This window comes from Microbacterium sp. NPDC090003 (genome assembly GCF_044748385.1).
Classification (GTDB): domain Bacteria; phylum Actinomycetota; class Actinomycetes; order Actinomycetales; family Microbacteriaceae; genus Microbacterium.
Genome location: NZ_JBIVFW010000001.1, coordinates 57026 through 114139 on the forward strand (window position 1 = coordinate 57026; position 57114 = coordinate 114139).

Annotated in this window: 55 protein-coding genes (2 of these 55 only partly in view); 41 read left to right on the plus strand and 14 right to left on the minus strand. The window is 67.5% G+C overall.

All coding sequences use genetic code 11. The features are described from left to right. On the plus strand, positions 1-283 hold the 3' portion of the coding sequence (gene def / locus ACIPVN_RS00270) for a peptide deformylase (RefSeq protein ID WP_400438058.1). Its footprint begins 209 nt before the window's first position; 283 of the gene's 492 nt are visible here — the last part of the coding sequence; its start codon lies off the left edge, out of view; the stop codon is at positions 281-283. Positions 284-370: 87 nt separating this feature from the next. Here def and ACIPVN_RS00275 read toward each other — a convergent pair whose 3' ends face one another. Then, the gene (locus tag ACIPVN_RS00275) at positions 371-2203 is read right to left on the minus strand and encodes an AMP-dependent synthetase/ligase (protein WP_400438059.1); all 1833 of its coding nucleotides are present in this window, start codon (positions 2201-2203) and stop codon (positions 371-373) included. A 150-nt stretch (positions 2204-2353) separates the two neighbouring features. Here ACIPVN_RS00275 and ACIPVN_RS00280 point away from each other — a divergent pair, with 150 nt between their 5' ends. Further along, positions 2354-3052, plus strand: coding sequence for a 1-acyl-sn-glycerol-3-phosphate acyltransferase (locus ACIPVN_RS00280; RefSeq protein WP_247622072.1), 699 nt, complete (start codon positions 2354-2356; stop codon positions 3050-3052). A gap of 37 nt (positions 3053-3089) precedes the next feature. Beyond that, complete coding sequence (locus ACIPVN_RS00285) at positions 3090-4430, plus strand: class II 3-deoxy-7-phosphoheptulonate synthase (RefSeq protein ID WP_247622073.1); 1341 nt, start codon at positions 3090-3092, stop codon at positions 4428-4430. 110 nt (positions 4431-4540) lie between these two features. Here ACIPVN_RS00285 and pknB read toward each other — a convergent pair whose 3' ends face one another. Both pknB and ACIPVN_RS00295 read right to left on the minus strand, forming a co-directional pair. Beyond that, on the minus strand, positions 4541-6484 hold the full coding sequence (pknB, locus tag ACIPVN_RS00290; RefSeq protein ID WP_400438061.1) for a Stk1 family PASTA domain-containing Ser/Thr kinase: 1944 nt from the start codon (positions 6482-6484) through the stop codon (positions 4541-4543). 79 nt (positions 6485-6563) lie between these two features. Further along, on the minus strand, positions 6564-7778 hold the full coding sequence (locus tag ACIPVN_RS00295) for a LysM peptidoglycan-binding domain-containing protein (RefSeq protein ID WP_400438063.1): 1215 nt from the start codon (positions 7776-7778) through the stop codon (positions 6564-6566). A gap of 133 nt (positions 7779-7911) precedes the next feature. On the opposite strand from ACIPVN_RS00295, the gene ACIPVN_RS00300 reads away from it, so the two are divergent. Continuing rightward, the gene (locus ACIPVN_RS00300) at positions 7912-8262 is read left to right on the plus strand and encodes an Rv2175c family DNA-binding protein (protein WP_400438065.1); all 351 of its coding nucleotides are present in this window, start codon (positions 7912-7914) and stop codon (positions 8260-8262) included. Positions 8263-8282: 20 nt separating this feature from the next. Here ACIPVN_RS00300 and ACIPVN_RS00305 read toward each other — a convergent pair whose 3' ends face one another. Further along, a complete protein-coding gene (locus tag ACIPVN_RS00305) occupies positions 8283-9383 on the minus strand; it encodes a polyprenyl synthetase family protein (RefSeq protein WP_400438067.1) in 1101 nt (366 codons plus the stop codon). A gap of 85 nt (positions 9384-9468) precedes the next feature. Between ACIPVN_RS00305 and ACIPVN_RS00310 the strand changes: the two genes are divergently transcribed. The 25 genes from ACIPVN_RS00310 (at position 9469) to ACIPVN_RS00430 (ending at position 36157) form a co-directional block, all read left to right on the plus strand. Then, entirely contained in the window at positions 9469-9846 is a 378-nt protein-coding gene (locus tag ACIPVN_RS00310; protein WP_400438069.1) for a DUF3040 domain-containing protein, read from the plus strand. 259 nt (positions 9847-10105) lie between these two features. After that, positions 10106-10537: a division/cell wall cluster transcriptional repressor MraZ gene (mraZ, locus tag ACIPVN_RS00315; protein WP_247622079.1), complete on the plus strand. Its 432-nt coding sequence runs from the start codon at positions 10106-10108 to the stop codon at positions 10535-10537. A gap of 101 nt (positions 10538-10638) precedes the next feature. After that, positions 10639-11577 (plus strand): 16S rRNA (cytosine(1402)-N(4))-methyltransferase RsmH, encoded by a 939-nt coding sequence (rsmH, locus tag ACIPVN_RS00320; RefSeq protein ID WP_400438072.1) that lies wholly within the window; start codon positions 10639-10641, stop codon positions 11575-11577. Further along, complete coding sequence (locus ACIPVN_RS00325) at positions 11574-12140, plus strand: hypothetical protein (RefSeq protein WP_400438074.1); 567 nt, start codon at positions 11574-11576, stop codon at positions 12138-12140. Before rsmH ends, ACIPVN_RS00325 begins: the two co-directional genes overlap by 4 nt. Positions 12141-12163: 23 nt before the next feature. Continuing rightward, positions 12164-13930 (plus strand): peptidoglycan D,D-transpeptidase FtsI family protein, encoded by a 1767-nt coding sequence (locus tag ACIPVN_RS00330; protein WP_400438076.1) that lies wholly within the window; start codon positions 12164-12166, stop codon positions 13928-13930. Between the two features lie 27 nt (positions 13931-13957). After that, positions 13958-15370, plus strand: a complete 1413-nt coding sequence (gene murF / locus ACIPVN_RS00335) for a UDP-N-acetylmuramoyl-tripeptide--D-alanyl-D-alanine ligase (RefSeq protein ID WP_400438078.1) — start codon at positions 13958-13960, stop codon at positions 15368-15370. After that, on the plus strand, positions 15367-16479 hold the full coding sequence (gene mraY / locus ACIPVN_RS00340) for a phospho-N-acetylmuramoyl-pentapeptide-transferase (RefSeq protein WP_247956414.1): 1113 nt from the start codon (positions 15367-15369) through the stop codon (positions 16477-16479). Before murF ends, mraY begins: the two co-directional genes overlap by 4 nt. Continuing rightward, the gene (murD, locus tag ACIPVN_RS00345) at positions 16469-18007 is read left to right on the plus strand and encodes a UDP-N-acetylmuramoyl-L-alanine--D-glutamate ligase (protein WP_400438080.1); all 1539 of its coding nucleotides are present in this window, start codon (positions 16469-16471) and stop codon (positions 18005-18007) included. The genes mraY and murD overlap by 11 nt, the downstream gene beginning before the upstream one ends. Next, positions 17976-19217, plus strand: coding sequence for a putative lipid II flippase FtsW (gene ftsW / locus ACIPVN_RS00350; protein WP_400438082.1), 1242 nt, complete (start codon positions 17976-17978; stop codon positions 19215-19217). The genes murD and ftsW overlap by 32 nt, the downstream gene beginning before the upstream one ends. After that, complete coding sequence (locus tag ACIPVN_RS00355; protein WP_400438084.1) at positions 19214-20293, plus strand: UDP-N-acetylglucosamine--N-acetylmuramyl-(pentapeptide) pyrophosphoryl-undecaprenol N-acetylglucosamine transferase; 1080 nt, start codon at positions 19214-19216, stop codon at positions 20291-20293. The genes ftsW and ACIPVN_RS00355 overlap by 4 nt, the downstream gene beginning before the upstream one ends. Before the next feature lie 12 nt (positions 20294-20305). Then, positions 20306-21706, plus strand: coding sequence for a UDP-N-acetylmuramate--L-alanine ligase (murC, locus tag ACIPVN_RS00360; RefSeq protein WP_400438086.1), 1401 nt, complete (start codon positions 20306-20308; stop codon positions 21704-21706). 171 nt (positions 21707-21877) lie between these two features. Beyond that, positions 21878-22669: an FtsQ-type POTRA domain-containing protein gene (locus ACIPVN_RS00365; RefSeq protein ID WP_400438088.1), complete on the plus strand. Its 792-nt coding sequence runs from the start codon at positions 21878-21880 to the stop codon at positions 22667-22669. Positions 22670-22834: 165 nt separating this feature from the next. Next, the gene (gene ftsZ, locus ACIPVN_RS00370) at positions 22835-23986 is read left to right on the plus strand and encodes a cell division protein FtsZ (RefSeq protein WP_400438090.1); all 1152 of its coding nucleotides are present in this window, start codon (positions 22835-22837) and stop codon (positions 23984-23986) included. Continuing rightward, a complete protein-coding gene (locus ACIPVN_RS00375) occupies positions 23983-24663 on the plus strand; it encodes a YggS family pyridoxal phosphate-dependent enzyme (RefSeq protein WP_400438092.1) in 681 nt (226 codons plus the stop codon). Before ftsZ ends, ACIPVN_RS00375 begins: the two co-directional genes overlap by 4 nt. A 43-nt stretch (positions 24664-24706) precedes the next feature. Then, a complete protein-coding gene (locus ACIPVN_RS00380) occupies positions 24707-25177 on the plus strand; it encodes a cell division protein SepF (protein ID WP_247622091.1) in 471 nt (156 codons plus the stop codon). A gap of 6 nt (positions 25178-25183) precedes the next feature. Then, the gene (locus ACIPVN_RS00385; RefSeq protein ID WP_247622092.1) at positions 25184-25480 is read left to right on the plus strand and encodes a YggT family protein; all 297 of its coding nucleotides are present in this window, start codon (positions 25184-25186) and stop codon (positions 25478-25480) included. A 152-nt stretch (positions 25481-25632) separates the two neighbouring features. Next, positions 25633-26244, plus strand: coding sequence for a DivIVA domain-containing protein (locus ACIPVN_RS00390; protein ID WP_400438095.1), 612 nt, complete (start codon positions 25633-25635; stop codon positions 26242-26244). Positions 26245-26254: 10 nt separating this feature from the next. Further along, positions 26255-26878, plus strand: a complete 624-nt coding sequence (gene lspA, locus ACIPVN_RS00395; protein ID WP_400438097.1) for a signal peptidase II — start codon at positions 26255-26257, stop codon at positions 26876-26878. A 2-nt stretch (positions 26879-26880) separates the two neighbouring features. Next, positions 26881-27801 carry an RluA family pseudouridine synthase gene (locus tag ACIPVN_RS00400; protein ID WP_400438099.1) on the plus strand — a complete coding sequence of 307 codons (921 nt, stop codon included), beginning with the start codon at positions 26881-26883 and terminating at the stop codon, positions 27799-27801. Between the two features lie 49 nt (positions 27802-27850). After that, positions 27851-28426 carry a GNAT family N-acetyltransferase gene (locus ACIPVN_RS00405; protein WP_400438101.1) on the plus strand — a complete coding sequence of 192 codons (576 nt, stop codon included), beginning with the start codon at positions 27851-27853 and terminating at the stop codon, positions 28424-28426. A gap of 55 nt (positions 28427-28481) precedes the next feature. Further along, a complete protein-coding gene (gene dnaE, locus ACIPVN_RS00410; RefSeq protein WP_400438103.1) occupies positions 28482-32000 on the plus strand; it encodes a DNA polymerase III subunit alpha in 3519 nt (1172 codons plus the stop codon). A 66-nt stretch (positions 32001-32066) separates the two neighbouring features. Then, positions 32067-33320, plus strand: a complete 1254-nt coding sequence (locus ACIPVN_RS00415; RefSeq protein ID WP_400438105.1) for a hypothetical protein — start codon at positions 32067-32069, stop codon at positions 33318-33320. Position 33321: 1 nt separating this feature from the next. Further along, entirely contained in the window at positions 33322-34626 is a 1305-nt protein-coding gene (gene hisD, locus ACIPVN_RS00420; protein ID WP_400438107.1) for a histidinol dehydrogenase, read from the plus strand. Between the two features lie 9 nt (positions 34627-34635). Next, positions 34636-35106, plus strand: coding sequence for a transcriptional regulator NrdR (nrdR, locus tag ACIPVN_RS00425; protein WP_400438109.1), 471 nt, complete (start codon positions 34636-34638; stop codon positions 35104-35106). A gap of 10 nt (positions 35107-35116) precedes the next feature. Continuing rightward, positions 35117-36157, plus strand: a complete 1041-nt coding sequence (locus tag ACIPVN_RS00430) for a quinone-dependent dihydroorotate dehydrogenase (protein WP_400438111.1) — start codon at positions 35117-35119, stop codon at positions 36155-36157. A gap of 64 nt (positions 36158-36221) precedes the next feature. Here ACIPVN_RS00430 and ACIPVN_RS00435 read toward each other — a convergent pair whose 3' ends face one another. Further along, complete coding sequence (locus ACIPVN_RS00435; protein ID WP_400438113.1) at positions 36222-36794, minus strand: DUF3043 domain-containing protein; 573 nt, start codon at positions 36792-36794, stop codon at positions 36222-36224. 46 nt (positions 36795-36840) lie between these two features. Between ACIPVN_RS00435 and ACIPVN_RS00440 the strand changes: the two genes are divergently transcribed. From ACIPVN_RS00440 to ACIPVN_RS00460, 5 genes are all read left to right on the plus strand, one after another. Then, positions 36841-38250, plus strand: a complete 1410-nt coding sequence (locus tag ACIPVN_RS00440) for a dipeptidase (protein WP_400438115.1) — start codon at positions 36841-36843, stop codon at positions 38248-38250. A gap of 102 nt (positions 38251-38352) precedes the next feature. Continuing rightward, on the plus strand, positions 38353-38715 hold the full coding sequence (gene erpA, locus ACIPVN_RS00445) for an iron-sulfur cluster insertion protein ErpA (protein ID WP_247622104.1): 363 nt from the start codon (positions 38353-38355) through the stop codon (positions 38713-38715). A gap of 97 nt (positions 38716-38812) precedes the next feature. Then, positions 38813-39712: a cytochrome c oxidase subunit II gene (gene coxB / locus ACIPVN_RS00450; RefSeq protein ID WP_400438118.1), complete on the plus strand. Its 900-nt coding sequence runs from the start codon at positions 38813-38815 to the stop codon at positions 39710-39712. A 3-nt stretch (positions 39713-39715) separates the two neighbouring features. Then, the gene (gene ctaD, locus ACIPVN_RS00455; RefSeq protein ID WP_400438120.1) at positions 39716-41449 is read left to right on the plus strand and encodes a cytochrome c oxidase subunit I; all 1734 of its coding nucleotides are present in this window, start codon (positions 39716-39718) and stop codon (positions 41447-41449) included. A 3-nt stretch (positions 41450-41452) separates the two neighbouring features. Beyond that, positions 41453-41887, plus strand: a complete 435-nt coding sequence (locus ACIPVN_RS00460; protein WP_400438122.1) for a cytochrome c oxidase subunit 4 — start codon at positions 41453-41455, stop codon at positions 41885-41887. Positions 41888-41936: 49 nt separating this feature from the next. Here ACIPVN_RS00460 and ACIPVN_RS00465 read toward each other — a convergent pair whose 3' ends face one another. From ACIPVN_RS00465 to ACIPVN_RS00495, 7 genes are all read right to left on the minus strand, one after another. Continuing rightward, complete coding sequence (locus ACIPVN_RS00465; RefSeq protein ID WP_400438124.1) at positions 41937-42356, minus strand: rhodanese-like domain-containing protein; 420 nt, start codon at positions 42354-42356, stop codon at positions 41937-41939. A 40-nt stretch (positions 42357-42396) separates the two neighbouring features. After that, on the minus strand, positions 42397-42945 hold the full coding sequence (locus ACIPVN_RS00470) for a GNAT family N-acetyltransferase (protein ID WP_400438126.1): 549 nt from the start codon (positions 42943-42945) through the stop codon (positions 42397-42399). Further along, entirely contained in the window at positions 42942-43355 is a 414-nt protein-coding gene (locus ACIPVN_RS00475) for a RidA family protein (protein ID WP_400438128.1), read from the minus strand. The genes ACIPVN_RS00470 and ACIPVN_RS00475 overlap by 4 nt, the downstream gene beginning before the upstream one ends. A 78-nt stretch (positions 43356-43433) precedes the next feature. Further along, positions 43434-45248, minus strand: a complete 1815-nt coding sequence (locus tag ACIPVN_RS00480) for a cytochrome bc complex cytochrome b subunit (RefSeq protein WP_400438130.1) — start codon at positions 45246-45248, stop codon at positions 43434-43436. Beyond that, complete coding sequence (locus ACIPVN_RS00485) at positions 45245-46321, minus strand: Rieske 2Fe-2S domain-containing protein (protein ID WP_400438132.1); 1077 nt, start codon at positions 46319-46321, stop codon at positions 45245-45247. Before ACIPVN_RS00485 ends, ACIPVN_RS00480 begins: the two co-directional genes overlap by 4 nt. Positions 46322-46357: 36 nt before the next feature. Further along, complete coding sequence (locus ACIPVN_RS00490; RefSeq protein ID WP_247622113.1) at positions 46358-47158, minus strand: c-type cytochrome; 801 nt, start codon at positions 47156-47158, stop codon at positions 46358-46360. Positions 47159-47178: 20 nt separating this feature from the next. Further along, entirely contained in the window at positions 47179-47736 is a 558-nt protein-coding gene (locus tag ACIPVN_RS00495) for a heme-copper oxidase subunit III (protein WP_400443267.1), read from the minus strand. Positions 47737-48024: 288 nt separating this feature from the next. Between ACIPVN_RS00495 and trpD the strand changes: the two genes are divergently transcribed. Together trpD and ACIPVN_RS00505 are read left to right on the plus strand one after the other, a co-directional pair. After that, complete coding sequence (trpD, locus tag ACIPVN_RS00500; protein ID WP_400438135.1) at positions 48025-49089, plus strand: anthranilate phosphoribosyltransferase; 1065 nt, start codon at positions 48025-48027, stop codon at positions 49087-49089. Positions 49090-49097: 8 nt separating this feature from the next. Further along, on the plus strand, positions 49098-50084 hold the full coding sequence (locus ACIPVN_RS00505) for a PHP domain-containing protein (protein ID WP_400438137.1): 987 nt from the start codon (positions 49098-49100) through the stop codon (positions 50082-50084). A 3-nt stretch (positions 50085-50087) separates the two neighbouring features. Here ACIPVN_RS00505 and ACIPVN_RS00510 read toward each other — a convergent pair whose 3' ends face one another. Next, positions 50088-51023 carry a 5'-3' exonuclease H3TH domain-containing protein gene (locus ACIPVN_RS00510; RefSeq protein WP_400438139.1) on the minus strand — a complete coding sequence of 312 codons (936 nt, stop codon included), beginning with the start codon at positions 51021-51023 and terminating at the stop codon, positions 50088-50090. A 198-nt stretch (positions 51024-51221) separates the two neighbouring features. Between ACIPVN_RS00510 and rpsA the strand changes: the two genes are divergently transcribed. From rpsA to ACIPVN_RS00535, 5 genes are all read left to right on the plus strand, one after another. After that, positions 51222-52676 (plus strand): 30S ribosomal protein S1, encoded by a 1455-nt coding sequence (rpsA, locus tag ACIPVN_RS00515; protein ID WP_400438141.1) that lies wholly within the window; start codon positions 51222-51224, stop codon positions 52674-52676. Between the two features lie 79 nt (positions 52677-52755). Then, positions 52756-53355: a dephospho-CoA kinase gene (coaE, locus tag ACIPVN_RS00520; protein WP_400438143.1), complete on the plus strand. Its 600-nt coding sequence runs from the start codon at positions 52756-52758 to the stop codon at positions 53353-53355. Further along, positions 53352-54563, plus strand: coding sequence for an MFS transporter (locus ACIPVN_RS00525; protein ID WP_400438145.1), 1212 nt, complete (start codon positions 53352-53354; stop codon positions 54561-54563). The genes coaE and ACIPVN_RS00525 overlap by 4 nt, the downstream gene beginning before the upstream one ends. Before the next feature lie 61 nt (positions 54564-54624). Further along, positions 54625-56697: an excinuclease ABC subunit UvrB gene (uvrB, locus tag ACIPVN_RS00530; RefSeq protein WP_400438147.1), complete on the plus strand. Its 2073-nt coding sequence runs from the start codon at positions 54625-54627 to the stop codon at positions 56695-56697. 28 nt (positions 56698-56725) lie between these two features. Then, positions 56726-57049 (plus strand): TfoX/Sxy family protein, encoded by a 324-nt coding sequence (locus ACIPVN_RS00535; protein WP_400438149.1) that lies wholly within the window; start codon positions 56726-56728, stop codon positions 57047-57049. Positions 57050-57092: 43 nt separating this feature from the next. On the opposite strand, the gene ACIPVN_RS00540 is transcribed toward ACIPVN_RS00535, so the two are convergent. Then, on the minus strand, positions 57093-57114 hold the 3' portion of the coding sequence (locus ACIPVN_RS00540) for a hypothetical protein (protein WP_400438151.1). The gene runs 221 nt beyond the window's last position; only the last 22 of its 243 coding nucleotides appear in the window; the start codon falls outside the window, past its right edge — the gene reads right to left on this strand; the stop codon is at positions 57093-57095.

A 57114-nucleotide genomic window follows, 5' to 3' on the forward strand; every position in this document is an offset into this window, starting at 1 on the left:
CATCAACCCCGTCCTCACCGAGGTGCGCGGAGAGCCCGCGCCCACGGGAGAGGGGTGCCTGTCGGTACCCGGCCTCTGGCACGACGCGCTGCGGTATCCCTGGGCTCGCGTCGAGGGCATCGACCTCGACGGTGCGCCGGTCGTGCTCGAGGGAGAGGGACTGCTCGCGCAGGCTCTGCAGCACGAGACCGATCATCTCGACGGCAAGCTGTACCTCTCGCGTCTCGATCCCGAGACGCGGCGCACGGCGATGCGCCAGGTGCGCGAGAGCGACTGGTTCTGACGCCGAGACCGGTTTGCGGACGAGAGGGCCCTCTGCGCGACGTGCGCAGAGGGCCCTCTCATCCGAAGGAGTGATCTCGGGGAGGGATCAGCCGCCGATCGCGACGTTGGTCGTCGACACCGGCTCGTCGTAGATCGCCGAGATCTCGTCCGCGAAGTCGTTCATGATCACGTTGCGCTTGATCGAGAGCTTCGGCGTGAGGTGGCCGGACGCCTCGGTCCACTCCGACTCGAGCACGGTGAACTTGCGGATCGACTCAGCGCGGGAGACGCGGGCGTTGGCGGCATCGACGGCACGCTGGATCTCGGCGCGCACGGCATCGTTCTTCGCGGCATCCGCGAGCGTCATGTCGGCGGCGAGCCCGTTGTTGGCGAGCCAGGTGGGCAGCATCTCGGAGTCGAGCGTGATGAGGGCCGAGATGAAGGGCTTCTGATCGCCGACGACGACGACCTGACCGATGATCGGGTTCGCGCGAATCGGGTCCTCGAGGGCCGCCGGGGCGACGTTCTTGCCGCCGGCGGTGACGATGATCTCCTTCTTGCGGCCCGTGATGGTGAGGAAGCCCTCCGCGTCGAAGTTGCCGATGTCGCCGGTGCGGAACCAGCCGCCCTCGCTGAACGCCTCCGCCGTCGCTTCCGGGTTGTTCCAGTACTCCTTGAACACGTTGATCCCACGGACTTCGATCTCGCCGTCGTCGGCCAGGCGCACGCCCACCCCGGGGAGCGCCGGGCCGACCGTGCCGATCTTCGACTTGTCCGCGAGGTTCACGGTCGCAGGGGCGGTCGTCTCGGTCAGGCCGTAGCCCTCGAGGATGACGACCCCGAGGCTGTGGAAGAAATGCCCGAGGCGCGGCCCGAGCGGGGCGGAACCCGAGACGGCGTAGGCGACGTTGCCGCCCATCGCCTCGCGCAGCTTGCTGTAGACGAGCTTGTTGAACAGGGCGAACTTCAGCTTCGTGCCGAACGGGATCTTCTTGCCCGCTTCGACGAGCTTGGAGTGCTCGATAGCGACATCTGCGGCCGCGCGGAAGATCTTGCCCTTGCCGCCGGCCTCGGCCTTCTGCTCGGCGGAGTTGTAGACCTTCTCGAACACGCGGGGGACCGCGAGCAGGAAGGTCGGCTTGAAGGATCCGAGCGCCGGGAGCAGCTGGCGGGTGTCGGGCTGATGGCCGGTGCGGACGCCGGCGTGGATGTCGAGGATCGAGATGAATCGCGCGAACACGTGAGCGGTGGTGATGAAGAGGAGCGTCGAGGCGCCCGGCACCTGCACGACCTCGTCCAGTGCCTTGGCGGAGTTGCGTGAGAGTTCGACGAAGTTGGAGTGGGTGAGGACGCAGCCCTTGGGGCGGCCCGTCGACCCGGAGGTGTAGATGAGGGTCGCGATGTCCGAACCCACGGCGAGCGATCGGCGACGTTCGATCTCGGCATCCTCGACCGGCGCGCCCTGGGCGGTGAGGGTATCGATGGCGCCGAGGTGAAGCTGCCAGATCTCGCGAATGAGCGGGAGGTCGCCGCGGACCTCGTCGACGCGCGCGAAGTGCTCGGGGGACTCGACGATCAGGGCGATCGCTCCGGAGTCCTCGAGGATCCACTGGATCTGCGACGGTGAGCTCGTCTCGTAGATCGGTACCATCACGGCGCCGGCGTAGAAGAGGGCGAAGTCGACGAGCGTCCACTCGTACGTGGTGCGGGCGAGGAATCCGACTTTCTCGCCGGGCTGGATGCCGGCGGCGGCGAAACCCTTCGCCAGCGCGATCACGGCGGTCTGGAAGTCGGCGGCCGAGATGTCGCGCCACCCGTCCCGGTCGGGGACGGCGAACAGGGCGCGGTCGGGAGTAGCGCGGACGCGTTCGACCAGAAGGTCGGCGACGTTCGCGTCGGGGTCGGCGGGGACGACGGCGGGAACTTCAAACTGGACCACGGCAGCTCCTTCGGTACCGGTCGGGTACGGGTTCCTCCCGAGTCTAGGGCATGACACCGGGTCGCACACCTGGTGGAACTGGGTCGCTTACGGGCAGTCGTTCCGAGGAAGTTTCCGGCGGAGTACGATCACGGCGCTAGACTCACGACGGTGTTCTACTGGCTGATGAAGTACGTCGTGATCGGCCCCGTGGTCAAGGCGATCTTCCGTCCCTGGATCGTGGGCCGCAAGAACGTGCCCGCGAGTGGTGCGGCGATCCTCGCCAGCAACCACCTCTCCTTCGCCGACTCGATCTTCCTGCCCCTGGTCATCGACCGGAAGATGTCGTTCCTCGCGAAGAGCGACTACTTCACGGGGCGCGGTCTCAAGGGATGGGCGACCAAGTTCTTCATGAGCGCGACCGGGCAGATCCCGATCGACCGGTCGGGAGGCAAGGCATCCGAGGCGTCGCTGAACACGGGGCTCCAGGTGCTCGGCGGCGGAGACCTGCTCGGCATCTACCCCGAGGGCACGCGCAGTCCCGACGGAACCCTCTACCGTGGGCGCACCGGCATCGCGCGGATGGCGCTGGAGGCGAAGGTTCCGGTCGTGCCCGTGATCATGGTCGACACCGATACGGCGATGCCGATCGGGCAGCGACTCCCACGGATCGTACGGGTCGGCATCGTGATCGGCGAACCGCTCGATTTCTCGCGTTACGCGGGGATGGAGAACGACCGGTACATCCTGCGTTCCGTCACCGACGAGATCATGGTCGCGTTGCAGCGGCTCGGGGAGCAGAAGTACGAGGACGTCTACGCGTCGACCGTGAAGGACCGGCTTCCGGTCCGCGTCACACGACGCTCCTGACGCCGACGACGCGCCGCGCGACCACTAGGCTGGGAGGATGCTCCCGCACGATATCGACGCCCTGGACGCGTGGCGCTCGCTCCCGATCAAGCAGCAGCCGCAGTGGCCCGACGCCGAGCGCGTCGCCGAGGTCTCTCGACAGATCGCGGCCCTGCCGCCGCTGGTTTTCGCCGGCGAGGTCGACAATCTCCGCGACCGTCTCGCCCGCGCGGCTTCCGGCCGCGCCTTCCTGCTCCAAGGCGGTGACTGCGCCGAGACGTTCGCCGGTGCGACCGCCGAGCAGATCCGCAACCGCATCAAGACGGTGCTGCAGATGGCCGTCGTGCTCACGTATGGTGCCTCGATGCCCATCGTCAAGATGGGCCGCATGGCGGGGCAGTTCGCCAAGCCCCGCTCGAGCGACTCCGAGACCCGCGGCGACGTCACGCTGCCGGCGTACCGGGGTGACATCGTCAACGGATACGACTTCACCGAGGGCTCGCGCCAGGCCGACCCGGGACGCCTGCTGCAGGGCTACCACACGGCGGCATCGACGCTGAACCTCATCCGCGCCTTCACGCAGGGTGGCTTTGCCGACCTGCGCGAAGTGCACTCGTGGAACAAGGGCTTCGCCCAGAACCCGGCGAACCAGCGGTACGAGCGCATGGCGGCCGAGATCGATCGCGCCATCAAGTTCATGGAGGCGGCCGGAGCCGACTTCGACGAGCTCAAGCGCGTCGAGTTCTTCACGGGTCACGAGGGCCTGCTCATGGATTACGAGCGCCCGATGACGCGTATCGACTCGCGCACCGACACGCCGTACAACACGTCGGCGCACTTCCTCTGGATCGGGGAGCGCACGCGCGACCTCGATGGGGCGCACGTCGACTACTTCTCGAAGATCCGAAACCCGATCGGGGTGAAGCTGGGGCCGACCACCACGCCCGAGACGGCTCTCGAGCTCATCGACAAGCTCGACCCGAACCGCGAGCCGGGGCGCCTCACGTTCATCACGCGCATGGGCGCCGGAAAGATCCGCGACGCGCTTCCCCCTCTGCTCGAGGCGGTGCGCGACTCGGGTGCGACCCCGCTGTGGGTCACGGACCCGATGCATGGGAACGGCATCACGACGCCGACCGGATACAAGACGCGTCGTTTCGACGACGTGGTCGACGAGGTGCGCGGGTTCTTCGAGGCGCACCGTGCCGTCGGCACCTTCCCGGGCGGCATCCACGTCGAGCTCACGGGCGACGACGTGACCGAATGCCTCGGTGGATCCGAGCACATCGACGAGGCCGCACTGGCGACCCGGTACGAGAGCCTCTGCGACCCGCGCCTGAACCACATGCAGTCCCTCGAGCTGGCGTTCCTCGTCGCCGAGGAGCTCGAGAAGCGCTGACACCGCATCATCGACGGACGAAGGCCGCACCCCGGATTCCGGTGGTGCGGCCTTCGTCCGTCGAAGCTTCCACATCCCGGGAACCGCGGATGCCGAGGCCTGAAGATCGATCAGAAGCCGCTGCTCCGGATCTGCAGAGTCACCTGAGCGCCTTTTCGGCGTTCGGAGTCGGGCGCGGGGTCCGTCCCCGACACTTCGGTGAAGTCATTCGGGAACGCGTTCCAGATGGCGTTCCACGTGGGTTCGAAACCCGCATCCCGGAGCGTCTGCGCGGCCTCGTCGCGGGTCATCCCCGTCACATCGGGAACCGGGAACAGCTCCGGACCCTTCGAGACGATGAGCTGGACGGTGTCACCGGGGCGCCAGTTGCCCTCTTCGGCGCGGTCCGAGACGCCGATCACGATGTCCTTCTCGACATCCGAGCTGAAGACGTACGACGACTCGCCGACGACGAGCCCGCGGTCGGTGAGGGTGGAGCTCGCCTCACTGACCGACATTCCCGACACGTCGGGGAACGTGCCCGCCGAGACGTAGAGCTCGATCGTGTCGGCTTCGAAGAGATCGCAGCCCTCGGCGCAGGCGTAAGCCTCGCCGCCGACTCGAGGGGTGGCGAAGGCGTTGATGACGGTGCCCTCGGCGGCATCGGAGAAGAGGACGACCGTCGTGTCCGCGACGTTCACATTGATGCCTGCGAGGTAATCGCGTGCATCCTCCTCGGCCCGCCCGTTGAGAGTCTCGACCGTGTGCGGGGTGGGTCCGGCCGAGACGATCACCGACACCACCGTCCCCTTGTCGAGGCGTTGGCCCTCTCCGGGATCCGTCTCGATGACCGTGCCCGGTTCGATGTCGAGCGAGAAGCGGTCCTCCTGCCGAGGGGAGAAGCCTTCGGCTGTCAGAGCATCCGCCGCTTCGTCGTACGTCATTCCCGCGACACCGGGGACCGCGACGAGCGAGCCGGGTCCGGAACCGAACCACCAGCCGACGCCGCCGGCGAGGACCGCGAGCAGAAGGACGAGGGTGAGGAGGAACGCGCCACGCGCGCGACGCCGTGACGCGCGACGACGCAGGAGCGTGGCGTTGTCCACCGCCTGTGGCACGGGGGCGACGGGGTCGGTGACGGCCACCGTCGCGGGCATGACCTTGGTGAGATCCCCGGAGTCGCTCGCGGATCGCACCGGTGGCGAGGTTGTCGCCGCAGCGGGGGAGACGCCGAGCTCGCGCTCGATCTCGCGCAGCCGGTCGAGCATCTGCTTCGCGTCGTCGGGACGCTCATCGGGCGACTTCTCGGTCGCCCACAGCACCAGTTCGTCGAGCTGCTCGGGCACCCCGGGGTTGCGGGCGCTGGGGCGCGGAACCGACTCGGTCGCATGTTGGAAGGCGATCTGCATCGGCTGCTCGCCCTTGTACGGCTGCTCGCCGACCAGCATCTCGTACAGCATGATGCCGAGGGCGTAGATGTCACTGCGGGCGTCGGCGGTGCCTCGGGTGACGAGCTCGGGAGCGAGATACGCGATCGTGCCCAGCAGTTGCTGACCCGTCGCCGTGTTGGCGGTGGTCGCGCGGGCGAGGCCGAAGTCGCCGATCTTGATGCGGCCGTCCTCGGCGAGGAGGACGTTCTCGGGCTTCACATCGCGGTGGACGATGTTCGCCCGGTGCGCGGCGGACAGCCCGGAGAGCACGGCATCCATGATCGTGATCGTCTGCGTGATCGTCAGACGCTTCTGCTCTCGCAGAAGTTCGCGCAGCGTGATGCCGGGCAGGTACTCCATCACGAGGTACGCGAGTTCGCCGTCCTGTCCCTGGTCGAAGACGTTGACGACGTGCGGATCGGCCAGCCTGGCGGCGGACCGGGCTTCCTGGATGAACCGGCTCTGGAACGCCGAATCGTCGCTGAGATGCGCGTGCATCACCTTGAGCGCGATGCGGCGCTCGAGGCGCAGATCGGTCGCGACGTAGACGGTGGCCATGCCGCCGCGGGCGATGCGAGCGCGCACGCGGTATCGGCCGTCGACAAGCCGCCCGATGAGGGGGTCGGCCTGCTGGTTGGTCGTCACGTCAGAATTCTATGGAGAACTGCCTGAAAGGCCGGGGAGCGCCTCACCCCTGAGGGCAACCCGATTTCAGAACGCGCGGTCACTGATACAGGGCGAGCCAGCGGTGCGCCGCCGTCTCCCACTCTCCGTAGCGGAGAGGATACGCAGAGATCTGAACGGCCTGGGCGGCATCCGTGAACGCCATCGACTCCCACCCGGGGACGTCGAGGAGCCCCCGGGTCGCCCGACCGTTCGGATCGCTCGGGCCGCCGTAGAACACGCGTGTGCTCCGCTCCGCATCTCGGATCTGCTCGGGCGTTCCCCAGCCGGTGCTCGGCCGCTGTTGGAAGATGCCGAGCGAGTCGCGGTCGCCCCCATCGAGGTTCCGCAGGTCGGACTCGACCATCCCCGTCGCCAGTGCGATCGCGATGCCGTGATCGGAGACGCCGAGCTCGCGCCCGATGCGGATGATCAGTGCGGCGTTCGCCGCTTGCTCGGGGGAGAGGTCTGCGGACTTCTGAGCGGGTGCGGCGTCGACGGCCGCGGGAGCCGCAGCAGGCGCGGGGGGCGTCGCCGGGGCTGCAGCGCTCACGGCGAGTGCTTGGCCGGGGTAGATGATCGAGGACCGGTCGAGCCCGTTCGCGGAGAGGAGGGTGTCGAGGGGGATGCCGTGACGCTGGGCGATCGCGAAGAGGGTGTCTCCGGCGGCGACCGTGTAGGTGGCCGGAGCGGCGGCGGGTGCCGGTGCCGGTGCCGGTGCGGGAGCGGCGGCGGGCGCTGCCGCCGGGGCGGATGCGGTGACCGCGAGGCTCTGGCCCGGGTAGATGATCGAGGAGCGGTCGAGCCCGTTCGCGGAGAGGAGGGCGTCGAGGGGGATGCCGTGGCGCTGGGCGATCGCGAAGAGCGTGTCTCCCGCCGCGACCGTGTGCGTCGCGGGTGCGGATGCGGGGGGAGCGGTGGCCGCGGGCGTGCTCGCGGCTGCCGGCGGCGCGTGGAGGCGTAGCTCCTGCCCGGGGCGGATCACGGAGCGCGCGTCGAGTCCGTTCCATGCGAGCACGTCCGCCGTACGCAGGCCGAAACGCTGCGCGATGGCGAAGATCGTGTCGCCTGGGGCGACGACGTAGTCGCTCGGTGGCGCTTCCGCCGGTGCGATGCGGTTCGGAACACCGTTGAGCCGAGCGGTGGACGAGGCGCCGGCAACCACATCCGCTCCGGCGGGAGCGGCCACCAGCACGCCGGCGAGTGCACCCAGGACGGCGGCCGGTAGGCCGAGCGTCGCGTACCGCTGGCGGCGGGAAGAGGTGTTCGGTGTCACGAGGGGCCCCCTTTTTGAACCCTGCCACGCTGACACGGAAGTAAACGGAAGTCAACAGGAGTGAAGCAAGTGACGGCTGTGAAAGAAAGCATCTCGACATGCACGTCCGGCCTCGAGATGAGATAGTTGCAGGGTGTCTGAGAACGTCGATGGAACCCCCGCCCTGGAGTGGCTGACGCTGCCCGATCTCGTCGAGGTGCTCGATGAGCCGCTCGGCAAGGTCCGCCGACTCATCGACGAACACCACCTGGTCGGTTCCCGTCGCACGGGCGTGTTCGCCGTTCCGTCGCTCTTCATCGTCGACGGGCGGCCGCTCAGTTCGCTGCGCGGAACGATCATCGTGCTGCAGGACGCCGGGTTCACCGATGACGAGCTCATCGACTGGCTCCTCACCGAGGAGGAGTCGATGGCGCGTTCGCCGATCGCGGCGCTGCTCGCCGGTCACAAGAGCGAGGTTCGTCGAATCGCCCGTACCCTCGCCTGAGGCGAGCTCAGCGCAGCCGTTCAGGCGGTGCGAACGGTCGCGGCGCGCGCGAGATCACGCAGGCCACTGACGGCGGCGTTGTCGAGACGTGCCCCGACCAGAGCGCGGTCGGCCTCGCGGGCGTAGTCCGCGATCATGGCTTCGACCCGATCCAGGGCGCCGGTGTCGCGGATGGTCTCCTGGAGGAAATCGACCTGCCGAGGCTCGAGCTCCGGGTCGCCGAGCATGTCGTCGACGACCCCGCGGGCGGGTCGGTCGAGGGCCTCGCGAGCGAGGGCGATCAGCACGGTGCGCTTGCCCTCGCGGAGATCGTCGCCCGCGGGCTTGCCGGTGACCGACTCGTCTCCGAAGACGCCGAGCACGTCGTCGCGCAGCTGGAAGGCCATGCCGACGGGGTGGCCGAAGCTCCGCAGGGCCGTCAGCTGTGGTGCATCCGCCCCTGCGAGCGATGCTCCGAGGACGAGCGGCTGCTCGATGCTGTATCTGGCCGACTTCAACGAGGCCACGCGGAGTGCGCGGTGCGCGTGTTCCGCGTCGTCGTTCACCCTCCACGCGGATTCCTCGGCGATGTCGAGGTACTGCCCGACCGTCACGTCCCTGCGCATGCGAGCGTACTCACGCCGCACCTCTGCGGCGTGAGCGTGGTCGGTGATGGCCGACTCGAGGAGGTCGTCGCTCCACGCCACGAGAAGGTCTCCGAGCAGCACCGCGCTCGCGCGCCCGAACGCCTCGGCGTCACCGCTCCACCCGGCGGAGCGATGCGCGCTCTCCAGGGCGCGATGCGCGGCCGGTCGGCCCCGACGCGTGTCGGAATTGTCGATGATGTCGTCGTGCACGAGCGCTGCCGACTGGAAGATCTCGAGCGCCGCGCACGTGTTCCAGAGTGCCTCGCCTTCGATCGCGCGAGGATGGGACGCGCGCGCGACCGCCTGCCATCCCGCGTGGCAGAATCGGGCGCGCAACCGCTTGCCGCCCATGAGCGTGTCGGCCGCGGCGTCGATGAGAGCGACGGCATCGGGGCCGTACTCGCTCGAATCGGCGCGCATCCTCTCGACGAACTGCTCCAGGCGGGAGGCGACGGAATCGACGATCACGGCGGGGGAGGACACGACTCCCAGCATACGTAAAGCAACGAGGGGGCGAACGGCTAGCCTCCGAGCGCCGGTCGCGCGTAGAATGGAACGCACGATACCCGAGGGGGACGAAATGCCACTCTCCGAACAGGAGCAGCGTCTGCTCGACGAGATGGAACGCCATCTCCTCCACAATGACGCCGACGTCGTGAGCGCGCCTTCGGGCGATCGCGCACTGAGCTATCGGAACCTCGTCTACGGGGCTCTCCTGGTGCTCGCGGGAGTCGGCGGTCTGGTCGCCGGCGTGATCGTGGGCGATGTCTGGGGAATCGTCATCGGCGTCGTCGGATTCGCCGCCATGCTGGCCGGCGTCATGCTGGCGGTCACCCCCGTGCGCCGCTCCGCACCCGCCGCGACTCCTTCCGAGGAGCCGGACACCAAGCGGCAGGACTCCGCGTCCTTCATGGACCGCATGAACGATCGATGGGATCGCCGCCACGAAGGGAACTGACCCCACTTACTTCTGAAGGCCCGGATGCTCTGAGCATCCGGGCCTTTTTCGTGCTCTGCGCGTCTCTCGGCGTTCCCTCTGCCCTCCACCGCCCCTCCACTGGCGCTCCACCCTCCTCCACCGCGGAATGACGCGGAACTTCGGCCCCCGCGGACGAGTTCGGTGCGAGAATGCTCGGAATAATCGTAGGAATGTGGAGGGAAGTGGAGTAAAGTGGGGCGCACCTCGAGTTGGCCGGACGGAGAGGGGGTGATGGCTGATGTTGCTGGGGACGCATTCTCCGAAGCTGGACGACAAGGGACGGGTCATCCTTCCCGCGAAGTTCCGCGAAGATCTGGGTGGCGGCATCGTCGTCACCCGGGGTCAGGAACGCTGCCTCTACGTCTTCAGCACGGCCGAGTTCGAGGCGATGCACGAGCGGATCCGCCAGGCTCCGCTCGCGAACAAGCAGGCGCGCGACTTCATGCGCCTGTTCCTCTCCGGTGCGAGTGCGGAGATGCCCGACAGCCAGAACCGCATCACCATCCCGCCGCACCTGCGTCAGTACGCGGGCCTGCAGAAGGAGCTCATCGTCACCGGAGTCGGCGCCCATGCCGAGATCTGGGATGCCGAGAGCTGGAACGCCTACCTCGCCGCCGGCGAGGAGACCTACGCCGATCTGGAGCAGGAGGTGATTCCGGGCCTGTTCTGACCACGGCTGTGATGCCCCGCCGCTCCCGCCCCGACACACTTCCCCGGTGCCGGGTCGCGAAGCGGAGGGGGATCAGAGCCGAAGGTCACCCGAGAGAGATCATGAACCTCCGAGACATCCACACCCCTGTTCTGCTTGAGCGCTGCGTCGAGTTGCTCGCTCCCGCCCTCCAGGCCGACGGAGCAGTGCTCGTCGACGCGACGCTGGGAATGGGCGGGCACGCAGAAGCCTTCCTCGAGCGCTTCGACAACATCCGTCTCATCGGTCTGGACCGAGACACCGATGCCCTGCGGATCGCAGGGCAGCGGCTGGAACGCTTCGCCGACCGCATCTCCCTCGTCCACACGGTGTACGACGAGATCGGACTGCACGCGCAGGGCGCCTCGGGCATCCTGTTCGACCTGGGCGTGTCGTCGTTGCAGCTCGACGAGGCCGACCGTGGCTTCGCCTATTCCAAGGACGCGCCGCTCGACATGCGGATGGACCAGACCAAGGGCGCCACAGCCGCCGACGTCATCGCGACCTACAGCGAGGGCAACCTCCGCCGCATCTTCGAACGTTACGGCGAGGAGAAGCTCGCCGGTCGCTACGCCCGGTTCATCATCGACGCACGGCAGAAGAAGCCGATCACGCGTTCGGCCGAGCTCGTCGACATCCTGCAGGCCGCGACGCCCGCGGCCGCGCAGCGAGCCGGCCACCCCGCCAAGCGCGTCTTCCAGGCGCTGCGCATCGAGGTCAACGCCGAGCTCACGGTGCTGGCGGATGCCATCCCGCCGGCCATGGACGCACTCGGTGTCGGCGGGCGCATCGTCGTCATGTCCTACCAGTCCCTCGAGGACCGCCTGGTCAAGCAGGCGTTCGCCGCCGCGTCCGCATCGACGGCTCCGAAGGGGCTTCCCGTCGAACTGCCCGAGCACGCCCCACGATTCCGCGTGCTCACCAAGGGAGCCGAACTCGCCGACGAGGCGGAACGCGCCCGCAATCCGCGAGCCATCCCGGTGCGTCTGCGGGCGGCCGAGAAACTTCGGGAGACCGCATGAGTGCCCCCGCCGTCGTCCGTCGCCCGGTGCAGCCGGTCGCTCCGAAGACCACGTCCCCGCGCCGACTCCAGCCCGTCACCGCTCCCGCGACGCGCCGCAAGCCGAAGCTCGCCTACGCCCTCGTCGCATTCGCCGGCGCGCTGCTCATCGGCGGTGCGCAGATCGCGCTCTCCCTGGCGATCACCCAGGACTCTTTCACCCTGGCCGGCCTCAGTTCCCAGCAGCGCGAGCTGGACCTCCAGGCGAGCGCCCTGCAGGAGGAGCTCCTCGGTCTCAGTTCTCCACAAGAGCTGGCGACCGACGCCGCGGCGCTCGGAATGGTCGTCGCGGGCTCGCCGTCGTATCTTCGCCTGAGCGACGGCGCGGTGTTCGGCACGGGAGCCGGAGCCGATTGGACATCGACCGTCGATCCGAACGGTGCGGGTGCTGTCAGCAACGCACTGATCGTTCCCCCGCCCGCCGCGGAGGACGCGGCGGCGGAAGGAGATGCGGAAGCCCCCGCCTCCGGCCAGGATCTCCCGCCGGCCATCACCGACGGCCTGCCCAGCCCCACGACGCACTGACCACGAACTGACGGAGAGATTCCATGACGACACGCGCCACACGCGGACCGCGGCGACGCACTGTCGTCGCTCTCGCAGTGATCCTCTCCGTGCTGGCGGCGTTCGTCGTACGACTCGTCGACATCCAGGTGGTCAGCGCCGACGCGCACGTCGCCGACTCGCAGAGCTACATCGGTGGAAGCAACACGATCACCGGTCAGCGGGGCGCGATCGTCGACTCCGCCGGCATCCCGCTCGCCGAGAGCGTGCTGGTCTACGACACCGAGCTCAGCCCGCTCGTGATCACGCAGCTCGAGGAGAAGGAGCCCGAACTGCCGTGGGCCGAGGCATCCGAGAAGATCGCCGCGATCACCGGGCAGACCGGCGACGAGGTGCGAAAGCTCGTCGCCGACGCTCTGGCCGTGAACCCGAAGAGCCAGTACGTCGAACTCAAGAAGTCCCTCACCACCGAGCAGCACATCGAGCTGCGCGACCTCAAGCTCGCCTACCTCCACCAGACGGCGCGCGAGACGCGCGTCTATCCGAACGGGGCAGTGGCGGGGAACATCGTCGGCTTCCTCAACGGCAGCGGCGAAGCGCAGGCGGGCATCGAGAAGATGGACCAGTCGTGCCTCGCGCCGACGGATGGCGCGAAGACCTACCGCCAGGGCAAGGACGGCGTCGTCATCCCCGGCAGCGAGAAGATCACGGATGCCGTCGACGGCGGCACCGTGCAGCTCACGATCAACAGCGACCTCAACTGGTACCTGCAACAGATGATCGCCGAGGAGGCGCAGGCGCAGGGCGCGAAGGGCGGCACCGTCACGGTCGTCGAGGTCAAGACGGGCAAGATCCGCGCCGCAGCGGAGTGGCCTTCGCTCGACCCCAACGACCTCGACGGCGCGAGCCCGGCGTCGTGGGGGAGCCAGATCTTCCACCGCGACTTCGAGCCCGGTTCGACGTTCAAGGCCATCACCGCCGCAGCCGTGATGGAGGGCGCGGGCGTCACGCCGTTGAGCACCGTGAGCGCCGCATCGAAGGAGACCTTCCCGAACGGGGCCGTGATCAACGACGCCTTCACCCACCCGGCCTACAACTACACGCTCGCCGGTGGTCTGATCGACTCCTCCAACGTGGCGCTGTCGAAGTTCGGAACCATGGTGAGCCCCGAGGTGCGCTACGACTACCTGCAGCGTTTCGGCGTCGGGGAGGACACCGTCGGGTTCCCCACCGAGGTCTCCGGCATCCTGCACCCCGTCAGCGAGTGGGACAGCCAGTCGCTGTACACGACGACGTTCGGTCAGTACTTCACGGTCACGGCCGCGCAGGTCGCCGGCGCCTACCAGGCGATCGCGAACGGGGGAGAGAAGATCGATCTGTCGCTGGTGGAGTCGTGCACGCAGCCCGACGGCACGGTCGTCGCGTCCGACGAGCCGCGGCACGAGCGGATCATCACCGAGCAGACCGCGTCGGACCTGACCCGGATGCTCGAGAACGTGGCCGTGCAGGGCGGCAATGCCGATCGCATCCAGGTTCCCGGGTACCGAGTGACGAGCAAGACCGGTACCGCGCAGGTTCCGGACGGCAACGGCGGCTACAAGGCCGGTGTGTACTTCACCAGCATGGTCGGGTTCGCCCCGGTCGACGACCCGCAGTACGTCGTCGTGGTCACCCTCGACGAGCCGACTAAGGTTGTATCGTCCGCGGCAACCGCATCCGCCTTCCAAAAGGCGATGACGCAGGTGATGAAGACCTATCGCGTGATGCCGTCCTCGACTCCCATGGACGAGTTGCTGCCCAAGTTCGAATAGCCGGCGAGAGCCGCGCCTGGAGATGTCATGATCGCCCTGTCGCTCGCTGAGATCGCCGAAGCCATCGGCGGTGAGCTGCGCCTCGCCGGAACCGATACGGCCGGCACCGTCGTCGACGGAACCGTCGACACCGATTCCCGCACCATGGGTCCGCGTTCGATCTTCGTCGCGAAGCCCGGAGCCGAGACCGACGGCCATCGCTTCGTCGGATCCGCCGTCGAGGCCGGGGCCGCGCTCGCGATCGTCGAGCACGCGGTCGACGTCGAGGTGAGCCAGATCGTGGTGGCGGATGCCGTCGGCGCGCTCGGCGCGCTCGCTCGCGAGGTCGTGCGCCGAGTGCGGGAGAAGGGCGACCTCAAGATCATCGGGATCACCGGCTCGAACGGCAAGACGACCACCAAGAACTTCCTCGCGCGCATCCTGTCGGACGAAGGGGAGACCGTCGCCCCCGTCAAATCCTTCAACAACGAGGTGGGCGCGCCGGTCACGATGTTGCGCGTGACTGACACCACGCGTTTCCTCGTCAGCGAGTTCGGCGCAGCTGCGCCCGGCAGCATCGCGCATCTGGCCGGCCTCGTCGAGCCGGACATCGCGGTCGTTCTGATGGTCGGGATGGCGCATGCCGGCGGGTTCGGCGGCATCGAGGAGACGGCGAAGGCCAAGTCCGAACTCGTCGCCGCCGCCAGGACGACCGGCACGGCCGTGCTCAACGTCGACGACGCGCGCGTCGCGGCGATGCGCGAGCTCGCGGAATCCCGGGGGATGCGCGTGGTCGGATTCGGGCAGAGCCCGGCGGCCGAGGTGCGTGCGCACGACATCGAGGTCTCGGCCTCGGGAACCCGGTGCGTCATCGAGATCGGGGGACGCCGCATCCCTCTCGGTCTCCGAGTACTCGGCGCGCACCACATCACCAACGCCCTGGCTGCGATCGCCGCCGCGGGAGTCCTCGGCGTGTCCGCGGAAGACGCCGTCGCTCGACTCGAGACCGTCGAGATCGCGGAGCGCTGGCGCATGCAGCCCCTCGGCAACGAGCGCGTGCGCATCATCAACGACGCCTACAACGCGAGTCCGGACTCGATGGCGGCCGCTCTGCGCACCCTCGCGCAGATCACCGGCCCCGACGAACGCACCGTCGCCGTCCTCGGCGCCATGAGCGAGCTCGGTGAGAGCGCGGGGGAGGAGCACGACCGTATCGGTCTGCTCGCCGTGCGCCTCAACATCCGCCGCATCGTGGTCGTCGGCCCCGAGGCCCGCCGCCTCTACCTCTCCGCCGTGGGCGAGGGGTCGTGGGACAGCGAAGCCGTGCACCTGCCCGATCAGGAAGCCGCCTTCGAATACCTGCGTTCCGAGCTGCGCGACGGCGATCGCGTGCTCGTGAAGTCGTCAAACTCCGTGGGCCTCCGGCATCTCGGCGATCGTCTGGGAGAATTGTTCTCGTGAGGTCACTCATCATGGCGGCGGCGATCTCGCTCGCCTTCACTCTTTTCCTGACTCCCGTCTTCCTGCGGCTCTTCCGCAAGTGGGGCTGGGGGCAGGTCATCCGTACCCCCGAAGCGCTCGAGAATCCGAGCCACGAGGCGAAACGCGGCACACCGACGATGGGCGGTGTGATCTTCATCATCGGCACCATCGTCGGGTATTTCACCGGCGTGTACGTCGGCGGCGCGGTGCCCGCGCTCTCGGCCCTCCTCGTGATCTGGCTCATGATCGGTTTCGGAGCGGTCGGCTTCATCGACGATTACATGAAGGTGCGCAGCCAGCGCAGCCTGGGGCTCTCGGGCTGGCGCAAGGTGATCGGCCAACTCCTCGTGATCATCCCCTTCGGGATCGTGGCACTGAACTTCCCCAACAAATTCGGTCAGACGCCCGCCAGCGAGTCGATCTCGCTGTTCCGCGACATCACCTGGCTCAACCTCTTCGCCTTCGGTGTGATCGTGGGCTGGGCCCTCTACCTCATCTGGATCGCCGTGATCGGGGTCGCGACCTCGAACAGTGTGAACCTCACGGACGGGCTCGACGGCCTCGCTGCCGGCGCCGGTGTCATCGTCGTCGGTGCTTACAGCCTCATGGCGTTCTGGCAGTACAAGCAGCCCTGCGTGGGCGAAGGCGTCGACATGGGCGCCCTCGCCGGCTGCTACGAAGTGCGCGACCCGTTCAATCTCGCCATCATCGCCGCGTCCTTCGCCGGCGCCCTCATCGGGTTCCTCTGGTGGAACGCGCCGAAGGCCAAGGTGTTCATGGGCGACGTGGGTTCCATGGCCATCGGTGGCGTCATCACCGCCCTCGCGATCCTGACCCGTACCGAACTGCTGCTCTTCGTGATCGCAGGCGTGTTCGTGCTGTCCTCCGGATCGGTGATCCTGCAGCGCGCGTACTTCAAGCTCACGCGCGGCAAACGTCTGTTCCTCATGAGTCCCTTCCACCACCATCTCGAGATGCGCGGCTGGGCGGAGGTGACCATCGTCGTCCGACTGTGGATCATCGCGGGTCTCCTCGCGGTCTCCGCCGTCGGGCTCTTCTACGTCGAATGGCTCACCCGTGTCGGTTGACGAGCGGCTGCGCACCCTTACCAGCTGGAACGCCGACTGGAAAGGACTGAGGGTCGCGGTCCTCGGACTCTCGATGACCGGGTTCTCGGTCGCCGACACCCTCACCGAGCTCGGCGCCGACGTCCTGGTGCTCAGCGAGTCCGCCGACGAGGAGTACGAGCGCCTGGTCCCCGTGATCGGCGCGCGTCTCGAGATCGGATCGCTCGCGACGGTGCCCGCAGCCCTCACCGACTTCGATCCCGAGGTGGTCATCGCGTCGCCCGGCTTCGCGCCCGCGCACCCGATCATCCGGTGGACGCAGGATGCCGGGATCGCCCTGTGGGGCGACATCGAGCTCGCCTGGCGCGTGCGCGACAAGGTCGTGCGCGACGACGGAACTCCGGCCGAGTGGGTGCTCATCACGGGGACCAACGGCAAGACGACCACGACTCAGCTCACCGCGGCGCTGCTCGTCGAAGGCGGGCTACGCGCCGCGCCCTGCGGCAACATCGGCGTACCGGTGCTCGATGCCGTGCGCGACCCTGCGGGATTCGACGTCTTCGTGGTCGAGCTCTCCAGCCATCAGCTCTGGTATCTCGGGCTCTCGCAGCCGGAGGGCGAACTCTTCCCGCACGCCGCCGTCTGCCTCAACCTCGCCGACGACCACCTCGTGTGGCACGGCAGCGCCGAGGCGTACCGCGCCGCGAAGGCGCTGGTCTATCGCAACACCCGTGTCGCGTGCGTCTACAACAAGGCCGATGAGGCCACCCGACGCATGGTCGAGGAGGCGGAGGTCGTCGACGGAGCCCGCGCGATCGGCTTCGACCTGGGAACGCCCGGACCCAGCGACCTGGGAGTCGTCGAGGGCCTGCTCGTCGACCGCGCCTTCCTCGACGACCGCGCCCGCAGCGCGCTCGAGATCACGACGGTCGCCGACCTGCAGCGGGTCGGCCTCGCGGCTCCGCACATCGTGCAGAACATCCTCGCCGCGAGCGCTCTCGCGCGCTCGCTCGGCGTCGAGCCCGAGGCGATCCACTCGGCCCTCGAGTCGTTCCGGCTCGACGCGCACCGCATCCAGGTCATCGCTACGCACGCGGGCATCACCTGGATCGACGACTCGAAGGCGACGAACCCGCACGCCGCGGCTTCCTCGCTGCGCGCCTACCCGGGCTCGGTGTGGGTCGTGGGGGGAGATCTGAAGGGCGTCGACATCGCCGATCTCGTCGCGAGCTCCGGCGGGACGGCACGCGCCGCGGTCGTGATCGGGGTCGAACGCGCCCCCGTCGTCGCGGCATTCGAACGACACGCGCCGACGGTGCCGGTGTTCGAGGTGGATGCTGGCGACACTGGAGATGTCATGAATCGTGTCGTGGAGATCGCGGCGGGGATCGTCGACGGCGAGGGCACGGTTCTGCTGGCCCCGGCGGCGGCATCCTTCGACCAGTTCACCAGTTATGCGGATCGTGGCCATCGCTTCGCCGAGGCGGTGCGCACGTGGATCGACCGGGGGAGTGCCGATGACGCAGGTGGCTCGCCCTCCGCGTTCTGAGTCCGGCGGTCTCGCCGCTCGGGTCTCGCTCGGGCGCCGGTTCACACCGGTGTCGACCGAGTTCCTGCTGATCGCCTCGACCGCTCTCCTCCTCACTCTCTTCGGGCTCGTCATGGTGCTCTCGGCGACGAGCGCCACCGCCGTCGCCAACGGTTCCAACCCGATGAGCGGCGCACTGCGTCAGGGGATCTTCGCGATCCTCGGCATCCCGCTGATGTTCCTGATCAGCCGATTGCCGGTGCGCTTCCTCAAGAAGCTCGCCTGGCCGGCTCTGTTCGGAGCGGTCGCACTCCAGCTCCTGGTCTTCACCCCGCTCGGCGTCGCCGACGGCGGAAACCGGAACTGGATCCAGATCGCCGGAACCCAGATGCAGCCCTCCGAGTTCCTCAAGCTCGCCCTCGCGCTCTGGATCGCCTACGTGCTGCTTCGCAAGCACGCGATGCTCGGCACGTGGCACCACGTCTTCATCCCGGTGGTGCCGGTCGGCGCGCTCGCGATCGGCACGGTGCTCGCGGGTAAGGACCTCGGTACCGCGATGGTGCTGGTCCTCATCCTCCTGGGGTGCCTCTTCTTCTCCGGGGTCAAGCTGCGACTGTTCATCATCCCGGTGATCCTGGGTGTCGCCGCGGTCCTCGCCTACGCTCTCTCGAGCGCCGACCGCATGCGGCGCATCACCGCCAACTGCGACGACATGGCCCTCTACAACACGGACTGCTATCAGTCGATCCACGGCATCTGGGGGATGGCCAACGGCGGCATCTTCGGTCTCGGACTCGGCAACTCGCAGGAGAAGTACGGCTGGCTTCCTGCTCCGGGCAACGACTTCATCTTCGCGATCGTCGGCGAGGAACTCGGTTTGATCGGATGCATCGTCGTGCTTGCCCTCTTCACGTTCTTCACCGTCGGCGCATTCCACGTCATCCGCAAGACGGACGATCCGTTCATCCGCGTGGCGGCGGGCGGGATCACGGTCTGGATCGTCGGACAGGCCGTCCTCAACGTCGGCGTCGTCGTCGGGCTGTTCCCGGTGATGGGCGTTCCGCTCCCGTTCATGTCCCAGGGCGGCACCGCCCTCCTCGCCGTGCTCCTGGCATGCGGTGTACTTCTCGCCTTCGCCCGCACGCTCCCGAGCGGCGAGAAGCAGGAGATCGCGTCGCGGGTCCCAGCTCGCGGGGTGCGCGCAGCACGCCGGGGTAGGGTCTCGGAGTGACTTCGTACCTTCTCGCCGGCGGTGGTACCGCCGGTCATGTGAACCCCCTGCTCGCCGTCGCCGATGGGCTGGTCGCGCGTGACGCCGACGCCACCGTCCTCGTTCTCGGAACGGCCGAGGGGCTCGAGGCGCGTCTGGTTCCCGAACGCGGCTACGAACTGCTCATCGTCGACAAGGTGCCGTTCCCGCGACGCCCGAACCGACAAGCGCTGGGGTTCCCGCAGCGCTTCCGCCGCGCGATCGCGCAGGTGCGCCGTCACATCCGCGCCCACGGCGTCGACGTAGTCGTCGGCTTCGGCGGATATGCCTCGGCCCCGGCCTACGTCGCCGCGCGCCGTGAGGGCGTCCCGTTCGTGGTTCACGAGGCGAACGCCAAGCCGGGTCTCGCGAACGTGCTCGGTGCGCGGGGCGCGGCCGCGGTCGGCGTCGCTTTCACGGGAACACCGCTGCGCCGCAGTGAGGTCGTCGGTATGCCCCTGCGTCGCGAGATCATCGACCTGGACCGTGCGGCGACCCGTGTCGAGGCCGCGCGGTACTTCGATCTCGATCCCGATTCTCCCGTACTGCTCGTCTTCGGTGGATCGCTCGGAGCTCAGCGCCTCAATGAAGCGTTCGCGGACGCCTGGGGCGACGTGCTCGCGGCCGGGTGGCAGCTGCTCCACGTCACCGGCGAACGCAGCGACCTCGCGGACCCCGGGGTTCCTCGCTACGCGATGCGGCGCTACGTCGATCGGATGGACCTCGCCTTCGCCCTCGCCGATCTCATCGTCTCGCGCTCGGGCGCCGCGACGGTCAGCGAGATCAGTGCGCTGGGGATCCCCGCGCTGTACGTTCCGTATTCCGTCGGCAATGGCGAGCAGCGACTGAACGCAGCATCCGCCGTCGCCGCGGGGGCCGCCCGGCTGCTCGACGACGCGACCTTCGACGGTGACGCCGTGCGCCGGGAGGTCGTGCCCCTGCTGGCGGATCGCGTGCGCCTGGCGCAGATGGCCGACGCCGCGGAGAAGGCGGGAACGCGCAGCGGTACCGAGAACGTCATCGCCCTCGTCGATCGTTCCCTGCACGCCCGGAAGTAGACTGAGCACGACATGATCAGACCTGACCTCTCCCTGCCGATTCCCGATTCGATCACCGCCGCGCACTTCATCGGCATCGGCGGTTCGGGCATGAGCGGCCTGGCCCGGATGTTCCTCGACGCGGGTATCCGCGTCTCGGGATCCGACCGGGCCGACAGCGACAACCTGCGGGCGTTGGCGGCCGCCGGCGCGACGGTGCACGTCGGGCACGACGCCGCCCACCTCGGCGATGCCGACACCGTCGTGCACACCGGAGCGATCTGGCCCGAGAACCCCGAGTTCGTAACCGCGAAGGAGCGGGGGCTCCATGTCATCCATCGGTCCCAGGCGTTGCACTGGCTGATCGGCGACCGTCGACTGGTCTCGGTCGCGGGGGCACACGGCAAGACGAGCTCCACCGGGATGATCGTCACGGCGCTGCGCGATCTCGGAGCGGACCCGCACTTCGTCAACGGCGGAGTCATCGAGCAACTCGGGGCGTCGAGCGCAACGGGATCGGGCGACCTCTTCGTGATCGAGGCCGACGAGTCCGACGGCACGTTCCTGCTCTACGACACGGCGGTCGCACTGATCACCAACGTCGACCCCGACCACCTCGACCACTTCGGCTCGGAGGAGGCGTTCCACGAGGCGTTCGTCCGATTCGCGGATGGTGCGTCCGAGGCGGTCGTGATCTCCAGTGACGACGCGGGAGCCCTCCGCGTGGGTGCGGACCTCTCTCACCCCCGGGTGATCACCTTCGGCCTGGCCGAGGATGCCGATCTGCGTGTGACCGAGATCGAAACCGCCGGCGGGGTCGCCGCCACGCTCACGCGCGACGGTGAGAGCGTGCGCATGCAGCTCGCCGTCCCCGGCGTGCACAACGCGATCAACGCGGCCGGGGCGGTCGCCGTACTCGGCGCGCTCGGCTATCCATTCGTGGACGCCGTCCGTGCGATGGAGGGTTTCGCCGGTACCGTTCGTCGCCTGGAGCTGCACGGTATCGCCCGGGGCGTGAGCGTCTACGACGACTACGCGCATCACCCGACGGAAGTCCGAGCGGCGCTCGAGGCGATGCGCGGCATCGCCGGATCCGGCCGGCTGATCGCGATCCAGCAGCCCCACACGTACTCGCGCACCCAGCACATGTACCAGGAGTTCGCCGACGTGCTCGAGACGTACGCCGACCACACGGTGATGCTCGACGTCTACGGCGCGCGGGAGGATCCGGTGCCCGGAGTCACGGGCGAACTCGTGAGCGGCGCGTTCCGTGATCCCTCGCACGTGCACTTCGTCGCCGATTGGCAGCAGGCGTCGGATTACACCGCGACGGTCGCGCGCGACGGCGACGTCGTGGTGACCCTCGGCTGCGGGAACGTCTACCAGATGATCCCTCAGGTGCTGGAGGCGCTGAGCCGGACCGACGGGGCGTAGCAGGTGCGTCGTCCAGCTCCGCTTCCGACCGATCGGCCGAAGGAACCGGGTGACGGCGCGAGCCCGTCGACGCCGAGGTCACGACCTCGCGCGCCGCGAGAGGCTGAACCGATCGACGCGGAGACGACGCCGGAGGGCGCCGATCCCGGCGGAGAAGCAGGAGCGGATGCGTTGAGCGATGCGCCGACCGATGCATTCGGCGATACGCCGACGTCCACGCACGACGTCTGGCGCGCGGCCCGCGCTCGTCGCAAGGCGCTGCGGGCGGAGATCCGCCGCTTCACCCAGCGTTCCCGTCGGCGACGCATCGTGGGGTGGAGCCTCGTCGGCGCCCTCCTCCTGCTGGTGGGTGGCAGCGTCGCGGCCGCCTACAGCCCGCTCTTCGCCGTCGAGAAGATCACGATCGTCGGTGCCACCACCCTGGACCCCGCTGCCATCGAGTCGGCGCTCGGCGACCAGATCGGCACGCCGCTCGCACTCGTCGACAGCAGTGAGATCAAAGCGGCGCTCATCGGCTTCCCGCTCATCGAGACCTACGCGCTCGAGGCTCGCCCGCCGCACGATCTGACGGTGCGCATCGTCGAGCGCACCCCGGTGGGCGTGCTCCGTTCGGATGCCGGGTACACGCTCGTCGACGCGGCGGGTGTCGCGCTCGCGACCACGACGGACCAGCCGGAAGGGCAGCCCCTCCTCGACATCGCGGGCGGCACGGATTCGACTGCTTTCGAAAGCGCCGGCCTCGTCGTGCGCTCGCTCCCGGCGGACGTCCGCGGACAACTGACGGGTGTGCGGGCGACCACCGCGGATGACGTGACGTTGACGTTGAGCAGCGGACTGACCGTGGTGTGGGGGAGCGAAGACGAGTCGGCCACGAAGGGCGTCGTGCTCGCGCGGGCACTCGCCGCGAACCCCGGCGCGGGAACGATCGACGTCTCCTCCCCGAACGCCGCCGTCGTCGGCTGACGACATTTCGCGAGGAAACGCGCGACACGCCCATCCCGTTGCGCGCGCATGCCGATGCGGCGCATACCTTCGATCAAGAGAACGCAATACCGGGAAATACTTTACACCTCTACTTGAGGTTTAAGGTTTAGCCCGATCCAGGCTCGAAAAACTCGGAGGCCGGCCATGAGCCAGAACCAGAACTACCTCGCCGTGATCAAGGTCGTCGGCGTCGGCGGTGGCGGCGTCAACGCCGTCAACCGCATGATCGACCTCGGTCTCCGCGGAGTCGAGTTCATCGCTGTGAACACCGACGCGCAGGCGCTGCTCATGAGCGACGCCGACGTCAAGCTCGACGTCGGCCGCGAGCTCACTCGCGGACTCGGCGCCGGTGCCGACCCCGAGGTCGGCCGCCGTGCCGCCGAGGATCACGCGGAGGAGATCGAGCAGGCCCTCACCGGTGCCGACATGGTCTTCGTCACCGCGGGCGAGGGAGGCGGCACCGGAACGGGTGGCGCTCCGGTCGTCGCGCGCATCGCCAAGTCGATCGGCGCTCTCACCATCGGTGTCGTCACCAAGCCGTTCTCGTTCGAGGGACGCCGCCGCCAGAGCCAGGCCGAGGCCGGTGTCGCGAAGCTCAAGGAAGAGGTCGACACCCTCATCGTGGTGCCGAACGACCGTCTTCTCGAGATCAGCGACCGCGGGATCTCGATGATCGAGGCGTTCGCGACGGCCGATCAGGTTCTCCTCGCCGGTGTGCAGGGCATCACCGACCTCATCACCACGCCGGGTCTCATCAACCTCGACTTCGCCGACGTGAAGTCCGTCATGCAGGGCGCGGGCTCCGCGCTCATGGGCATCGGGTCCGCTCGAGGCGCCGATCGTGCGATCAAGGCCGCCGAGCTCGCCGTCGAGTCGCCGCTGCTGGAGGCATCCATCGAGGGCGCGCACGGTGTGCTGCTGTCGATCCAGGGTGGCTCCAACCTGGGCATCTTCGAGATCCACGACGCCGCGGACCTCGTCAAGGAAGCGGCGCACCCCGAGGCGAACATCATCTTCGGTACCGTCATCGACGACACCCTCGGTGACGAGGTGCGCGTCACGGTCATCGCCGCAGGCTTCGACGGCGGAGAGCCCTCGCTGAGACTCGACCCGATGGTCGTGTCTCGTCCCGCGACCGCGACGCTGCCGGAGGTCGCGCTCCCGGAGGACAAGGATGCAGCGGCCGAGGACGAGACCGAGACCGCGCCAGCCGCGGCTCCGCAGCGCACGCACACGACCAGCATCGAGCCTGCGTTCGCCGACGACGACATCGACATCCCCGAATTCCTGAAGTGACCGACCTCGGAGCGCGGCTGTCGGCGATCGACGAGCAGATCGCCGACGCCGCGCGCCGGGCCGGGCGGGACGCGGTGGAGATCACCCGCATCGTCGTGACGAAGTTCCATCCCGCTGAGCTCGTGCGCGAGCTCAGCGCTCTCGGGGTGCGAGAGGTCGGGGAGAACCGGCAGCAGGAACTGTCCGCGAAGCGCGACGAGCTCGAGGCGTTGGACCTCACGTGGCACTTCATCGGTCAGGCGCAGACGAACAAGGCGGCGGCGATCCGTCGCAGCGCCGACATCGTCCACTCCGTGGATCGCGTGCGCCTCGCCGACTCGCTGCATCGCGCAGCCGAGGACGACAGTGTTCTCGACGTGCTCGTCCAGGTCAACCTCACGCCCGACGCCGCGCGCGGAGGCGTGCAGCCCGCGGAGGCCGCGACTCTTGCCGAGCACGTCCTCGCGCTCCCATCCCTTCGGCTGCGCGGGGTCATGGCCGTCGCACCTCTCGACGAGGAGCCGGCATCCGCTTTCGCGCGTCTGCACCGTGTCGCCGACGAGGTGCGCGGTGTCGCTCCCGACGCCACGTGGATCTCCGCGGGGATGACCGGCGACTTCGGCGAGGCCATCGCCGCGGGCGCGACACACCTTCGGATCGGGTCGGCAATCACCGGCCCCCGCCCCGACCGGGGTTAACCTCTACAAAGACCAACCCGTATCGTTCGAACCGGAGGACACGATGGGTAACCCGCTGAAGAAGACCATGGTGTACCTGGGCCTCGCCGATGAGGAAGAAGCCTATGAAGAAGAGCAGCAGGCACCCGCTCGCGCTCACCGCGAGCGCGACCGCGACCGCGAAGAGCCGGCACCGGCTCCTGTCACTCCGTTGCGCCGCCCCGTCGCCGTCCGTCAGCCGTCGGTGGGTGCCGTGAACGAGATCCTCACGGTCCACCCCAAGCAGTACCGTGACGCTCAGCTGATCGCCGAGAGCTTCCGCGAGGGTGTTCCGGTCATCATCAACCTGTCCCAGATGAGCGATGCAGACGCCCGCCGTCTCATCGACTTCGCCAGCGGTCTCTCCCTCGGCCTCTACGGTCGTATCGAGCGCGTGACCTCGAAGGTCTTCCTGCTCTCGCCGGAGAACATCGCGGTCTCGGGCCAGGGGGGTATCGCGCACGCGGACGCGGAGTCCGCGGGCTTCGATCAGTAGTAAGCCGTGCAGCTGGTCTCGATCGCCGCGAGCATCATCCATCTGGTGCTGCTGCTGTACATCTTCGTCCTCTTCGCGAGGCTGATCCTCGACTACATCCCTTTGTTCAACAGGGAATGGCGTCCCAAGGGCTTCGGCCTGGTCGTCGCCGAAGCCGCCTACACGGTGACCGATCCGCCCATCCGGTTCTTCCGGCGGATCATCCCGCCCCTGCGTATCGGCACGCTGTCGTTGGATTTCGGCTTCGCCCTGACGATGCTCATCGTGTTGATCCTGATGAACATCGTCAGACTCTTCATCTGACCCCTGCCAGTTCTCCCTCCTGGGTGTCGTGACATCGCGGCGCCAAGGTGCGGGGGCTATGCTGGCTCCCAGGTGCGCGCCCCGGGTTCGCGCCAGATCACGACCACGCCATATCGAAACTGGCAACCGAACTCACCGAAAGAGGAGCCATCATGGCACTTACCCCGGATGACGTCGTCACCAAGCAGTTCCAGCACGTTCGCTTCAAGGACGGCTTCGACCCGGACGAGGTGGACGACTTCCTCGACGAGATCGTCATCGAGTGGCGCAAGGCCCTCGAGGAGAACGTCGAACTGAAGGCCAAGCTGGCCGCCTACGAGTCGGGGGCCACCCCCGACGCCGAGCCGGCTGCGGCCGCCCCGGTCGCCGAGGCCCCCGCGCCTGCAGCTCCGGCCCCCGTCGCCGAGGCTCCCGCGGAGTCCGCTCCCTCCGGCTCCGCCACGGCGACCGCTGGAATCATCGAGCTCGCACAGCGTCTGCACGACGAGCACGTCGCCGAGGGTGAAGCGAAGCGCAACCAGCTCATCGCCGACGCCGAGACCGAGGTGGCCCGCATCCGCACCGAGGCGGAGGCGAAGCAGCGCGAGGAGTCGGCCCGTCTCGAGCGCGAGCGCAACACGCTCGAAGCCCGGATCACCGAGCTCCGCAACTTCGAGCGCGATTACCGCTCGCAGCTGCGCGGCTACATCGAGGGTCAGCTCCGCGACCTCGACGAGAAGTCGGCTTCCACGGACTCGACGCCCGTCTCCGCGATCGGACTGTAGGTCGTAGGTCTTGAGCCCACGCCTTCCCCTTCGTCGGTCGGCGGCCGGTGCGATCGTTGCGATTCTCGCAGCGCTCGTGCTGGCCGCCGATCAGTTTGTGAAGTACCTCACCACCGAGAACCTTCCCTACCAGGAGCCGGTTCCCGTCCTCGGTGAGTTCCTCCAGCTGTACTACGTCCGAAATCCCGGAGCGGCGTTCTCGCTCGGTTCGGACGTCACATGGATCTTCACGATCGCTCTCGCGGTCGTCGCCGGTGTCATCGTCTGGAAGGCATTCGGTCTGCGCTCGCGACTCTGGGCCGTCGTGCTCGGCGCGCTGCTCGGCGGTGTGCTCGGCAACCTCGGAGATCGTCTCTTCCGCGACCCCGGCTTCCCCGTGGGACACGTGGTCGACATGATCTCGATGCCGTGGATGATGCCCGCGATCTTCAACATCGCCGACATCTTCATCGTGTGCGGCATGATCTCGGTCGCACTGCTCGTCGTCTTCGGGCTGCGTTTCGACGGCTCCCGCGAGCGGGATCACGCCCCCGTCGAGACGGAGGAAGAGGCGGAGGCCGCGGCAGCGGAACAGGAGTTCGCGACACGCGACGACGTCCGACGACCGGCGGCGCCGGCCGACGACGAGCGCTGATCGTGGAGTCGCGCTCACTGCCGGTGCCCGACGGCCTCGAGGGCGCGCGGGTCGACGCCGCTCTCGCCAAGATGCTCGGCTTCTCGCGAACCTTCGCGGCGGATGTCGCGGCGTCCGGCGGCGTGCGCCTCGACGGCGTGACGCTCGACAAGTCCGACAGGCTGCGCGGTGGAGGCTGGCTCGAGGTCGAGTGGCAGCCCAAGGAAGGGCCGAAGATCGTTCCGATCGCCGTGCCAGAACTCGGAATCGTCTTCGACGACGACGACATCGTCGTGGTCGACAAGCCGACCGGTGTCGCGGCCCATCCCTCCATCGGTTGGGAAGGGCCGACGGTGGTCGGTGCGCTGGCGGCCGCCGGGTTCCGAGTCGCGACCAGCGGCGCGCCCGAGCGTCAGGGCGTGGTGCACCGGCTCGACGTCGGCACGAGCGGCCTGATGGTCGTCGCCAAGACCGAGACCGCCTACACGAACCTCAAGCGCGCCTTCAAGGAGCGCACGGTCGAGAAGATCTATCACGCGGTGGTCCAGGGGCATCCCGACCCGCTCGCGGGCACGATCGATGCGCCGATCGGTCGGCACCCGAACCACTCCTGGAAGTTCGCGGTCACCCCCGACGGCAAGCCCTCCGTCACCCATTACGAGACGCTCGAGGCGTTCCCCGGTGCGTCGCTTCTCGAGATCCATCTCGAGACCGGACGCACTCACCAGATCCGCGTTCACATGGCAGCGCATCGGCATCCGTGCGTCGGTGATCCTCTCTACGGCGCCGACCCCACGCTGTCGGCCCGCCTCGGTCTCACGCGGCAGTGGCTGCACGCGCATCAGCTCGCGTTCTCGCATCCGGCGACCGGCGATTGGGTGCAGTTCGAGTCTCCGTATCCGACCGATTTCCAGCACGCTCTGGCGGTGCTCCGCGGCGAGTGATCCCTCGCCGCTCCGGCGGGATGTCGGATGCCGGGGCGATACTGATCGCATGGACATCGAGGTTCGACCCGCCACGGTCTTCGCCGACGTCGCCACACTGGTCGGCCCGAAGAAGCCGACCTCGAACGTCTGTTTCTGCCTGAGTTATCGGATCGGTAACGCCGAGAACCAGGAGCTCCGCGGCGAGGAGCGCGCTACCCGCGTGCGCGGGCTCTGCGCCGAGAGACCGCCGCCCGGGGTGATCGCCTACCTCCACGACGAGCCGGTCGGCTGGGCGGCGGTGCACCCTCGACGCGACACGAGTTTCGCCACCAGTCGCAGGATCCCGCACATCGATGACATCGACGTCTGGTCGTTGTGGTGCATCCGCGTGCGCCCGGGGCATCGCAAGCAGGGCATCTCGCACGCCCTGGTCGACGGGGCGGTCGCTTTCGCGCGTGCCCAGGGGGCGCCCGCGATCGAGGCCTACCCGGTCGACAACGCGGGGGAGCGGGTCGACCCGACGATGGCGTACGTCGGCACGCGCGCGCTGTTCGAGCGGGCGGGCTTCGAGAGGTCGGCCGAGACGACCTCGCGTCTGGGCGGATTCCCGCGCGTACTGATGCGGCTCGACCTGAGGGGCTGACATCCGCGGGCCCGATCGGCGGCCCGATGTCGGGTGCCGAAAGTAGACTCGAATCATGGCATCCGACTCCTTCGTCCACCTGCACGTGCACAGCGAGTACTCGATGCTCGACGGGGCGGCGAAGATCAACGCGATGACCCAGGCGGCCGCGGAATACGGCATGCCGGCGATCGCCGTCACCGATCACGGCAACACCTTCGCTGCCTTCGAGTTCTACAACGCGGCGCGCAATGCGGGGGTCAAGCCGATCATCGGGCTCGAGGCGTACATGACGCCGGGAACGCACCGCAGCGACAAGACGCGCGTGCAGTGGGGATCGCCCGACCAGAAGAGCGACGACGTGTCGGGTTCGGGCGCCTACACCCACATGACGATGTGGAGCCAGAGCACCGAGGGCATGCACAACCTCTTCCGCATCAGCTCCCGCTCGAGCATGGAGGGCTACTACTTCAAGCCCCGTATGGACCGAGAGTTGCTTCAGACGTATGGCAAGGGGCTGATCGCGACGACCGGATGCCCCTCGGGCGAGGTGCAGACGCGACTACGCCTCGGGCAGTACGACGCGGCACGTGCGGCGGCCGCCGAGTTCCAGGACATCTTCGGCAAGGAGAACTACTTCGCCGAGATCATGGATCACGGGCTCTCCATCGAGCGCCGGGTGATGACCGACCTGCTGCGTCTGGCGAAGGACCTCCACATCCCGCTGGTCGCGACGAACGACTCGCACTACACCCACCAGCACGAAGCCGATGCGCATGAGGCCCTCCTGTGCGTGCAGTCGGGATCGACCCTCGACGACCCCAACCGCTTCAAGTTCGACGGCGACGGCTACTACATCAAGACCGCGGCAGAGATGCGTCAGCTGTTCCGGGACCACCCCGAGGCGTGCGACAACACGCTCCTGATCGCCGAGCGTTGCGAGGTCGAGTTCAACACCGCGGCGAACTACATGCCGCGGTTCCCCGTGCCTGACGGCGAGACCGAGGACAGCTGGCTCGTCAAAGAGGTCGAGGCCGGGCTCCATTACCGCTACCCGGGCGGCATCCCCGACAAGGTGCGCAAGCAGGCCGAGTACGAGACCGGGATCATCCTCCAGATGGGCTTCCCTGGGTACTTCCTCGTCGTCGCCGACTTCATCAACTGGGCGAAGGACAACGGCATCCGGGTCGGTCCGGGGCGTGGTTCCGGTGCGGGATCCATGGTCGCGTACGCGATGAAGATCACCGATCTCGACCCTCTCGAGCACGGCCTGATCTTCGAGCGCTTCCTCAACCCCGATCGTGTCTCGATGCCGGACTTCGACGTCGACTTCGATGACCGTCGCCGTGGTGAGGTCATCGAGTACGTGACCAAGAAGTACGGCTCGGAACGCGTCGCGCAGATCGTCACGTACGGCACGATCAAGTCCAAGCAGGCGCTCAAGGATGCGGGACGCGTGCTCGGGTTCCCGTTCAGCATGGGCGAGCGTCTGACCAAGGCGATGCCGCCGCCCGTGATGGGCAAGGACATGCCCCTCGACGGAATGTTCGACTCGGCCCACCCCCGGTACAAAGAGGCGAGCGAGTTCCGTGCGCTGATCGACACCGATCCCGAGGCGAAGACGGTCTTCGACCGAGCGCTCGGTCTCGAGGGGCTCAAGCGCCAGTGGGGTGTGCACGCGGCCGGTGTCATCATGTCGTCCGACCCCCTGCTCGACATCATCCCGATCATGCGCCGCGAACAGGACGGCCAGATCGTCACGCAGTTCGACTACCCGTCGTGCGAGTCGCTCGGCCTGATCAAGATGGACTTCCTGGGGCTGCGCAACCTCACGATCATCTCCGATGCGCTCGACAACATCCGCACGAACAGGGGAGAGGAGCTCGACCTCGAGCACCTCGCGCTCGACGACCGCGGCGCCTACGATCTCCTGGGTCGCGGAGAGTCGCTCGGCGTCTTCCAGCTCGACGGCGGTCCGATGCGCTCGCTCATGCGATTGATGAAGCCCGACAACTTCGGTGATATCTCGGCCCTCATCGCGCTCTACCGCCCGGGGCCCATGGGAGCGAACTCGCACACCAACTACGCGCTGCGAAAGAACGGCCAGCAGGCGATCACCCCGATCCATGCCGAGTTCACGGAGTCGCTGGCCGACATCCTCGAGGAGTCCTACGGCCTGATCATCTACCAGGAGCAGGTGATGGCCATCGCCCAGCGCGTCGCCGGGTTCTCGCTCGGTCAGGCAGACATCCTGCGGCGCGCGATGGGTAAGAAGAAGAAGTCCGAGCTCGACAAGCAGTTCGCGGGCTTCCAGGCGGGCATGCACGCCAACGGATACTCCGACGGGGCGGTCAACGCGCTCTGGGAGATCCTGCTCCCGTTCTCCGACTACGCCTTCAACAAAGCGCATTCCGCCGCCTACGGAGTCGTGTCGTACTGGACCGCTTACCTGAAGGCGCATTATCCGGCCGAGTACATGGCTGCGCTGCTCACCAGCGTCGGCGACTCGAAGGACAAGATGGCTCTCTATCTCAACGAGTGCCGCCGAATGGGCATCAAGGTGCTGCCGCCCGATGTGTCGGAGTCGATCAACTACTTCGCGGCCGTCGGCGACGACATCCGCTTCGGGCTCGGTGCCGTGCGCAACGTCGGCAGCAACGTCGTCGAGGGCATCGTGCAGGCTCGGAAGGATGGGCGTTTCACCTCGTTCCACCACTTCCTCGACAAGGTGCCGCTGCACGTCGCGAACAAGCGCACGGTCGAGTCCCTCATCAAGGCGGGCGCGTTCGACACGATGGGCGACTCCCGTCGTGCGCTCGTCGAGATCCATGAGGACGCCGTCGAGGCGGCCGTCGACCGCAAACGGAACGAAGCCCAGGGGGCGATCGGCTTCGACTTCGACAGTCTGTACGACGGTATGGAGGAGGCCGCGCCGGCGAAGGTCCCGGCGCGCCCCGAGTGGATCAAGAAAGACAAACTCGCGTTCGAGCGGGAGATGTTGGGTCTCTACGTCTCCGATCATCCGCTGGCCGGACTCGAGGTCCCGCTCGCGAAGCACGCCTCCATCTCGATCCACGACCTCAACAACTCCGAGGACCTCCAGGACGGTGACCAGGTCACCGTCGCGGGTCTCGTGACGAGCGTTCAGCATCGCGTGGCGAAGGCGAGCGGGAACCCGTACGGCATGATCACCGTCGAGGACTTCAACGGCGAGGTCACCGTGATGTTCATGGGAAAGACGTACACCGAGTTCCAGCACGTCCTCCAGCAGGACTCGATCCTGGCCGTGCGCGGTCGTGTCTCACGACGTGACGACGGGCTCAACCTCCATGCGCAGTCCGCATTCGCCCCGGACGTCGGGTCGTTCGACGCCGCAGGGCCGCTCGCCCTCGTGCTCGCCGAGCAGCGTGCCACGGAGCGGGTGATGCACGAGCTCGCCGACGTGCTCCGGCGTCACTCGGGTGAGACCGAGGTCGTCCTGCGCGTGCATCGAGGCGGTACGGCGAAGGTGTTCGAAGTGCCCATGCCCGTGAAGGTCTCCGCCGATCTGTTCGGTGACCTCAAGTCGCTCCTCGGACCGGGCTGCCTGGGTTGAGCGGGTAGTATCAGGACGCGTCGGAACGCGCCTCCCCCTCTGCGCGTCGTGACGAAAGGAAGACCCATGAGTACCGATATCCCCGACAACGCGGATGCCGAGAACGAGGCGTTCCTCGACGATGACGGCGTCCTGTACGACGAAGAGGTCACGCCGGAGTTCGGCATCCTCGGGTTCACCCTCCGGGAGCTCTCGATCGTCGGCGTCTGGCTCATCGCCTTCGTCGTCTCCTTCTTCCCGCTGACCGCCGGTGCATCCATCTGGGGAGCGGGCATCCAGTGGATCCTGCCGATCGGAGTGCCGACGGCAGCCGTGTTCCTGCTCGTGCTGCGGCGGTTCTCGCCCGACGGTATCCGCCGAGTCGGTTCCCTCGGGATCGATCAGTTCGCATCGGTCGCCTTCTCCGTCTCGGCCGTGACGTGGATCAGCGCGCTGTGGTCGTCGATCGCCGCGGCGATCGAGTTCGGTGTCTGGACCCTCAATTGGGCCGGCATCGTGCAGCTTCTCGCTTCCCTCGCGCTGGTCGCGCTGACGGTCTTCGCGCCGATCATCCCGGGGCTGAAGGAAGACTTCCACGGCCGACTCGTCACGCTCGCGCACCGTAACGCGAATCCGGTACGCCCGGTGATCGCGCGCCCACGGTCCGAGCACCCCACCCCCGCCGAGGCGGAGGTCGCCGCCGCGCCCGATACGTTCGCGCCCGAGACGGATGCGAACGAGTCGGTCGCACATGATTCGATGACGGCTCCCGGCGGGTCCTGGGACGGCGCAGAGCCGCCGACCACCCGACGTCCCGCTTTCGACACCGACGCCGCCGACGGCTACGCGACCGACGAGATCGCACGCTTCGATCTGCCCCGACAGGTGCCGCTGGCCGCGCACGCGTCGGGCGGAGGAACCGGCACCGAGGACGCGGTCGCCGAGGAGGAATACACCCCGTCCTACTCCCGTCGCTCCCGTGCCCCCGAGATCATCTCCGATACCGGCGAGATCGAGTCCTTCCTCGACGAGGTCGCCGAGCCGGTGCCTGCTCCCGCCAGTACGGGAGCGGAGCACCCGACCGATGTGTTCGGCGGCGAGTCCGTCGTCACGGATCCCGAGGCCACGCAGCCCCGGGAGCCCGCACAGGCGCCGCAGCCCTTCTGGATCCTCGCTCCGTCCGAGCGCGACGTACACGATGAGCGTGGCGAGGCGATCTTCCGCATCGGCCCGCAGGCCTGGGCCCTCGTGATCGAGGACCGCGGTGGCGCTTTCGTCGTGCGGCACGACGACGGCCGAATCGGGTACCTCCACGACATCTCCGGCATCACGAAGGGCTGAAGTGCGAATCATCGATCTGCGGGGGCGCGAGCTCTCGCCGGCAGACATGCTCGCGGCCGTGCCGCGCGCGACGCAGGCACGCGCCGAGGCGCTCGACACGGCTGCCCGGCTCGTCGAGGACGTGCGCACGCAGGGGGAGTCCGCGCTCCGTGATCAGGCGGAGCGCTTCGATCACGTCACCGAGCACGCGATCCGCGTTCCAGCCGCGCACATCACGGAAGCGCTCGACATGCTCGCTCCCGAGGTGCGCGCCGCACTCGAAGAGGCGATCCGCCGTGTGCGCCTCGCTTCCGCTGCCCAGGTGCCCGCGGATCAGACGACCCTCGTCGGTCCGGGGGCGCGCATCGTGCAGCGATGGCAGCCCGTCAACCGGGTGGGTGTGTACATCCCCGGGGGCAAGGCCGTGTATCCGTCGAGCGTCATCATGAACGTGGTTCCGGCGCAGGTCGCCGGTGTCTCGCAGATCGCCCTCGCCTCACCACCCCAAGCGGATCAAGATGGGCGCATCCACCCGACGATCCTCGGCGCGGCCGCGCTGCTCGGCATCAGCGAGGTCTACGCGATGGGAGGCGCCGGCGCGATCGGTGCGTTCGCGTGGGGCGTTCCCGGCGTCGGGCTCGATCCCGTCGACGTGGTGTCCGGTCCGGGCAACAACTACGTGGCCTCCGCGAAGCGGGCGGTCGCGGGAGTGGTCGGGACGGATGCCGAGGCGGGAGCGACCGAGATCCTCGTCGTCGCCGACGCCTCCGCCGACGCCCGCCTCGTCGCTGCCGACCTCGTCAGCCAGGCCGAGCACGATGAGCAGGCGTCCGCGGTGCTCGTCACCGATTCCGAAAACCTCGCCACTCGTGTGGCGCACGACGTCGCGGTCCAGGGTGCGGCCACCCGGCACCGCGAGCGGGTGTCCATCGCTCTTGACGGACCGCAGTCCGCGATCGTGCTCGTCGACGATCGGGCCATGGCGGTGGCCTTCAGCAACGCGTACGCACCCGAGCACCTCGAACTGCACCTCACCGACGCCGAGGCCGCGGCATCCGCCTTCACCAGCGCGGGCGCCGTTTTCGTCGGAGACCAGACGCCCGTCAGCCTGGGCGACTACATGGCCGGCAGCAACCACGTGCTGCCGACGGGGGGACAGGCGCGGTATGCGCCGGGCCTCGGAGCGTACACGTTCCTGCGCCCGCAGCAGGTGATCTCCTACGACCGGGCCGCTCTCGCCGAGGTGCGTGACGGCGTGGTCGCGTTGGCGAACAGCGAGATCCTCCCCGCGCACGGCGAGGCGATCGAAGCACGATTCACGGAGTAGGTTGTACGGATGCACTGCCCCTTCTGCCGTCACCCCGATTCCCGTGTGATCGACTCCCGCACGAGCGACGACGGCCTCTCGATCCGCCGACGCCGACAGTGCCCCGAGTGCGGCGGGCGGTTCACGACCACCGAGACCGCGAGCCTCAACGTGATCAAGCGATCGGGAGTGATGGAGCCGTTCAGCCGGGAGAAGGTGATCTCGGGTGTGCGCAAGGCTTGTCAGGGCCGTCCGGTCACTGAAGCGGATCTCGCCATCCTGGCGCAGCGCGTCGAAGAGGCCGTCCGGCAGACGGGAGTCTCCCAGCTCGACACGAACGAGATCGGTCTCGCCATCCTCGGCCCGCTCCGCGACCTCGACGAGGTGGCGTTCCTCCGCTTCGCGAGCGTCTACCAGGCCTTCGACTCGCTCGAGGATTTCGAATCCGCGATCACCGACCTCCGGGCAGACCACGCGAAGGCCGAGTCCGCCGAGCGGTAATCTGGCAGTGATGTATCCGCTGCTCTTCCGCGCTGTCCTGTCGCGCTTCGATCCCGAGTTCGCCCACCACGCCGGTATGGCGGTGATCCGTGTTCTCGGCGTGCCGCCGTTCTCCACCGTCACCCGATCGCTCACACGTCCGGATCCGTCGCTGCAGGTGAAGGCCCTCGGGCTCACGTTCCCCTCTCCGTTCGGTATCGCCGCGGGGTTCGACAAGAACGCGGTCGGGGTGCGGGGGTTCGCCGCACTCGGGTTCGGTCACGTCGAGGTCGGGACGATCACGGCGATCCCGCAGGACGGGAACCCGAAGCCTCGGCTGTTCCGGCTCGTGCCCGACCGTGCGGTGATCAACCGGATGGGCTTCAACAACAAGGGGGCGGATGCGGCCGCTCGGCGGCTCGCGCGTCTGCGGCGCGGTGCCCCGAACACCGTCATCGGCGTGAACATCGGAAAGAGCCGTGTCGTCGACGTCGAGGACGCGACGGCGGACTACGTCTCCTCGGCCACCCGGCTCGCACCGCTCGCCGACTATCTCGCCGTGAACGTCTCGTCGCCGAACACGCCTGGACTGCGCGGTCTGCAGGCGGTGGAGACGCTGGCGCCGCTGCTGCGCGCGGTGCGCGACGCCTCGGGCACGACACCGCTGCTGGTGAAGATCGCCCCCGATCTCCCCGATGAGGAGATCACGGCCATCGCTCAGATGGCGGTAGCCGAGGGACTCGCGGGGATCATCGCCCACAACACCACGATCAGTCGCGACGGACTGCGCACCGCCCCCGAGATCGTCGCGGCGGCCGGTGCCGGTGGACTGTCGGGGGCGCCGCTCAAGGAACGGTCGCTCCAGGTGCTGCGTGTCGTGCGCGCCGCGGTGCCTGCGGACTTCTGCGTCATCGCGGTCGGGGGAGTGGAGACCTCCTCCGACGTCGAGGAGCGTTTGGCGGCCGGCGCGACGCTGGTACAGGGATACACGGCATTCCTCTACCGCGGCCCGCTCTGGGCACGTCAGATCAATCGCGGACTGCGTGGCCGCTCACCGCTGCCGCGGGGCTGACGCCCGTACGCGAAACGCCTCGTCTCCGCAGGGGACGAGGCGTTTCCGCATGTATGGGAGTGGATCAGTCGGGGTACTGGCCGCGCTTGACCTGCGGCTTCGGCAGGCGCATGAAGCGCATCTGCAACGAACGCATCGCGGCGTACCAGCCGAGGCCGCGTTCCATGCGCTCCTGTCCGAACTTCGCGGCGACCTTGCGCTTGACGCGGATGCCGAGGAGGATCATGCCGCCGATCGCGATGACGAGGTACGCCATCATCACGAGGTAGGCGTAGTAGGAGACCAGAGTGCTGAACGGCACGAGCGTCGCGAGGATCACGAGCACCATCACGGCCATCACGAACTCGGCGGGGTGCCAGCCGGCATCCACGTAGTCGCGCACCCAGCGACGCTGCGGACCCTTGTCGCGGGCGGGGAGGTACTTCTCCTCACCCGCGGCCATACCGGCCTGTGCGCGAGCTCGACGCTCGTTCAGCTCGGCGCGCGCGGCGGCCTTGGCCTCTTTGGTGTTGGCGACGAGAGGGCGACGGCGGGCCGCCTCCTGTTCTGCGCGGCTCGGCGTCGCCCGGCCCTTTCCGACGGCGGGCGTCTCGGGGGCGTCGTCGTTCGTCGAAGGGGATGCAGGAGTAGTGGCCACGAGGTTCCTCGGTTCGCTGACGGGGGATCACCTTAAGATTACTCGCATGACCTCTGCTGAGATTCCCCCCGTCTCCGAACCGGACATCCTCGAGGCGGTGGCGACCGGGAACCCGGCCGCGCTGTCGGACCTCGGGCACCTCGTCCGTATCCCGGGAATGGCCTGGCCGGCGTTCGATCAGACCCAGCTCGTGCGCAGCGCCGAGGCCGTGGCGGCGCTCGCGACGGGTACCGGCGTCTTCGACGAGGTGCGCATCCTCCGTGCTGACATCCCCGGAACGGACGAGCAGGGGCAGCCGGCCGTCCTGGCGACCCGGGCGGCTCGGAACGGGCGTCCGACGATCCTGCTCTACGCGCACCACGACGTGCAGCCCCCCGGGGACGACGCGCTCTGGGAGACGCCTCCGTTCGAGCCGACGGTGCGTGACGGTCGTCTGTACGGGCGAGGAGCGGCCGACGACAAGGCCGGCATCATGGCGCACATCGCATCGATCCGCGCCGTGGCGGAGGTGATCGGAGACGACCTCGACCTCGGCATCGCGATGTTCATCGAAGGCGAGGAGGAATACGGCTCGCGCTCCTTCGCGCAGTTCCTGTCCGACAACAAGGACGCTCTGCGCGCCGACGCGATCGTCGTCGCCGACTCGGGCAACTGGGATTCGACCACGCCGGGACTCACCGTCTCGCTACGGGGGAACGCTCGGTTCACGATGCGTGTCCGCACCCTCGACCACGCCTCGCACTCGGGCATGTTCGGCGGCGCGGTGCCCGACGCGATGATGGCGACGGTCACGCTCCTCTCGACGCTGTGGAACGATGACGGCTCGGTGGCCGTGGACGGGATGACGGAGAGAGACGCCGCGACGCCGGAGTACACCGAGGAGACGCTGCGCGATGAAGCCGGCCTCCTGCCTGGCACGTCGCCGATCGGCGGGGGCACGATTCTCAGCCGCATCTGGAACAAGCCGTCGGTCACCGTGATCGGCATCGACGCCACGAGCGTGGCCGCTGCATCCAACACGCTCCTCCCGGAAGTGACGGTCGTCATCAGCGCCCGGGTCGCGCCGGGCCAGACCGGGCAGGAAGCATACGAGGCGTTGGAACGTCACCTGCGTGCGCACGCGCCGTTCGGCGCCGAGCTGACGTTCTCCGACGTCGACCTGGGCAACGGCTTCCTCGTCGACACCTCCGGGTGGGCCGTCGCCCTGACGCGCGACGCGATGCGCGATGGGTACGGCGTTCCGCCGGTGGACCTGGGCGTCGGCGGATCCATCCCGTTCATCGCCGATCTGGTGCGGGAGTTCCCCGAAGCGCAGATCCTCGTCACCGGGGTCGAGGATCCGCACTCACGTGCGCACAGTCCGAACGAGTCGCTTCACCTCGACACCTTCCGCAACGCGGTCGCGACCGAGGCGCTGCTGCTGGCGCGGATGAACGCTCTCACACTGCCCCAGTGACGGCGAGTCGCACGGTTCTCACCGGATCCCGCCGACTTCGCCGACGACGGCGGTAGAATTACGGGGAAAGCCGTGCGACTGCGGCCCGTCACAAGGAGCGACATGAGCGACACCACCCTGACCTCAGAGACCACCAAGGCCCACGGCATCAGCCTCACCGACGCGGCAGCGACCAAGGTGAAGAACCTGCTCGAGCAGGAGGGCCGCGACGACCTCCGTCTGCGCGTCGCCGTGCAGCCCGGCGGATGCTCCGGCCTGATCTACCAGCTCTACTTCGACGAGCGCTATCTCGAGGGTGACGAGACCGTCGATTTCGACGGCGTCGAGGTCATCGTCGACAACATGAGCGTGCCGTACCTCGACGGTGCGTCCATCGATTTCAAGGATTCGATCTCGGAGCAGGGCTTCACGATCGACAACCCCAACGCGGCCGGCAGCTGCGCCTGCGGCGACAGCTTCCACTGACGCTTATCGGCTCCGCCAACCTGCGTGGTTGGCATGAATCGGGTGTGAGGTTGCTCTAGACTTGGGTGTGCCCTATCCGCAATCTGAAAGGTGCATCGTGCCCTCGAAACGCCGCCGCCTTCGTTGGGCCGCACTCCCTCTGGGAGTCGCGGCAGCTGTGGCCCTGGCGGGATGTACCACCGCCGAGCTGAACGGCTATCTCCCCGGCTTCGTCGATGATGGCCCCGCTGCCACCAACCAGACCGAGCGTGTGTCGTCGCTCTGGGTGAACTCCTGGATCGTCCTTCTCGCCGTCGGTGTGATCACCTGGGGCCTCATGGCCTGGGCCGCGATCGCGTACCGCCGTCGCAAGGGCCAGACGGGTCTTCCCGTCCAGATGCGCTACAACATGCCGATCGAGATCTTCTACACGATCGTGCCGCTGATCCTCGTGCTCGGAATGTTCTTCTTCACCGCACGCGACCAGGCCGCGATCGAGACGCAGTGGGATGACCCCGACGTCGAGATCACTGCGATCGCGAAGCAGTGGGCGTGGGACTTCCAGTACGACGCCGACTCCGAGGACGACACCGTCTGGACGATGGGTATTCAGGCCCAGCCCGATGCCGAGGGCAACATCGACCAGTCGCAGCTGCCGACCCTGGTGCTCCCGGTCGACCAGAAGGTCACGATCAAGCTGCAGTCCCGCGACGTCATCCACTCCTTCTGGATCATCGACTTCCTCTACAAGAAGGACATGTACATCGGGAAGGACAACTCCTGGTCGTTCATCCCCACCCGCGTGGGGGAGTACGCAGGGAAGTGCGCCGAGCTCTGCGGCGAGTACCACTCGATGATGCTCTTCAACGTGAAGGTCGTCGAGCAGGACGAGTACGACGCGTACCTCGAGACCCTGAAGGACCAGGGCAACACGGGAGACATCACGGACGCTTACGACCGTCTGTCGAACTACCCCGGAACGACCCCGAAGAACGACTCCGAAGAAGGAGAGGAGTAAGCCATGTCGACGACTGAAGCACCCCGTACCGACGAGGCGCACCGCTCCCGTCCCACGACTCTGCCCCCGCGTCAGGCCTCTCTCATGAGCTCCTCGCGCGTCGAGCAGAAGGGCAACATCGTCGTCAAGTGGATCACCTCCACTGACCACAAGACGATCGGGTACATGTACCTCATCGCCTCGGTGCTGTTCTTCCTCCTCGGGGGCGTGATGGCCCTGGTCATCCGCGCCGAGCTGTTCGCTCCGGGTATGCAGATCATCCCGACGAAGGAGCAGTACAACCAGCTGTTCACGATGCACGGCACGATCATGCTGCTGATGTTCGCGACGCCGCTGTTCGCGGGCTTCGCCAACGCGATCCTGCCCCTGCAGATCGGTGCTCCCGACGTCGCGTTCCCGCGTCTGAACGCCTTCGCCTTCTGGCTCTTCCTGTTCGGATCGACGATCGCCGTCGCCGGCTTCCTCACCCCTCAGGGTGCGGCATCCTTCGGATGGTTCGCCTACCAGCCCCTCGCAAGCGCCTCCTTCTCGCCCGGAGCGGGTGGAAACCTGTGGATGCTCGGCCTCGGAATCTCCGGATTCGGCACCATCCTCGGCGCGGTGAACTTCATCACAACGATCATCACGATGCGCGCACCGGGTATGACGATGTGGCGCATGCCGATCTTCTCCTGGAACACGCTCGTCACGAGCCTTCTGATCCTGATGGCCTTCCCGGTCCTCGCGGCCGCGATCTTCGCCGCCGGCGCCGACCGCGTGCTCGGTGCTCACATCTACGACCCGGCCAACGGCGGTGTCCTGCTCTGGCAGCACCTGTTCTGGTTCTTCGGACACCCCGAGGTGTACATCATCGCCCTGCCGTTCTTCGGCATCGTCTCGGAGATCTTCCCGGTGTTCAGCCGTAAGCCGATCTTCGGATACAAGACGCTCGTCTACGCGACGATCGCGATCGCCGCGCTCTCCGTGGCGGTGTGGGCGCACCACATGTACGTCACCGGATCCGTGCTGCTGCCGTTCTTCGCGCTGATGACGATGCTCATCGCGGTGCCGACGGGTGTGAAGATCTTCAACTGGATCGGCACGATGTGGCGAGGGTCCGTGACCTTCGAGACCCCGATGGTCTTCTCGCTCGGCTTCCTCGTCTCGTTCGTCTTCGGTGGTCTGACGGGTGTCATCCTCGCGGCCCCTCCGCTGGACTTCGCGCTGTCGGACTCCTACTTCGTCGTGGCGCACTTCCACTACGTCGTCTTCGGAACCGTCGTGTTCGCGATGTTCGCCGGCTTCTACTTCTGGTGGCCGAAGTGGACCGGACGCATGCTCAACGAGCGTCTCGGCTACGTGCACTTCTGGATGCTGTTCATCGGCTTCCACATGACGTTCCTCATCCAGCACTGGCTGGGCGTCGACGGTATGGTGCGTCGCTACGCCGACTACTCCGCGGCCGATGGCTGGACCTGGCAGAACCAGGTCTCCACGATCGGTGCGATGATCCTCGGTGCGTCCATGCTGCCGTTCTTCCTGAACGTCTGGATCACGGCCCGCAAGGCGCCGAAGGTCACCGTCAACGACCCGTGGGGCTACGGAGCATCGCTCGAGTGGGCGACCTCCTGCCCGCCGCCGCGTCACAACTTCACGTCGATCCCGCGCATCCGCAGCGAGCGTCCGGCCTTCGATCTGAATCACCCCGAAGCAGCGGAGTTCGCCACCACGGCTCCGGGCGAGCGAGAGGTCCACTGAGCCATGCGCGACAACGTCATCCTCTGGTGGATTCTCACCGCCTTCTTCGCCCTCGTCGGAGTGATCTACACCGGCTGGCACATCCTCGCAACGCCGAACGACAATTTCGCCATGCGGATCGAGTGGGTCGGCACGACCGCGCTGTTCTTCGCCGCCTTCATGGGAGCGATGATCGCTTTCTACCTCGACCGCACGCACAACGCGCAGGGCGGTGAGCTGCCGGAGGACATCCTCACGTCGGACATCGACGACGGCGACCCCGAGCTCGGCGAGTTCAGCCCGTGGTCGTGGTGGCCCCTGGTGCTGGCCGCCTCCGCCGGTGTCTTCGTGGTCGGTCTGGCCGTCGGACACTTCCTCCTGCCGATCGGCCTGGCGATCTTCGTCGTCGCGATCGTCGGCTGGGTGTACGAGTACTACCGCGGTAACTTCGCTCGCTGATCGAGCGCACGAAAGAGGCCCCCAGGGAATCCTGGGGGCCTCTTTCGCGTCAGGCGCGGCTACGTACCCGGGGGATTCCGGTGAGCGGGTCGACCGGCCGACGGTGCACGCCATCCGCATCCTCCACCGGATAGCCTTCGCGCGCCCAGTACTCGAATCCACCGATCATCTCGCGCACCGTGTAACCGAGGCGGGCGAACGCGAGGGCGGCCTTGGCGCCGGCGTTGCACCCGGGACTCCAGCAGTAGACGACGACCTCGCTGCCGACAGGGATCTCCGCAGGCGCCCGCGTCTCGATCTCGCTGTAGTGCATGTGCGTCGCCCTGGCAACGCGTCCTTGTGCCCAGGCTTCGGCGGAGCGCACGTCGATCACGACCAGCGGCCGCCCCGCTCGAAGATCGGCGTGGACATCACTGGCGTCGGTCTCGTAGGCGAGCTTGGCGGAGAAGTAGTCGGCGCGATCGATCATGTCTTTCAGAGTAGGAGAGACGCAGGTCTGTCCGCGCTCGTCAATCGGTCGGCTGTGGGTCTTTTCCAGCCAGGTGCGCCCCGTCGTCGAGCTCGGCCGTCATCTGGACTCTGCGACCGTAGCGATCGATCCCGAGCTCCGCTTCGGCGTCGATCAACGCTCGCTGGAAAGCGGTCTCGGGGAGGCTCTCGAGGAACCCGCAGGTGGCGTAGAACGGAGCGTTCCAGGGCACCTCGGCGTAGGTGCGCAAAGTGATGCGGGAGTACCCGCGTTCGTGCGCCTCACGCAGCGCGGCGCGCACGAGAGAGCGCCCGTGCCCCCGTCTCCCTGCCGAGGGGAGCACCGACAGCTGTTCGAGGTGCGCGTGTCCGTCCGCGTCGAGCACGTGCACGAAGCCGACGGGGGAGTGGGTGGTGTCGTCCTCGATGATCAGGATGAACCCCGGAGCAGCGAGGCGGGCTGTGCCGTCCTCGGCTCCGGGCCACTCCCAGGCGCCGAGAACCTCGACGAGGAGAGCATCCGCCGCCGACTCGATCGCCTGCAGGTGTTCGGCGTCGGCGGGGAGCGCGGTTCGGATGGTGTCTTTCATCGTCGGTCTCCCTGCACCGCGGCGATCGCCTCGATCTCGACCAGCTGATCGTCGTACCCGAGCACCGTGACTCCGAGAAGAGTGCTAGGAACATCGTGCGAACCGAATGCCGCTTCGACGACGTTCCAGGCCGTGACGAGGTCAGCCTGGCGCGTGGAGGCCACCAGTACGCGCGTGCTGATGACGTCTGTCAGTGAGGCGCCTGAAGCGGCGAGGGCGCCCTGCAGGGTCTCGACGCAGCGCGCAGCCTGTGCGGCGTAATCGCCCGGGGCGGCCGTGCTGCCATCGTCCTCGAGCGGGCAGGCGCCGGCTAGAAAGATGAGGCGAGCGTCGGCGGGAGCTGTCGCGGCGTAGGCATACGGGGTGTCGGCGAGGGAGTCGGAACGGATGAGTCGGACTACAGACGTCATACTCCGATCCTCCCACGGCAACATCGAAGGGCCCTGTCCGCGTGGACAGGGCCCTTCGAGAGGAGGAGTGGCGGGACGTTACTCGCCGTCCTCCGACTGCTTCTTGCGCGGCTTCTTCACGGGCTCGGTCGCGATGACCGTGCTCGGAGTGTTCGGCGTCTCGTCGACGTGATCCTCGGTCGCCTCGAGCGGGGCATCCGGGAATCCGGCGCGCTCGTGAGCGCCCTGGATCTCGGCTGCCTCGGTCTCCTCGTCCTGAGCCGTGACGTGGTGCTGGTGCGCATCGGCGGCTGCGACCTCGGCCTGGGTGAGCGGCGCGAGGCGGTCTTCGAAGAACCAGCGCGACATCGACGACCGGAGGTTCTCCGTCCACGGGATGCGGCCCTTGGCGTTGGGGCGCACCACGAGCGGCTCGTAGCCGTCGACGTCGATGAGCTTCCACCGGTCGTACTGATCGACCGGCTGGTGCACCTCGATGAACTCGCCTCCGGGAAGGCGGACGATGCGACCCGACTCGAAGCCGTGGAGGACGATCTCGCGGTCCTTCTTCTGCAGCGCGATGCAGATGCGCTTGGTCACGAAGTATCCAAGGATCGGTCCGAGGAACAGCAGCGCCTGGAGCGTGTGGATGACACCCTCCATCGTGAGCATGAAGTGCGTCGCGATGAGGTCGGACGAGGCTGCAGCCCAGAGCACGGCGTAGAAGACGACACCGGCGACGCCGATGGCGGTGCGGGTCGCCGCGTTGCGCGGACGCTGGGCGATGTGGTGCTCGCGCTTGTCACCGGTGATCCACGCCTCGATGAACGGGTAGATCGCGACGGCGACGATGAAGAGTCCGAGCACGGCGACCGGAACGAGGATGCCGAACGACCAGGTGTGGTCGAGGAAGACGACGTCCCAGTTCGACGGCGCCAGACGCAGCGCGCCGTCCGCGAAGCCGATGTACCAGTCGGGCTGGGTTCCGGCCGACACGGGGGACGGGTCGTAGGGGCCGTAGTTCCAGATCGGGTTGATCTGGAAGAACGTCGCGATCAGCACGATGGTGCCGAAGACGATGAACAGGTAACCGCCCATCTTCGACATGTAGACCGGCATCATCGGGTAGCCCACGACGTTATCGTTCGTGCGGCCCGGGCCGGCGAACTGCGTGTGCTTGTTGACGATCATGAGCATGAGGTGCACGGCGATCAGGGCGATCACCAGCATCGGCAGCAGCAGGATGTGCAGGGAGTACAGGCGTCCGACGATGTCGGTGCCGGGGAACTCACCTCCGAAGAGGAGGAACGAGGTCCACGTGCCGATGAGCGGGAGCCCCTTGACCATGCCGTCGATGATGCGGAGACCGTTACCCGAGAGCAGGTCGTCGGGGAGGGAGTAGCCCGTGAAGCCCTCCGCGAGAGCGAGGATGAACAGCACGAAGCCGATCACCCAGTTGAGCTCGCGCGGCTTGCGGAACGCGCCGGTGAAGAACACGCGGAGCATGTGCACGCCGATGCCGGCCACGAAGACCAGGGCGGCCCAGTGGTGGATCTGACGGACGAGGAGACCGCCACGGAGGTCGAACGAGATGTGGAGCGACGACTCGAGCGCCGCGGACATCTCGATGCCGCGCATCGGTGCGTACGCACCGGTGTAGTGGGTCTCGACCATCGATGCCTGGAAGAAGAACGTCAGGAAGGTTCCGGACAGGAACACCACGACGAAGCTCCACAGGGCGATCTCACCGAGCATGAACGACCAGTGGTCGGGGAAGATCTTGCGTCCCAGCTCTTTGACGAAGCCGGAGAGGCTCGTGCGCTCATCGATGTAGTTCGACGCGGCGCCGACGAATCGGCCGCCGAGAGGCGCCTTGGTGTCCTTGTCCTCTTTGGACAGCGTTGCGGTGCTCAATGGCGCTCCCAGAAGCTCGGGCCGACGGGCTCGGTGAAGTCACTGCGCGCGACGAGGTAGCCCTCGTCGTCGACGGTGATGGGCAGCTGAGGCAGCGGGCGCGCGGCCGGTCCGAAGATGACCTTGGCGTGATCCGTCACATCGAACTGCGACTGGTGGCAGGGGCAGAGGAGGTGGTGGGTCTGCTGCTCGTAGAGCGCGACCGGGCATCCGACGTGGGTGCACACCTTGGAGTACGCGACGATGCCGTCGTACGACCAATCCTTGCGGTCCTCGGCCTCGATCAGCTGCTCGGGGCGCAGACGCATCATCAGCACGATCGCCTTCGCCTTCTCCTCGAGGTATCCGTCGTGGTGGCTCAGCTCGGCCAGGTCGGCCGGGATCACGTGGAAGGCGGAGCCGAGCGTGACATCGGCGGCGCGGATCGGCGTGCCGTCCGGGTCGCGGACGAGGCGCATGCCCTCTTCCCACATGGTGTGCTTGAGCAGGTGCACCGGGTCGCCCGCGTACGGGTCTTCCGGGGTGGCATGGGGCGCCAGGCCTCGGAACAGCGTGACGCCGGGGATGATCGACGCAACGAGGGCTGCGAACAGCGAGTTGCGGATCATCGTGCGGCGCCCGAAGCCGGACTCCTCGTTAGCCTCGGAGAACGCCTTGATCACGGCCTCACGGGTCGAGTCCTTGCCCCGCGTGGGGTGACGGTGCTCGATGTGCTCCTTGTCGGACATGAGCGCCTTCGACCAGTGGATCGCTCCGATGCCGAGGGAAAGCAGCGCGAGAGCGATGCCGAGTCCGATGAAGAGGTTGTTCTGACGGATGTCGATGAGAGCGCCGCTCTCGATCGGGAACAGCATGTAGGCGGCGACCGCCCAGATGCTGCCCGCGAGAGACAAGTAGAACAGCGTGTAGACAGTGCGGACCGCGGCCTTCTCCGCGCGCGGGTCCTTGTCGGTCATCCGCTCGCGGTGCGGCGGCAGGCCCGGGTTCTGCACAGGGTCGCTGACTGCGACGCCCAGCCCCGGAGAGGGCTGGTAGGCCCTGTCAAGAGCCTGCGAGTCGTCGTCGTGTGCCATGGTGCTCCTCGTACGTTCCTCTTCGATGATTTAGCGTCAGTTGGACTTCGCCGTGATCCACACGGTGATGGCGACGAGTGCGCCGATGCCGAAGATCCAGACGAACAGGCCCTCGGAGACAGGTCCGAGCGATCCGAGGGAGAACCCGCCGATCTGCACGGACTGCTGCTGGTACAGGAGAGCCGAGATGATGTCGCGCTTGTCTTCGTCCGACAGGTTCATGTCACCGAAGACCGGCATGTTCTGGGGACCCGTCACCATCGCTGCGTACATGTGCAGCGCGCTGGTCTCGGTCAGTGCGGGGGCATACTTGCCCTCGGTGAGCGCTCCACCGGCGGCGGCCACGTTGTGGCACATCGCGCAGTTGACGCGGAAGAGCTCGGCTCCGTGGGCCACGTCGCCTTCGCCGTCGAGGATGCGCTCCTCGGGGAAGGTCGGGCCGGGGGCCGTGGACTGCACGAACGACGAGATCGCGAGGATCTGGTCCTCGGTGAACTGCGGCTCCTTCTGGGGGGCCTGCGGTCCCTGCATCTGCAGCGGCATGCGGCCCGTGGAGAGCTGGAACTCGGTGGCGAGTTCGCCCACACCGTAGAGGCTCGGGCCGTTGGGCGTGCCCTGCAGGTCGAGGCCGTGGCAGGTGGCGCAGTTCGCCTGGAACAGCTTCTCGCCGTCCTCGACGGTCAGCGTCGTCGCGGCGGTCTGTGTGTCGGTCGCGGCGAAGGCCGCGGATGCTCCGGCGTACACGGCGCCGGTGATCATCAGGCCCGCTCCGATGAGGGCCGCGGCAGCCAGGGGGCTGCGACGACCGCCAGAACGGCGCTTCTTCTCTCGTGCCATCTCGGGGATCAGCTCCGCTCTTATTTCAGGAAGTAAATTACGACGAACAGCACGATCCAGACGACGTCGACGAAGTGCCAGTAGTAGGACACCACGATCGAGGAGGTCGCCTCCTTGTGCCGGAAGTTCTTGACGGCGAATGCGCGCCCGATGACGAGCAGGAACGCGACCAGCCCACCCGTCACGTGCAGTGCGTGGAAGCCGGTGGTCAGGTAGAACGCGGAAGCGTACGAGTCGGCGCTGATGGGCATCCCCTCGGCGACGAGCTGGGCGTACTCCCAGACCTGACCCGAGACGAAGATCGCACCGAGGGCGAAGGTGAGGAAGAACCACTCGACCATGCCCCAGCCGAACAGGCGACGACGGCCGGCGCCGTTCTTCTGGCCCTTGCCGATCTTGTAGGCCTGGAGGTCCTCGGCCGCGAAGACGCCCATCTGGCAGGTGAACGACGAGAGCACGAGGATCGCGGTGTTCACGAATGCGAACGGCACGTTCAGCAGTTCGGTCCGGTCAGCCCAGAGCTCGGGGGAGGTGCTTCGGAGCGTGAAATAGATCGCGAAGAGTCCCGCGAAGAACATCACTTCACTGCCGAGCCACACAATGGTGCCGACAGCTACCGGGTTGGGCCGCTTGATGGTTCTCGCCGCCGGGGCATACGTCGCTGAGGTCGTCACCGTTCCATTATGGCCGATTCCCGGGGGTGATTCTTGCACCCGGACGCCTCGATTCGCCAGCTTTTGACTTAGGTAACCCTAAGAAAACACTGCGAATCGTCGGTGAATCCGCGGGAAATCGCGGGTGCTCCGGCCATCGGCATCCGTGACAGACGAGATGCACGTTTTCTCGGCGCCGATAGGATCGCACACATGGCTGAATCCCTGACCTGGTCCGATGTGCTCACCACTCTCCTGGAGCGTCGCGACCTCAGCGTCTGGGAGTCGACGTGGGCCATGCGTCAGATCATGCGGGGCGATGTCAGCGAGGCCCAACTGGCGGGATTCCTCATCGCGTTGCGCGCGAAGGGCGAGACCATCGACGAGATCGTCGGTTTCCGCGATGCGATCCTCGAAGCCGCCGTCCCGCTCCCGGTGTCGCCGGACGTACTCGACATCGTCGGCACGGGTGGTGACCGTGTCGGCACGGTGAACGTCTCGACGACCGCAGCCGTCATCATCGGCGCGATGGGCATCCCGGTCGTGAAGCACGGCAACAGGGCGGCGAGTTCGGCCTCGGGGTCCTCCGATGTGCTCGGTGCTCTCGGACTCGAGCTCACGCTCGATCCGACCGCCGTGGCGTCCATCCTCGACCGCACGGGGATCACCTTCGCCTGGGCGGGCGCGTTCCACCCCGGTTTCAAGCACGCGGGAGCCGTGCGATCGCAGCTCGGCGTGCCCACTGTGTTCAACATGCTCGGCCCTCTCTGCAATCCGGCCCGCGCCGAGGCGAACGCCGTGGGTGTGGCGCAGCTCGAGCGCGTGCCCCTGATCACGGGCGTGTTCCGCACACGCGGCGCCACGGCGCTCGTCTTCCGCGGCGACGACGGACTCGACGAACTCACGACCACCGGACACAGCCGGATCTGGGAGGTCACCCGGGGAGATGTGCACGAGCACGATCTGGATCCGCGTGACCTCGGCATCCCGCTCGCCGAACTCTCGGACCTTCTCGGAGGGTCGCCGGAGCACAACGCGACCATCCTGCGTCGCACGCTGGAGGGGGAGAGCGGCGCGGTGCGCGACATCGTGCTGCTGAACGCTGCCGCCGGGATCGTCGCGTTCGAGCTCTCGCAGGACGCGGCTCAGGTGCAGCGTCCGATCCTCGAACGCCTGCGTAGCGCGTACGAGCGTGCGGCCGCGGCGATCGACGACGGGCGGGCGCTGTCGAAGCTCGACGAGTGGATCGGCGTGAGCCGGGAGCTCGCCGCAAGCTGAGGCGCATCATGGAACCGATCGCCGCACTGCTCGAGATCGCGTCGCTGCTCGAGCGCGAGCGGGCGTCGAGATATCGGGCCAAGGCATTCCGGCAGGCGGCCGCGACGTTCGAGTCCTTGCCGGCGGACGTGCGCACTGATCCGAACCGTCTCCGCGCGGCCCCGGGCATCGGTGTGTCGACCTTCTCGGTGATCCGTCAGGCGCAGGAGGGCATGGTCCCCGACTATCTGATCGAGCTCCGCGGCGACGTGGAGCCCGAGCGCGTCTCCGCCCTGCGGCGGAAACTGCGCGGCGATCTCCATGCGCACACCGACTGGTCGGACGGAACGACGTCCATCTCAGTGATGGCGGCCGCGGCGCGCGCGCAGGGACACGAGTACCAGGCGATCACCGATCATTCGCCGCGACTGCGGGTGGCGCGCGGGCTCTCGGCGGAGCGATTGCGCGAGCAGATCCCCCTCGTGCGGGCCGAGTCGGGTGACGGATTCACGCTCCTGGCCGGCATCGAGGTCGACATCCTCGACGATGGGTTGCTCGACCAGGAGGACGGGCTTCTCGGTGATCTGGACATCGTCGTCGCGTCCGTGCACTCGAAGCTGCGGATGGACGCCCGTGCCATGACCCGCCGGATGGTCGCGGCGGTGGCGCACCCCCGCGTGAATGTGCTCGGCCATTGCACGGGACGCCTGGTGCAGGGCGAGCGCGGCACGCGCCCGCCCTCGGAGTTCGACGCGGCCGCCGTGTTCGCGGCCTGTGCCGAGAACGGTGTCGCCGTCGAGATCAACTCCCGCCCGGAGCGTCAGGATCCTCCGGACGAGCTGATCGCACTGGCTCTCGAAGCCGGATGCCTCTTCTCGATCGACTCGGATGCGCACGCTCCCGGGCAGCTGTCGCTTCTCGACCACGGCGCCGAGCGAGCGGAGCGCGCGGGGGTGCCGGCGTCCCGGATCGTGAGCACCTGGGGGCTCGAGCGTCTGCTCGCCTGGGCGGAATGACGGTCAGGCGGAGCCTGCGACCTTATCGATCGCTGCGATCGCGCGGTTCATCGAGGACGTCAGATTCCATTCCTCGGCGAGAGCGCCGGCTGCGTCGCGCGCGACGTCGTCGAGCGGATGCAGTGGCGTGCCCGGCGCGGAGATGTCGAGTCCGGTGGCGACCGCGACGACGGTGGGAGCGACGTCGAGATAGTCGCTCGCGGCGAGGATCTTCGCGCGGACGCCGGCGCTCATCCCCTCGCCGGCGGTCGCTGCTGCACGGATGCCGTCGAGATCGGCGTGGGCGTGGAGGAGCGTCGCCGCGGTCTTCTCGCCCACGCCGGCGACGCCGGGGAGGCCGTCCGAGGCGTCGCCGCGCATCGTCGCGAAGTCGGCGTACTGGCTGGGCAGGACGCCGTACTTGGCGACGACGGTCGCGTCGGTCACGATCTCGAGATTGCTCATTCCGCGGGCGGTGTAGATCACACGGACGTCTCGCGCGTCGTCGACGAGCTGGAAGAGATCGCGATCCCCGGTGACGATGTCGACAGGAAGAGCGGATGCCGTGGCGAGCGTGCCGATCACGTCATCGGCCTCGTGGGCGGCGACGCCGATGATGGGGATGTCGAGGGCTTCGAGCGTCTGTCGGATGAGAGGGATCTGCGCCTCGAGCGGGTCGGGCACCTCTTCGACGTCGGGGGCATCCGCCACGACCTCGACGACGCGGTGGCCCTTGTAGCTCGGAATGAGGTCGACGCGCCACTGAGGCCGCCAGTCGTCGTCCCAGCAGGCGATGATCTGGGCGGGTTCGTAGAGCGTGACGAGCTTTGCGACGATGTCGAGGAGACCCCGGGCGGCGTTGATGGGGGAACCGTCCGGCGCGGTGACGCTGTCGGGCACCCCGTAGAACGCGCGGAAATAGAGGCTGGCGGTATCGAGCAGCATCAGGCGATCGGTCACGGGGACAGTCTCGCACGGGCATCCGACGCCCGACTCCCCGCCGCATCCCGAGATCTGGTAATCTGAAGCGTCACTCGTGGCGTGCATGCGCATGCGCTCGTGACGATCACACCAATCCAATCGCTGTGAAGCAGGATACCGACCGTGCGCGGTCGCTGTTCACAGCCTGAGTTTCCATTCACAAGGACAACCCACTACATGACTACCGCAACGACCGCCCCGGCCACCAAGCAGGTCGCCATCAACGACATCGGATCTGCTGAGGACTTCCTGGCCGCGGTCGAGAAGACCCTGAAGTTCTTCAACGATGGCGACATCATCGAGGGCACGATCGTCAAGATCGACCGCGACGAGGTCCTCCTCGATGTGGGCTACAAGACCGAGGGTGTCATCCCCTCGCGCGAGCTCTCCATCAAGCATGACGTCGACCCCAACGAGGTCGTCGCCGTCGGCGACCTGGTCGAGGCCCTCGTCCTCCAGAAGGAGGACAAGGAAGGCCGTCTGATCCTCTCCAAGAAGCGTGCGCAGTACGAGCGCGCCTGGGGAGACGTCGAGAAGATCAAGGAGAACGACGGCGTCGTCACCGGCACCGTCATCGAGGTCGTCAAGGGTGGCCTCATCGTCGACATCGGCCTCCGGGGCTTCCTCCCGGCTTCGCTCATCGAGCTCCGCCGCGTCCGCGACCTCACGCCGTACCTCGGCCAGGAGATCGAGGCCAAGATCCTCGAGCTCGACAAGAACCGCAACAACGTCGTGCTCAGCCGCCGCGCGCTGCTCGAGCAGACGCAGTCGGAGTCGCGAACCACGTTCCTGAACAACCTTCACAAGGGTCAGGTCCGCAAGGGTGTCGTCTCGTCGATCGTCAACTTCGGTGCGTTCGTCGACCTGGGCGGCGTGGACGGCCTCGTGCACGTCTCCGAGCTGTCCTGGAAGCACATCGAGCACGCCTCCGAGGTCGTCGAGGTCGGCCAGGAGGTCACCGTCGAGATCCTCGAGGTCGACCTCGACCGCGAGCGCGTCTCCCTGTCGCTGAAGGCGACGCAGGAGGACCCGTGGCAGGTCTTCGCCCGTACCCACGCGATCGGTCAGGTCACCCCGGGTAAGGTCACGAAGCTCGTCCCGTTCGGTGCGTTCGTGCGCGTCGCAGACGGCATCGAGGGCCTCGTTCACATCTCCGAGCTCTCCAGCAAGCACGTCGAGCTGGCCGAGCAGGTCGTCTCCGTCGGCGAAGAGGTGTTCGTCAAGGTCATCGACATCGACCTCGAGCGTCGTCGCATCTCGCTGTCGCTGAAGCAGGCCAACGAGTCCGTCGACCCCAACGGCACCGAGTTCGACCCGGCCCTCTACGGAATGGTCGCCGAGTACGACGAGAACGGCGAGTACAAGTACCCGGAGGGCTTCGACGCCGAGACCGGTGCGTGGAAGGAAGGCTTCGACGCCCAGCGCGAGGCATGGGAGCAGGAGTACGCTGCGGCCCAGGCTCGCTGGGAGGCGCACAAGGCTCAGGTCACCAAGGCGGCCGAGGCCGAGGCTGCGGCCGGAGAGGACTTCGGCGGACAGTCGTTCTCGAGCGAGGCCGCTGGCGCGGGCACGCTTGCCGACGACGAGGCGCTCGCGGCTCTCCGCGAGAAGCTCTCGGGTGGCAACGCCTAAGCAGCATCACGTCAAGAACGGGTCGTCACCTTCGGGTGGCGGCCCGTTCCGCGTTCTCCCGCGTGACAGGATGGAGACCATGCCCCTCATCGCGCTCACCGGCGGCATAGCGTCCGGGAAGTCGACCATCGCCCGACGACTCGCCTCGCACGGCGCGATCCTCGTCGATGCGGATCAGATCGTGCGCGACGTCCAGGCGCCGGGCAGCCGCGTGCTCGGTCGAATCGCTCGGGAGTTCGGTGACGGCGTCATCGCCGCCGATGGGTCGCTGGACCGCCCGGCATTGGGTGCCCAGGTCTTCGGCGATCCCGAGCGGCTCCTCGCCCTGAACGCCATCGTGCACCCGGCCGTTCGCGCCGAGTCCCAGCGGCGCTTCGAAGAGGCCTTCGCAGCCGATGAGGACGCGATCGTCGTCTACGACGTCCCTCTCCTGGTGGAGGCGCGCGTCGACGACCCCTGGGACCTCATCGTCGTGGCGCACGCTCCCGAGACGGAGAGGCTGCGCCGCCTCGTCGAGATTCGCGGAATGGACCCGAAGTCCGCGAAGGAGCGCATCGACGCCCAGGTCTCCGATGACCAGCGTCTCGCGATCGCCGACGCGGTGATCGACACCTCCGGATCTCTCGATGAGACCGAAGCCCGCACCGACGCCCTGTGGGAGCGGATCCGCGCACGGTGAGTGAACCGTTCACCGGCCATGCTCCGGGATCACGGGAGTATCGCCGGTTGATCATCGGGCTCTTCTTCGCGGGCGTCGCGACATTCGCTCAGCTCTACGCCACCCAGGCAGTCCTCCCGCAGATCGCCTCCGACCTCCGGATCGGGCCGGCATCGGCGGCGCTGAGCGTGTCGGCCGCAACGCTCGGGCTGGCGGCGGCCGTCGTCCCCTGGTCGATGGTCGCCGATCGGATCGGACGGATCCCCGCCATGGCGACGGGGGTGATCATCGCCACCGTGCTCGGCATCTGCGCGCCGCTGAGCGACGGCATCCTCCCGCTGCTCGTCCTGCGGCTGGGGGAGGGCATCGCGCTGGGCGCCGTGCCCGCCGTCGCCCTCGCGTACCTGAGTGAAGAGGTTCGCTCCTCGCACGCGGCGGCGGCGGCGGGCAGCTACATCGCGGGTACCACGCTCGGCGGGCTGACGGGGCGTCTCGTCGCCGGCGGTTTCGGAGAGGAGGGCGGTTGGCGTGCGGGAGTCTGGGGAGTCGCCGCTGTCTGCATCGTCTGCGCCGTTCTGTTCCTCTGGCTCACGCCGCGCGCCCGCGGCTTCCTTCCTTCGGCGCGAGGGGGCGGCCCCGGGATCCTCGCGCGACTTCTGCGTCCGCTGCGTTCCGCGCCACAGCTCGCCCTCTACGCGCAGGGTTTCCTGCTGATGGGCGCCTTCGTCGCGGTCTACAACTATCTCGGCTTCCATCTCGCGGCTCCACCGTTCCTCCTCCCGGCCTGGCTGGTGACCCTGCTGTTCGTGGCCTACCTCGCCGGAACGGTCTCCTCACCCTGGGCCGGATCGCTGGCCAGCAGGTTCGGACGCTACCCGGTGCTCCTGGTCTCGATCGGCGTCACCGCATCGGGCGCGGTACTGATGGCGACGCCGAGCACAGGGCTGGTGCTGACCGGACTCGTGCTGTTCACCGCCGGGTTCTTCGGTGCGCATGCGATCGCTTCTGGGTGGGTTCCGACGGATGCCGATCCGGCCGTGCGCGCGCAGGCCTCGTCGCTCTACTATTTCGGCTACTACGCCGGATCGAGCCTGTTCGGGTGGACCCTCGGTCTCGTCTTCGGAGGGATGGGGTGGGAGTGGTTCATTGTCGGCATCCTCGCGATGTGCGCTGCATCCGCGGTGATCGCGGCGGTCGCCCTGCGCACGTCTCCATCCGGAAGAGTGTGACAGCCGTTCGCCCGAAGGGGAAGCGGACCCCGATGTCGGTGACCCCGCCTACGCTGGACGTATGGAAACCACCCGCAGCGTTCGCCCGTTCGAGGTCATCAGCGAATACGCGCCCGCCGGTGATCAGCCCCAGGCCATCGCCGAGCTCGCCGCGCGCATCAATGCCGGCGAGACGGACGTCGTGCTGCTGGGGGCCACGGGTACGGGAAAGTCGGCGACGACCGCATGGCTCGTCGAGCAGGTGCAGCGCCCCACCCTCGTCCTCGCGCACAACAAGACGCTCGCGGCTCAGCTCGCGAACGAGTTCCGCGAGCTCATGCCGAACAACGCGGTCGAGTACTTCGTCTCCTACTACGACTACTACCAGCCGGAAGCGTACGTCCCGCAGACCGATACCTTCATCGAGAAGGACTCATCCATCAACGCCGAGGTCGAACGGCTGCGGCACTCGACCACGAACTCGCTGCTCAGCCGACGCGACGTCGTGGTGGTCTCGACCGTTTCCTGCATCTACGGACTCGGTGCTCCCGAGGAGTATCTCCGTGCCATGGTCGCCCTGCAGGTGGGGGAGCGGTACGACCGCGACGCGCTCATCCGCCAGTTCATCGCGATGCAGTACAACCGCAACGACGTCGACTTCTCGCGGGGCAACTTCCGCGTGCGGGGCGACACGATCGAGATCATTCCCGTCTACGAGGAGCACGCGATCCGCATCGAACTCTTCGGTGACGAGATCGAAGCGCTGTACTCCCTTCACCCGCTCACCGGCGAGGTGATCGAGAAGCTCGACGCGGTGCCGATCTTCCCCGCGTCGCACTACGTCGCGGGAACCGATGTGATCCAGCGCTCGATCGGCACGATCGAGACCGAGCTGGAAGAGCGCCTCGCCGAATTCGAGAAGCAGGGCAAGCTACTCGAAGCGCAGCGATTGCGTATGCGCACCACCTTCGATCTCGAGATGCTGCAGCAGCTCGGATTCTGCTCGGGGATCGAGAACTACTCGCGGCACATGGACGGTCGCGCTCCGGGAGAGCCGCCGCACACCCTGCTCGACTTCTTCCCGGACGACTTCCTCCTCGTGATCGACGAGTCGCACGTCACCGTGCCCCAGATCGGTGCGATGTACGAGGGCGATGCCTCGCGCAAGCGCACGCTCGTCGATCACGGATTCCGTCTGCCGAGCGCGATGGACAACCGTCCGCTCCGCTGGGACGAGTTCAAGAACCGCATCGGACAGACCGTCTACCTCTCCGCGACGCCGGGGAAGTACGAGATGGGGATCGCCGACGGGATCGTCGAGCAGATCATCCGCCCGACGGGTCTGGTCGATCCAGAGATCATCGTTAAGCCCTCGAAGGGACAGATCGACGACCTGCTCGAGGAGATCCGTCTGCGCGTCGAGCGCGACGAGCGCATCCTCGTGACGACCCTGACCAAGAAGATGGCCGAGGAGTTGACGGATTTCCTTGGGGAGCACGGGGTTCGCGTCCGCTACCTGCACTCCGACGTCGACACCCTGCGCCGTGTCGAGCTGCTGAGCGAGTTGCGTTCCGGGGTGTACGACGTTCTGGTCGGAATCAACCTCCTGCGCGAGGGCCTCGATCTTCCCGAGGTGTCGCTCGTGGCGATCCTCGATGCCGACAAGGAGGGCTTCCTGCGCTCCGGCACGTCGCTCATCCAGACCATCGGGCGTGCGGCGCGAAACGTGTCGGGCGAGGTCCACATGTACGCCGACAAGATGACCGACTCGATGGCGAAGGCGATCGAGGAGACCGATCGTCGACGCGAGAAGCAGGTCGCATACAACAAGGAGCACGGGATCGATCCGCAGCCGCTGCGTAAGAAGATCGCCGACATCACCGCCGTTCTGGCTCGCGAGGGTGCGGACACCGCCGAGCTGATGTCGGGGAGGGGGCGTGCGACGGGCAAGGGAAAGTCGCCCACCCCGAACCTCCGACGTACGGGAATCGCGGCGGAGGGAGCGCAGCAGCTGGAAGCGACGATCCAAGACCTCTCGGATCAGATGTTGGCCGCCGCCGCCGAGCTCAAGTTCGAGCTGGCAGGGCGCCTTCGCGACGAGGTGCAGGACCTCAAGAAGGAACTGCGCGCCATGGAGCGGGCCGGACACGCCTGAGGGTGTTCGGTAGGTGAGGGCGGCGCCGATGGATGCTGCGGGCGAAGAGCTCGCCGACCGGATTCGCGCGATCGTCGCGCCCGCATCCGGCATCGAGGAGCGGAGGATGCTCGGAACCCGAGCATTTTTGCTCGATGGCCGGATCCTCGCGGGTGCCCGGCCGGGAGGAGTGCTACTCGTCAAGGTCGCAGCCGAAGACGAGGCAGTGCTGCTCCTGCGCGACGGAGCAGCGCGCGCCGTGATGGGCGCGCGGACCATGAGTTCGCGATGGATCGACGTCGCCCCACTCGCGATCGCCGACGATGACGCACTGCTGTTCTGGATCGATGCCGCGCGCGCCGGAGGCGACTGAGCGGGTCGACCGTCGCGCGCTGGTGGCAGGCGCGTTTTCGGGCTCAGGGGCAGTGGATGAGGGGC

Bases quoted from the DNA above. Each gene is read 5' to 3' on its own strand.
- ACIPVN_RS00285 (WP_247622073.1), top strand. From the start codon at position 3,090: ATGCTCCCGCACGATATCGACGCCCTGGACGCGTGGCGCTCGCTCCCG.
- ACIPVN_RS00305 (WP_400438067.1), bottom strand. From the start codon at position 9,383: ATGCTGGGAGTCGTGTCCTCCCCCGCCGTGATCGTCGATTCCGTCGCC.
- ACIPVN_RS00310 (WP_400438069.1), top strand. From the start codon at position 9,469: ATGCCACTCTCCGAACAGGAGCAGCGTCTGCTCGACGAGATGGAACGC.
- mraZ (WP_247622079.1), top strand. From the start codon at position 10,106: ATGTTGCTGGGGACGCATTCTCCGAAGCTGGACGACAAGGGACGGGTC.
- rsmH (WP_400438072.1), top strand. From the start codon at position 10,639: ATGAACCTCCGAGACATCCACACCCCTGTTCTGCTTGAGCGCTGCGTC.
- ACIPVN_RS00325 (WP_400438074.1), top strand. From the start codon at position 11,574: ATGAGTGCCCCCGCCGTCGTCCGTCGCCCGGTGCAGCCGGTCGCTCCG.
- ACIPVN_RS00330 (WP_400438076.1), top strand. From the start codon at position 12,164: ATGACGACACGCGCCACACGCGGACCGCGGCGACGCACTGTCGTCGCT.
- murF (WP_400438078.1), top strand. From the start codon at position 13,958: ATGATCGCCCTGTCGCTCGCTGAGATCGCCGAAGCCATCGGCGGTGAG.
- ftsW (WP_400438082.1), top strand. From the start codon at position 17,976: ATGACGCAGGTGGCTCGCCCTCCGCGTTCTGAGTCCGGCGGTCTCGCC.
- murC (WP_400438086.1), top strand. From the start codon at position 20,306: ATGATCAGACCTGACCTCTCCCTGCCGATTCCCGATTCGATCACCGCC.
- ftsZ (WP_400438090.1), top strand. From the start codon at position 22,835: ATGAGCCAGAACCAGAACTACCTCGCCGTGATCAAGGTCGTCGGCGTC.
- ACIPVN_RS00380 (WP_247622091.1), top strand. From the start codon at position 24,707: ATGGGTAACCCGCTGAAGAAGACCATGGTGTACCTGGGCCTCGCCGAT.
- ACIPVN_RS00390 (WP_400438095.1), top strand. From the start codon at position 25,633: ATGGCACTTACCCCGGATGACGTCGTCACCAAGCAGTTCCAGCACGTT.
- ACIPVN_RS00405 (WP_400438101.1), top strand. From the start codon at position 27,851: ATGGACATCGAGGTTCGACCCGCCACGGTCTTCGCCGACGTCGCCACA.
- dnaE (WP_400438103.1), top strand. From the start codon at position 28,482: ATGGCATCCGACTCCTTCGTCCACCTGCACGTGCACAGCGAGTACTCG.
- ACIPVN_RS00415 (WP_400438105.1), top strand. From the start codon at position 32,067: ATGAGTACCGATATCCCCGACAACGCGGATGCCGAGAACGAGGCGTTC.
- nrdR (WP_400438109.1), top strand. From the start codon at position 34,636: ATGCACTGCCCCTTCTGCCGTCACCCCGATTCCCGTGTGATCGACTCC.
- ACIPVN_RS00430 (WP_400438111.1), top strand. From the start codon at position 35,117: ATGTATCCGCTGCTCTTCCGCGCTGTCCTGTCGCGCTTCGATCCCGAG.
- ACIPVN_RS00440 (WP_400438115.1), top strand. From the start codon at position 36,841: ATGACCTCTGCTGAGATTCCCCCCGTCTCCGAACCGGACATCCTCGAG.
- erpA (WP_247622104.1), top strand. From the start codon at position 38,353: ATGAGCGACACCACCCTGACCTCAGAGACCACCAAGGCCCACGGCATC.
- ctaD (WP_400438120.1), top strand. From the start codon at position 39,716: ATGTCGACGACTGAAGCACCCCGTACCGACGAGGCGCACCGCTCCCGT.
- ACIPVN_RS00460 (WP_400438122.1), top strand. From the start codon at position 41,453: ATGCGCGACAACGTCATCCTCTGGTGGATTCTCACCGCCTTCTTCGCC.
- ACIPVN_RS00465 (WP_400438124.1), bottom strand. From the start codon at position 42,356: ATGATCGATCGCGCCGACTACTTCTCCGCCAAGCTCGCCTACGAGACC.
- ACIPVN_RS00470 (WP_400438126.1), bottom strand. From the start codon at position 42,945: ATGAAAGACACCATCCGAACCGCGCTCCCCGCCGACGCCGAACACCTG.
- ACIPVN_RS00475 (WP_400438128.1), bottom strand. From the start codon at position 43,355: ATGACGTCTGTAGTCCGACTCATCCGTTCCGACTCCCTCGCCGACACC.
- ACIPVN_RS00485 (WP_400438132.1), bottom strand. From the start codon at position 46,321: ATGGCACACGACGACGACTCGCAGGCTCTTGACAGGGCCTACCAGCCC.
- ACIPVN_RS00490 (WP_247622113.1), bottom strand. From the start codon at position 47,158: ATGGCACGAGAGAAGAAGCGCCGTTCTGGCGGTCGTCGCAGCCCCCTG.
- ACIPVN_RS00495 (WP_400443267.1), bottom strand. From the start codon at position 47,736: ATGTTCTTCGCGGGACTCTTCGCGATCTATTTCACGCTCCGAAGCACC.
- trpD (WP_400438135.1), top strand. From the start codon at position 48,025: ATGGCTGAATCCCTGACCTGGTCCGATGTGCTCACCACTCTCCTGGAG.
- ACIPVN_RS00505 (WP_400438137.1), top strand. From the start codon at position 49,098: ATGGAACCGATCGCCGCACTGCTCGAGATCGCGTCGCTGCTCGAGCGC.
- rpsA (WP_400438141.1), top strand. From the start codon at position 51,222: ATGACTACCGCAACGACCGCCCCGGCCACCAAGCAGGTCGCCATCAAC.
- coaE (WP_400438143.1), top strand. From the start codon at position 52,756: ATGCCCCTCATCGCGCTCACCGGCGGCATAGCGTCCGGGAAGTCGACC.
- uvrB (WP_400438147.1), top strand. From the start codon at position 54,625: ATGGAAACCACCCGCAGCGTTCGCCCGTTCGAGGTCATCAGCGAATAC.
- ACIPVN_RS00535 (WP_400438149.1), top strand. From the start codon at position 56,726: ATGGATGCTGCGGGCGAAGAGCTCGCCGACCGGATTCGCGCGATCGTC.